Source organism: Actinomadura rubrobrunea NBRC 15275, assembly GCF_001552235.1.
GTDB classification, from domain to species: Bacteria; Actinomycetota; Actinomycetes; order Streptosporangiales; family Streptosporangiaceae; genus Spirillospora; species Spirillospora viridilutea.
The window spans coordinates 1-41,488 of sequence record NZ_BCQU01000060.1; the positions used below are offsets into that span (position 1 = coordinate 1).

38 protein-coding genes and 2 tRNA genes are annotated in these 41,488 nt (G+C 74.1%); 28 read left to right on the forward strand and 12 right to left on the reverse strand.

Translation table 11 applies throughout. The features are described 5' to 3' along the window. The 4 genes from AR3_RS18720 to AR3_RS18735 form a co-directional block, all read right to left on the reverse strand. Positions 1-470, reverse strand: a 470-nt coding sequence (locus tag AR3_RS18720) for an urease accessory UreF family protein (RefSeq protein WP_281179281.1), incomplete at its 3' end; no start/stop codon positions are given. 14 nt (positions 471-484) lie between these two features. Beyond that, a complete protein-coding gene (locus AR3_RS18725) occupies positions 485-2,209 on the reverse strand; it encodes an urease subunit alpha (RefSeq protein WP_067915524.1) in 1,725 nt (574 codons plus the stop codon). Continuing rightward, positions 2,202-2,513: an urease subunit beta gene (locus tag AR3_RS18730; protein ID WP_067915525.1), complete on the reverse strand. Its 312-nt coding sequence runs from the start codon at positions 2,511-2,513 to the stop codon at positions 2,202-2,204. Before AR3_RS18730 ends, AR3_RS18725 begins: the two co-directional genes overlap by 8 nt. 31 nt (positions 2,514-2,544) lie before the next feature. Next, positions 2,545-2,847: an urease subunit gamma gene (locus tag AR3_RS18735; protein ID WP_067915526.1), complete on the reverse strand. Its 303-nt coding sequence runs from the start codon at positions 2,845-2,847 to the stop codon at positions 2,545-2,547. A gap of 486 nt (positions 2,848-3,333) precedes the next feature. Here AR3_RS18735 and AR3_RS18740 point away from each other — a divergent pair, with 486 nt between their 5' ends. The 4 genes from AR3_RS18740 (at position 3,334) to AR3_RS18755 (ending at position 9,158) form a co-directional block, all read left to right on the forward strand. Continuing rightward, complete coding sequence (locus tag AR3_RS18740; protein WP_067915527.1) at positions 3,334-4,899, forward strand: M20/M25/M40 family metallo-hydrolase; 1,566 nt, start codon at positions 3,334-3,336, stop codon at positions 4,897-4,899. Between the two features lie 499 nt (positions 4,900-5,398). Next, positions 5,399-7,294: a DNA primase gene (gene dnaG / locus AR3_RS18745; RefSeq protein ID WP_067915528.1), complete on the forward strand. Its 1,896-nt coding sequence runs from the start codon at positions 5,399-5,401 to the stop codon at positions 7,292-7,294. Positions 7,295-7,366: 72 nt separating this feature from the next. Next, the gene (gene rpoD / locus AR3_RS18750; protein ID WP_067915529.1) at positions 7,367-8,512 is read left to right on the forward strand and encodes an RNA polymerase sigma factor RpoD; all 1,146 of its coding nucleotides are present in this window, start codon (positions 7,367-7,369) and stop codon (positions 8,510-8,512) included. 190 nt (positions 8,513-8,702) lie between these two features. Next, the gene (locus AR3_RS18755; RefSeq protein WP_067915554.1) at positions 8,703-9,158 is read left to right on the forward strand and encodes a YbjQ family protein; all 456 of its coding nucleotides are present in this window, start codon (positions 8,703-8,705) and stop codon (positions 9,156-9,158) included. 30 nt (positions 9,159-9,188) lie between these two features. Here the strand turns inward: AR3_RS18755 and AR3_RS18760 are convergent, their stop codons facing one another. After that, entirely contained in the window at positions 9,189-10,436 is a 1,248-nt protein-coding gene (locus tag AR3_RS18760) for a molecular chaperone DnaJ (protein WP_067915530.1), read from the reverse strand. Positions 10,437-10,712: 276 nt separating this feature from the next. Between AR3_RS18760 and AR3_RS18765 the strand changes: the two genes are divergently transcribed. From AR3_RS18765 to AR3_RS18805, 9 genes are all read left to right on the forward strand, one after another. Continuing rightward, on the forward strand, positions 10,713-11,291 hold the full coding sequence (locus tag AR3_RS18765) for a TerD family protein (RefSeq protein WP_067915531.1): 579 nt from the start codon (positions 10,713-10,715) through the stop codon (positions 11,289-11,291). 69 nt (positions 11,292-11,360) lie between these two features. Continuing rightward, the gene (locus tag AR3_RS18770) at positions 11,361-12,488 is read left to right on the forward strand and encodes a DUF475 domain-containing protein (protein ID WP_067915532.1); all 1,128 of its coding nucleotides are present in this window, start codon (positions 11,361-11,363) and stop codon (positions 12,486-12,488) included. Positions 12,489-12,559: 71 nt separating this feature from the next. Beyond that, positions 12,560-13,138 (forward strand): TerD family protein, encoded by a 579-nt coding sequence (locus tag AR3_RS18775; RefSeq protein WP_067915533.1) that lies wholly within the window; start codon positions 12,560-12,562, stop codon positions 13,136-13,138. Positions 13,139-13,508: 370 nt separating this feature from the next. Next, complete coding sequence (locus tag AR3_RS18780) at positions 13,509-14,714, forward strand: HpcH/HpaI aldolase/citrate lyase family protein (RefSeq protein WP_067915534.1); 1,206 nt, start codon at positions 13,509-13,511, stop codon at positions 14,712-14,714. Further along, entirely contained in the window at positions 14,711-16,090 is a 1,380-nt protein-coding gene (locus AR3_RS31175; RefSeq protein ID WP_227023179.1) for a phosphoribosyltransferase family protein, read from the forward strand. The genes AR3_RS18780 and AR3_RS31175 overlap by 4 nt, the downstream gene beginning before the upstream one ends. Next, the gene (locus AR3_RS31180) at positions 16,087-17,241 is read left to right on the forward strand and encodes a cysteine protease StiP family protein (protein ID WP_067915535.1); all 1,155 of its coding nucleotides are present in this window, start codon (positions 16,087-16,089) and stop codon (positions 17,239-17,241) included. Before AR3_RS31175 ends, AR3_RS31180 begins: the two co-directional genes overlap by 4 nt. Next, on the forward strand, positions 17,238-18,083 hold the full coding sequence (locus AR3_RS18795; protein WP_106258737.1) for an HAD family hydrolase: 846 nt from the start codon (positions 17,238-17,240) through the stop codon (positions 18,081-18,083). Before AR3_RS31180 ends, AR3_RS18795 begins: the two co-directional genes overlap by 4 nt. 169 nt (positions 18,084-18,252) lie before the next feature. After that, positions 18,253-19,578: an MGH1-like glycoside hydrolase domain-containing protein gene (locus tag AR3_RS18800; RefSeq protein ID WP_067915536.1), complete on the forward strand. Its 1,326-nt coding sequence runs from the start codon at positions 18,253-18,255 to the stop codon at positions 19,576-19,578. A gap of 37 nt (positions 19,579-19,615) precedes the next feature. Next, positions 19,616-20,131, forward strand: coding sequence for a hypothetical protein (locus AR3_RS18805; protein ID WP_067915537.1), 516 nt, complete (start codon positions 19,616-19,618; stop codon positions 20,129-20,131). A 3-nt stretch (positions 20,132-20,134) separates the two neighbouring features. On the opposite strand, the gene AR3_RS18810 is transcribed toward AR3_RS18805, so the two are convergent. Further along, complete coding sequence (locus AR3_RS18810; RefSeq protein WP_174545458.1) at positions 20,135-20,437, reverse strand: YtxH domain-containing protein; 303 nt, start codon at positions 20,435-20,437, stop codon at positions 20,135-20,137. 148 nt (positions 20,438-20,585) lie between these two features. Here AR3_RS18810 and AR3_RS18815 point away from each other — a divergent pair. Together AR3_RS18815 and AR3_RS18820 are read left to right on the forward strand one after the other, a co-directional pair. Next, positions 20,586-20,658: transfer RNA gene (locus AR3_RS18815), tRNA-Asn, on the forward strand. 273 nt (positions 20,659-20,931) lie between these two features. Next, the gene (locus AR3_RS18820; protein ID WP_227023180.1) at positions 20,932-21,225 is read left to right on the forward strand and encodes a DUF1876 domain-containing protein; all 294 of its coding nucleotides are present in this window, start codon (positions 20,932-20,934) and stop codon (positions 21,223-21,225) included. Here the strand turns inward: AR3_RS18820 and AR3_RS18825 are convergent. Beyond that, entirely contained in the window at positions 21,222-22,052 is an 831-nt protein-coding gene (locus AR3_RS18825) for a metallophosphoesterase family protein (RefSeq protein WP_106258740.1), read from the reverse strand. The two genes, AR3_RS18820 and AR3_RS18825, sit on opposite strands and share 4 nt — an antisense overlap. A 231-nt stretch (positions 22,053-22,283) precedes the next feature. Between AR3_RS18825 and AR3_RS18830 the strand changes: the two genes are divergently transcribed. The 9 genes from AR3_RS18830 to AR3_RS18870 all read left to right on the forward strand — a co-directional run bounded on the left by AR3_RS18830 (position 22,284) and on the right by AR3_RS18870 (position 31,915). Then, positions 22,284-23,213: a 2OG-Fe(II) oxygenase family protein gene (locus tag AR3_RS18830; protein WP_067915540.1), complete on the forward strand. Its 930-nt coding sequence runs from the start codon at positions 22,284-22,286 to the stop codon at positions 23,211-23,213. 41 nt (positions 23,214-23,254) lie between these two features. Then, on the forward strand, positions 23,255-24,505 hold the full coding sequence (locus AR3_RS18835; protein WP_067915541.1) for a sensor histidine kinase: 1,251 nt from the start codon (positions 23,255-23,257) through the stop codon (positions 24,503-24,505). Positions 24,506-24,560: 55 nt separating this feature from the next. Beyond that, complete coding sequence (locus AR3_RS18840; protein WP_067915542.1) at positions 24,561-25,331, forward strand: LytR/AlgR family response regulator transcription factor; 771 nt, start codon at positions 24,561-24,563, stop codon at positions 25,329-25,331. Next, positions 25,328-25,849 (forward strand): DUF485 domain-containing protein, encoded by a 522-nt coding sequence (locus AR3_RS32290; RefSeq protein WP_227023181.1) that lies wholly within the window; start codon positions 25,328-25,330, stop codon positions 25,847-25,849. Before AR3_RS18840 ends, AR3_RS32290 begins: the two co-directional genes overlap by 4 nt. Continuing rightward, on the forward strand, positions 25,849-27,579 hold the full coding sequence (locus tag AR3_RS18850; protein ID WP_067915543.1) for a sodium/solute symporter: 1,731 nt from the start codon (positions 25,849-25,851) through the stop codon (positions 27,577-27,579). Before AR3_RS32290 ends, AR3_RS18850 begins: the two co-directional genes overlap by 1 nt. A 313-nt stretch (positions 27,580-27,892) precedes the next feature. Next, positions 27,893-28,258, forward strand: a complete 366-nt coding sequence (locus AR3_RS18855) for a DUF485 domain-containing protein (RefSeq protein WP_067915544.1) — start codon at positions 27,893-27,895, stop codon at positions 28,256-28,258. Then, positions 28,258-29,868 (forward strand): monocarboxylic acid transporter, encoded by a 1,611-nt coding sequence (locus AR3_RS18860; protein WP_067915545.1) that lies wholly within the window; start codon positions 28,258-28,260, stop codon positions 29,866-29,868. Before AR3_RS18855 ends, AR3_RS18860 begins: the two co-directional genes overlap by 1 nt. A gap of 205 nt (positions 29,869-30,073) precedes the next feature. Then, on the forward strand, positions 30,074-31,057 hold the full coding sequence (locus AR3_RS18865; protein ID WP_067915546.1) for a CapA family protein: 984 nt from the start codon (positions 30,074-30,076) through the stop codon (positions 31,055-31,057). 108 nt (positions 31,058-31,165) lie between these two features. Then, on the forward strand, positions 31,166-31,915 hold the full coding sequence (locus tag AR3_RS18870) for a DUF72 domain-containing protein (RefSeq protein ID WP_067915547.1): 750 nt from the start codon (positions 31,166-31,168) through the stop codon (positions 31,913-31,915). Here AR3_RS18870 and AR3_RS18875 read toward each other — a convergent pair. After that, positions 31,908-32,936, reverse strand: a complete 1,029-nt coding sequence (locus tag AR3_RS18875; protein WP_067915548.1) for an ABC transporter substrate-binding protein — start codon at positions 32,934-32,936, stop codon at positions 31,908-31,910. The two genes, AR3_RS18870 and AR3_RS18875, sit on opposite strands and share 8 nt — an antisense overlap. A 119-nt stretch (positions 32,937-33,055) precedes the next feature. Here AR3_RS18875 and AR3_RS18880 point away from each other — a divergent pair, with 119 nt between their 5' ends. From AR3_RS18880 to AR3_RS18890, 3 genes are read left to right on the forward strand one after another with little or no spacing between them, the layout of a single operon-like run. Beyond that, positions 33,056-34,111, forward strand: a complete 1,056-nt coding sequence (locus AR3_RS18880) for a FecCD family ABC transporter permease (RefSeq protein WP_067915549.1) — start codon at positions 33,056-33,058, stop codon at positions 34,109-34,111. Beyond that, positions 34,108-35,160: a FecCD family ABC transporter permease gene (locus AR3_RS18885; protein ID WP_227023182.1), complete on the forward strand. Its 1,053-nt coding sequence runs from the start codon at positions 34,108-34,110 to the stop codon at positions 35,158-35,160. The genes AR3_RS18880 and AR3_RS18885 overlap by 4 nt, the downstream gene beginning before the upstream one ends. Next, entirely contained in the window at positions 35,157-36,104 is a 948-nt protein-coding gene (locus AR3_RS18890) for an ABC transporter ATP-binding protein (RefSeq protein ID WP_083951681.1), read from the forward strand. Before AR3_RS18885 ends, AR3_RS18890 begins: the two co-directional genes overlap by 4 nt. Positions 36,105-36,112: 8 nt before the next feature. Here AR3_RS18890 and AR3_RS18895 read toward each other — a convergent pair whose 3' ends face one another. The 4 genes from AR3_RS18895 to AR3_RS18910 all read right to left on the reverse strand — a co-directional run bounded on the left by AR3_RS18895 (position 36,113) and on the right by AR3_RS18910 (position 40,624). Continuing rightward, complete coding sequence (locus AR3_RS18895; protein ID WP_067915550.1) at positions 36,113-36,724, reverse strand: Rv1733c family protein; 612 nt, start codon at positions 36,722-36,724, stop codon at positions 36,113-36,115. 113 nt (positions 36,725-36,837) lie between these two features. Beyond that, positions 36,838-38,229 (reverse strand): wax ester/triacylglycerol synthase family O-acyltransferase, encoded by a 1,392-nt coding sequence (locus AR3_RS18900; RefSeq protein ID WP_083951682.1) that lies wholly within the window; start codon positions 38,227-38,229, stop codon positions 36,838-36,840. Positions 38,230-38,417: 188 nt separating this feature from the next. Then, positions 38,418-39,959: an MFS transporter gene (locus tag AR3_RS18905; RefSeq protein WP_067915552.1), complete on the reverse strand. Its 1,542-nt coding sequence runs from the start codon at positions 39,957-39,959 to the stop codon at positions 38,418-38,420. Next, positions 39,956-40,624, reverse strand: a complete 669-nt coding sequence (locus AR3_RS18910) for an LppX_LprAFG lipoprotein (protein ID WP_067915553.1) — start codon at positions 40,622-40,624, stop codon at positions 39,956-39,958. Before AR3_RS18910 ends, AR3_RS18905 begins: the two co-directional genes overlap by 4 nt. Positions 40,625-40,793: 169 nt before the next feature. On the opposite strand from AR3_RS18910, the gene AR3_RS18915 reads away from it, so the two are divergent. Next, positions 40,794-40,867, forward strand: a tRNA-Ile gene (locus tag AR3_RS18915). Positions 40,868-41,488: the final 621 nt, after the last annotated feature.

Sequence of the window (41,488 nt, forward strand, 5' to 3'; positions counted from 1 at the left end):
GTGCCGCCCGCCGCCGCGGCGGCCGCCCCGAGCACCAGCGGATGGTGCGGCGCGCGCACCTCGGCCGCCAGCGCGTCCAACCCCGGATGCGACCACGTCGCCCGCGCCGCCCGCGCCAGCGACCGCCCCTGCGCCCGCGACGCCCGCCGCTGCGCGGGCGACGGCGTCCGCGCGTCCGCCTCCGCGTCCAGACCCCGCCAACCCCGGCGGCCGCCCGCGGAGCCGTCGCCGGACGGCGGGATGTCGGCGTCGGGCGCATAGGCGGCGGCATAGGCGCAGGCGGCCGCGGCCAGGGCCGCGCCGGTCAGGCCGGTCGTCGCGAGGCGGCCGTGGAGGAAGTCGCGCAGGTCCGCCAGGTCGGTGACGGCATGCGCGGCGACCGCGGGCTCCAGACCGCCGGAATGGGCGTGGCCGCCCGCGGGCAGGCGCGCGTCGGCCAGCAGGAGCAGCGCGGCGGGGATCTCGGCCATCACCGGCTCGTCCGTCAGAACAGGAAGTAGCGCTGCGCCATGGGCAGCTCGGCGACCGGGGCGGGTTCGATCTCCTCGCCGTCCACCGTCACGGTGAACGTGTCGGGATCGACGTCGATGCGCGGCAGCGCGTCGTTCAGCGGCAGGTCGGCCTTGCCGAGCCGCCGGGTGTCCTTGACGGGGGCGAACGCGCGGCGCACCGACAGGCGGTCCGGCAGCCCCGCGTCGAGCGCGGCCGGGGCCACGAAGTGCAGGGACGTGGCGGCCGCCGCGGCGGGGGAGGCGCCGAACATGGGACGCGGCAGCACCGGCTGCGGGGTGGGGATGGAGGCGTTGGCGTCGCCCATCGCCGCCCACGCGATCATCCCGCCCTTGAGCACGGCGTGCGGGCGCACGCCGAAGAACGCCGGGTCCCACAGGACGAGGTCGGCGAGCTTGCCCGGCTCGACCGAGCCGATCTCGCCGTCCAGGCCGTGCGCGATCGCCGGATTGATCGTGTACTTGGCGACGTAGCGGCGGGCGCGCAGGTTGTCGGCCGCGCCGTCGCCGGGCAGGGCGCCGCGGCGGCGCTTCATCGCGTGCGCGGTCTGCCAGGTGCGGATGACCGTCTCGCCGATCCGGCCCATCGCCTGCGAGTCCGATCCGATGATGGAGACGGCGCCCAGGTCGTGCAGGACGTCCTCGGCCGCCATGGTCGTCGGGCGGATCCTGGACTCGGCGAACGCCAGGTCCTCGGGCACCGACGGGTTCAGGTGGTGGCACACCATGAGCATGTCCAGGTGCTCGTCGAGCGTGTTGACGGTGTGCGGGCGCGTCGGGTTGGTGGACGAGGGCAGCACGTTCGGGTGCGCCGCCACGGTGATGATGTCGGGGGCGTGCCCGCCGCCCGCGCCCTCGGTGTGGTAGGCGTGGATCGACCGTCCGCCGACGGCGTCGAGCGTCGACTCGACGAACCCGGCCTCGTTCAGCGTGTCGGAGTGCAGCGCCACCTGCACGCCCGAGGCGTCGGCGACGCGCAGGCACGCGTCGATCGCGGCGGGCGTGGAGCCCCAGTCCTCGTGCAGCTTGAAGCCCGCGGCGCCCGCCCGCAGCTGCTCCCACAGGGCCTCCTCGGAGACGGTGTTGCCCTTGCCGAGCAGCGCCACGTTCACCGGCCAGGCATCCATGGCCTCGAGCATGCGGTGCAGGTGCCAGACGCCGGTGGCGGTGGTGGCCTTGGTGCCCTCGGCCGGGCCGCTGCCGCCGCCGATCAGCGTGGTGACCCCGGCGGCGAGCGCCTCCGCGGCCAGCTGCGGGCAGACGAAGTGGACGTGGCAGTCGACCGCCCCAGCGGTGAGGATCTTGCCGTTGCCCGCCAGCACCTCGGTGGTCGGGCCGATGACCAGGTCGGGGTGGACGCCGTCCATCGTGTCGGGGTTGCCGGCCTTGCCGAGCGCGGCGATCCGGCCGTCGCGGACGCCCACGTCGGCCTTGACCACGCCCCAGTGGTCGAGCACGACGGCGCCGGTGACGACCAGGTCGAGGGCGCCCTCGGCGCGGGTCGCGCGGGACTGGCCCATCGACTCGCGGATCACCTTGCCGCCGCCGAACACCGCCTCGTCGCCGGTCGCCGCGCCGTCCGGGCCGCGCGCCAGGTCCTGCGTGACCTCGATGAACAGGTCGGTGTCGGCGAGCCGCACGCGGTCGCCCGCGGTCGGCCCGTACAGCTCGGCGTAGCGGGCCCGGGACAGCTCAGTCATCGAGCGCTCCCGCCTTCTCCTTGCGCAGTCCGGGGACGACGCGGCGCCCGGCCAGCGGGACGAGCGCCACCTCGCGGGTCACGCCCGGCTCGAAGCGGACCGAGGTCCCGGCGGGCACGTCCAGCCGGTGCCCCCACGCCGCGTCCCGGTCGAAGCGCAGGGCGGGGTTGGCCACGGCGAAGTGGTAGTGCGAGCCCACCTGCACCGGTCGGTCGCCCGTGTTGAGGACGGTGACGGTGATGCGAGGGCGTCCCGGGGACAGCGCCACCGGCTCGCCGCCCGGGACGATCTCCCCTGGGATCAACGGGCCTCCCCTGGGATCAACGGGCCGCCGCTCATGGGATCGGCCGGTGGACGGTGACGAGCTTGGTGCCGTCGGGGAACGTCGCCTCGATCTGGACCGAATCCAGCATCTCCGGCACGCCCTCCATGACGTCGTCGCGGGTGAGCACCGTGCGGCCGGACTCCATCAGCTCGGCCACGGTGCGCCCGTCGCGGGCGCCCTCCAGAATGTGCGCCGCGATGATCGCGGTCGCCTCGGGATGGTTGAGCCGCAGCCCGCGCGCCCGCCGCTCGCGGGCCACCGAGGCGGCCACGTGGATGAGCAGGCGCTCCTGCTCGTGTGGAGTGATCAGCACAATGCGGACGTTACTGCCGGTCTGACCGGTTCGGGAACGCGGGTATTGCGGTTTTAACATGCATTTCACGTGGGGCGGTGCGACGCGGGAATTGACGCGCGCGCGCAAAACCCGATCAAAGCAAATCGGCATTCCCCATTTTGGTGTGTCCGCAATCCGGGCGGCAGTGCGCGCGGATACGCCGGGGACGCCGCGGCGTCCGGAGTAACGATCGCCGGGACGAAGACGATCAACGGTGTGAAGCAGACCGCCGACGACCTCCAGGCGCAGGCCCGGCGCGGACACCGCCGAACGCGCCGCCGCCGGTGCCGCGCGTCCCGCCAGTCCGACGCCGACCCCTGTCCGACCCCGACGATGTAACCCCTGGGGACCCCGCCAACGTCCCGCCGGGCGGCGCCGCGTCCGCCGCCCCCGTACGTCGACCAGGACCGCCCGGGGCGTATCCGGCCCGTTTTCCGGATACCCCTACCGGAATGGAGGAGAATCATGGCGACGACGACCGACTCCCGGGAGCCCGACTACGACCCGCCCGCCCTCCTCACCCGCCGGACCTTCCTCGGCCGCGCCGGCGCCGGAGCCGTGCTGCTGGCCGGCGGCCTGGCCGCCGGGGAGACCTTCGCCGGCGCCCCCGCCGGGGCCCGCACCGCGCCCGCCGGCGTCGATCCGGCCGACCTGGACCCCCTGGCCCTGCTGAAGAAGATGCTGGCCTACGACACCCAGAACCACGGCGAAGGCGGCGTGACGCTCCCGCACGCCCAGATGCTCAAGTCGGTCTGGGAGTCGGCGGGGGTGTCCGCCGAGATCATCCCGACGCCCAAACGGGACAACGTCCACCTGATCGCCCGGATCGAGGGCGCCACGGCCGCGCCCCCGCTGCTGCTGCTCGGGCACTCGGACGTGGTCCCGGTGGAGCGATCCAAGTGGTCGGTCGACCCCTTCGCGGGCGTCGTCGAGGACGGCGAGATCTACGGACGCGGCGCGCTCGACATGAAGGGCGCCAACGCCGCGTTCATCTCCGCCCTGCTGCGCCACCTCGACGAGGGCGCGCGGTTCGACCGGGACATCATCGTCCTCACCGACTGCGACGAGGAGGCCGGCCCGTACGGGTCGCGCTGGCTCGCCGAACGGCACTGGGACAAGATCAACGCCGGCATGGTGCTCACCGAGGGCGGCTGGTTCCTCGCCCAGCGCGACGGCCGCACCCCGATGCTGATCACCGTGACCCGGCAGGACAAGGTCTACTTCAACCTCGACCTGGTCGCCGACGGCACCGCCACCCACTCGTCCAAGCCCAACCCCGACTCGGCCATCGCCAAGCTGTCGCGCGCCGTCGCCGAGCTGGACGGCTGGCTCGCGCCGGTCGCCCTCACGCCCGTCACCCGCGAATACTTCGCCGCGCTGGCCCGCGCGACCGACGACCGCGCGTTCCGCCGCGCCATCGAGCTGATGCTGTCCGCCCGCAGCCAGGCCGCCCGCGAACGCGCCGCCGCCGTCGTGGTCAGCCGCAGCCCCTACCCGTGGCTGCACCGCGCCCTGCTGCGCACCACGCACGCCTTCGTCATCGAGGACGCCGGCTACAAGGAGAACGTCATCCCGTCCACCGCCACCCTGCGGATCAACTGCCGGGGCGTGCCCGGCGGGCAGCGGCCGCGCGACTTCCTGAAGCAGGTGCGCGGGCTGCTCGACGGCCGGGACGTGACGGTGAAGCTCGTCGGCGAGCCCGGAGAGAGCGAGGAGGACACGCTCAAGCGGCTCGACGAGGCCTTCGCCCGGCCGCCGTCGTCCATCGACACGCCGCTGTTCGCCGCGATCAAGGACGCGGCCCGGAAGACCTACCCGGACGCGGTGTTCGCCCCGGCGCTGTTCGAGGCCGGGACGAGCCTGTACCCGTGGACCTCCCGCGGCATCCCCGGATACGGCGTCTACCCGTACGTCCTGGACAACGACCAGCTCGTCACCATGCACGGCACCGACGAGCGCATTTCCGTCGAGGCGCTCAAGCAGGGCACCGAGTTCATGTACCGGTTGTTCGACCGCTTCAGGGTGCGGTGACCGCCGCGCCGACCGGGCTGGGGACGACCCGCCGACCGAGGGAGGGGTAGCCCACTCCAGGCCCGCCCGGTCGAAAACGATCTCGGCGGTGCGCCTGTCGCCGTCGAACCGCACCACCGAGCGCGCCCCGTCCCGGCGGACGAAGACATACGTCTGCCGGGACGGGAATCCCGCCGGTCGGGCACCGAGATCCGGCCACCGCGACCTCGGTCACGCCGCCTCCGGTGGCCGGCTGCCGCCGGGAAGGCGCCGCGTTCCGGTGAGCGGGAGAGTCCGAGGGCGCTGTCGAGCGCGCCCCTGAGCGTCGTCTTCGCCCGCCGAGCGGTCTGCGGTCCAGGGCGCGCCGCCGCGGCAGGGCGGCTCAGGCGCACCTCGGCCGGCTCCACACCCCCGGACGATCGATCCGGGCAGGGCGCGCACCGCGTGCGGGCGGTGGACGGCGGGACCGCTTGGTGGCGCTCGGCCCGGGATGTCTGGCCGAAGGATTAGACTCGCCGCCGTGGCCGGGCGGATTCGCAACGAGGACATCGCACTCGTACGGGAGCGTTCGCCGATCGCCGAGGTGGTCGGGGAGTACCTCCAGTTGCGCAACGCCGGCGGCGGCAATCTCAAGGGCCTGTGCCCGTTCCACGACGAGAAGACGCCCTCGTTCAACGTCACGCCCGCGCGCGGGCTGTGGTTCTGCTTCGGCTGCTCCAACGGCGGCGACGTCATCAAGTTCGTCCAGGAGATCGACCACCTGTCGTTCACCGAGGCGGTCGAGCGGCTGGCGGCCAAGGCCGGGATCCAGCTGCGCTACGAGGAGGGCGGGTACACGCCGCGGCGCGACGCCGGGCAGCGCGCCCGGCTGATCGAGGCGCACCGGGCGGCCGCGGAGTTCTACGCCGAGCAGCTGACCTCGCCGGAGGCGCTCGCGGGCCGCAAGTTCCTGTCCGAACGGGGCTTCGAGGCGGCCGACGCCGAGCGCTTCGGGGTCGGCTACGCCCCGCGCGAGTGGGAGGCCCTGGTGCGGCACCTGCGCGGGCGCGGCTTCGCCGACCGCGACCTGGTCGCCGCCGGGCTGGCCCGGGAGGGGCGGCGCGGCCCCATCGACCGGTTCCGCGGCCGCCTGGTCTGGCCGATCCGCGACCTGAGCGGCGACGTCATCGGGTTCGGGGCCCGCAAGCTGTACGACGAGGACGACGGCCCCAAGTACCTCAACACCCCCGAGACGCCGCTGTTCCACAAGGGATCGGTGCTGTACGGCGCCGACCTGGCCAAGAAGGAGATCGCCCGGCGCCGCCAGGCCGTGGTGGTCGAGGGCTACACCGACGTGATGGCCTGCCATCTGGCGGGCGTGCCCACCGCGATCGCCACCTGCGGAACCTCGTTCGGCGCCGAGCACATCAAGATCCTTCGCCGGCTGCTCATGGACCAGGACGAGTTCCGCGGCGAGGTGATCTTCACCTTCGACGGCGACTCGGCCGGGCAGCGGGCCGCGCTGCGCGCGTTCGACGAAGAGCAGAGGTTCGTCACCCAGACGTTCGTCGCCGTCCAGCCCGACGGCCTGGACCCGTGCGACCTGCGGGTGCGGTACGGCGACGCGGCGGTGCGCGACCTGGTGGCCTCCCGGCTGCCGCTGTTCGAGTTCGCCATCCGCAGCCGCATCGAGGGGTACGACCTCGACACCGCGGAGGGCCGCCTGGCGGCGCTGGACGCGGCGGCGCCGGTGGTGGCGTCCATCAAGGACCGGGCGCTGCGGCAGATGTACGCCATCAGCCTGGACCGCTGGCTCGGCATCATGGACGAGCAGTTCGTGCTGCGCCGCGTTCGCGAGCTGTCGGCGCGGCAGCGGCCGGGCGCGCGGACGAACGGCCGCGGGGGCGCGGCCGCCGGGGGCGCCCGGGGGCCGGCGGAGCGGCAGCGGCCGTCCTACGATCCCCACGACCCCGACGTGCAGCGCGAGCGCGAGCTGCTGAAGCTGGCGGTGCAGCGTCCGGCCGTGCTCGGCCCGGAGTTCGACCAGATCCCGGCCGAGGACTTCCTGGCGCCGCCGCACGCGGCGGTGCGGCAGGTCATCGCGGCCGCGGGCGGCGTCACCGTCCCGGTGGGGGCGGCCGAATGGGCCGCCCTGCTGCGCGAGCACGCGCCGAACGACCAGGTCAGAGACCTGATCACGCGGCTGGCGGTGGAGCCCGTGCTGTTCGCCGGCGATTCGGATGACCGATATGCGGCGGACTTGCTGGCCCGGATCAAGGAACGCCAGGTCACGCGCTTGATCGCCGATATCAAGTCCAAACTCGCGCGGCTGAATCCGGCCGAGCAGGTCGAGGAGTACAACCGGCTGTTCGGCGATCTTGTCGCGCTTGAGCAGCAGAGACGGGAGTTGCGCGAGCGCGGGCTTGGCTCACAGTGAGCCGCGGGACCGCAAAATGGGTCCTGTGATCTAGGCCCTTCGTGACGCAGACTGGTCAACGTGGGCCCTTCGGTGCTGCCAAGCGAAGCGCCATCGGTTGACCAGGTGGCGGACCTCGTCGCGCGCGGCAGGGAGCGCGGCGGTGTGACGGTCGACGACGTCGCCGCGGCTCTCGATCGCTCCGACTTGCCGGACGACTCCCTCGAGCGGGTCGTCCGGATGCTCGCAGAGCAGGGGGTTGAGGTCCTCGAGTCTCCGCAGGAGGCCGAGGACGTCACGCGAGCGGATGAGGGAGACCTCGGCAAGCGGGCGCCGACGAGCGACCTGGTCCGGATCTACCTGCGGGAGATCGGGCGCGTACCGCTGCTCACGGCAGAAGATGAAGTCGAACTCGCGAAATCGATCGAGGCGGGCCTGTTCGCCGAGGAGAAGCTGCGGCACACCGCGATCCTCTCCCCGATGGAACGGCTCGACCTCGAACTGCTCGCGCGCGAGGGGGCGCGTGCGAAGCAACGCCTGATCGAGGCCAACCTGCGCCTGGTGGTGTCCATCGCCAAGCGCTACGTCGGCCGCGGCATGCTGTTCCTCGACCTGATCCAGGAGGGAAATCTCGGACTGATCCGCGCGGTCGAGAAATTCGACTACACGAAGGGGTTCAAGTTCTCGACCTACGCCACCTGGTGGATCCGCCAGGCGATCACCCGCGCGATCGCCGACCAGGCCCGGACCATCCGGATCCCGGTGCACATGGTGGAGACCATCAACAAGCTGGTGCGCGTGCAGCGCCAGCTGCACCAGGACCTCGGCCGGGAACCCACCCCCGAGGAGATCGGCCGCGAGATGGGACTGCCCCCGGCCCGCGTCGTGGAGATCCAGCGCATCGCCCAGGAGCCGGTGTCCCTGCAGTCGCCCATCGGGGAGGAGGACTCCGACCTCGGCGACTTCATCGAGGACGCCGACGCCGTGGTGCCGATCGAGGCCGCGGCGTTCATCCTGCTGCAGGACCAGCTCGAGGACATCCTGGGCACGCTGTCGGAACGAGAGCAGCGCATCATCCAGCTGCGCTTCGGGCTGACCGACGGCCATCCGCGCACCCTCGAGGAGGTCGGCCGGGAGTTCGGCGTCACCAGGGAGCGCATCCGGCAGATCGAGTCCAAGACCCTGGCCAAGCTGCGCCACCCCTCTCGCGCGCAGATGCTCCGCGAGTACCTGGACTGAAGCGGGCCGGCCGGGCGCGCGGCGCCCGGCCGGCGTCGCCGTTGCGGAGGGGCCGCGGGGACGGGACCGGGGTCCTCCGCCGGACGCGGCGTGCCGCGGTCTCACGGGGCCGCGCCGCCTCCCCGGGCCACCACCGGACAAGCAGGGCATAACCGCCCAAGTCTCCCCGCGCTCGATTACGGTGGTGGCCATGCTGATCGTGACGACTGACGGACTCGCCGGGCATGAGATCCGCGGCGTGCTCGGGGAGGTCATGGGGGTCGCCGTCCAGACCGATCAGGCACGCGCGTCGGCCGGCGGGGCCAGCGGCACCTTCCCCGTGACGGGGGAGCGGCCGGGCGCGGGACTGGCCGCGCTCCGGCGCCAGGCGGTGGAGCGGCTGGGCGAGGAGGCGCGCCGCAAGGGCGCCAACGCGGTGGTGGGCATGCGCCTGGACTCCGTCCCGCTGGCGGCGGGCGGCCACGAGGTGTGCGCCTACGGCACCGCCGTGTGGGCCGAGGCCGCCGCGGGCGCCCCGCGCGACCAGGCCGCGGCGCCGCGGTCGCAGGCCGTGCCGCAGATGCCGCCGTACGGGGACCCGCAGCCCGGCGGCCCGCCGGTGGCCGCCCGCAACCTCACCATCGGCGTCCACGAGCGCCCCCGCTGACCGGCGCGGACGCGCCCGCCCCGCGTGCGGTCAGGAGCCGGCGGCGCGTTCGGCGCGGATGCGGGCGACGACGTCGCCGGCCGCCGTCTTGATCGCGTCGAGCTCCCGCAGGTAGGCCCAGTAGTCCGGGTGGACGCCCGTCAGCAGCTCCGGGGCCTTCTCCAGGCGTTCCACCAGGGCGTCCAGCGCGCGGGCGTGATGCGGGGCGGGGCCGCCCGGGCCGGTCACGGCGAGCCGCTGGGCGTCGCGGACGGCGAACCGGGCGGCCTCGGCGGGCTTGCCGGGGTCGGCGGCGGCCTCCTCCAGCCGCGCCGCCCTCTCGGTGACCTGGCCGGCCCGGCGGTCGGCGGCGTTCAGCTCCGTGCGCGCGGCGGTGAGCGCCTGCTGCGCCCGCCGCCATTCGGCGCGGTCCGCGTGCGCCGCCGCCTCGGCGAGGCGTTCGCGGGCGCGTTCCACGGCCGCCTCGACGGCCTCCGGGGCGCCGCGCAGATCCTGCCAGCACGCCTGCGTGTAGCCGCGCAGCAGCCGCCGCATGGCCTGCCGCACCGTCTCCACGCGGCCCGCCACCGCGTCCGCCCTGGTGCGCACCGAGGTGATGCCGTGCCGAACCTTCTCGGCCTGCCGGGGCAGCTCCTCGGCGGCCTCGCGGGCCCGCTCGGCGATCCGCCGCGCCTCCTCGGCCGCGTCGATCGCCCCGGCCAGGCCGAGCCCGCCGAGCCCGGGCGCGCTCACCGTCTCCAGCGTCGCGCGGGCGCGCGCCGCTTCGGCCTCCGCCTCGGCGGCGTCGAAGCCCGCCTCGCGCGCCCGCGCCACGGCCGCGTCGGCGGCCGCCACCGCGTCCCGGGCGGCGGCCAGCCGCGGCGGCAGCCGGTCGAGCTGCGCCTCCAGCCGCTCCATCATGGGAGCGAGCCGTTCGGCGAACCCGTCGAGCCGCGCCGTGACCTCCCTGATCCGGTCGGCGGCGGCGATGAAGGCGCGGCGCGCCGCGTCGTACTCGGCGGGGGTGCGCTCCACGCTGAGGTCGTGCGCGTCCACGATGGCGATGTAGCCGGCCGCGGCGGCGTCGGCGTCGCCGTCGATCCGCTCGAACTCCGCCCGCATCGGGGCGGCGGCCGTCCCGTCCAGGTCCGCGAACAGCGTCATCCGGCCCTCGACGTACTTCTGCGCCTGGTCCATCTCGTAGAACGCCGCGGCGGCCGCGTCCCGGGCCTCGGCCGCCGCGGCCGCCGCCGCCTGCGCTCCCCGGCCCCGGCGGCGGGCGTCCCCCGCTCCCAGCAACGGTGCCTCCCTTCGTTCCGCTCCAGTGTCGCCGCCGTCCGTCCGTGCCGTACACCTTCCGGCCCGCACCTTCCCCGTCGTCACCCGGGGAGCCGACCGTCGCGCGGGGAACGGATAGCATCGCTGCATCGTCGGATAAGGGAAGCGTTAGGACGGCGCGGCGTGCACCGGCGCCGACAGCCAGCGATGATGGAGGCACCGTGGGCGTCAGTCCGATCGGGGACGGCATCCCATCCCCGCCTGATCACGAGTCTCCGACGAGGGAGTGAACCGACCATGGGTGTGTCACTCGCCAAGGGCGGCAACGTCTCGCTGACCAAGGCCGCGCCGAGCCTGACCGCCGTCGCCGTCGGGCTGGGGTGGGACGTGCGGGTCACCACCGGCGCCGCCTTCGACCTGGACGCCAGCGCGCTGATGCTGGGCGCGGACGGCAAGGTGCTGTCCGACCGGCACTTCGTGTTCTTCAACAACCTGCGCAGCCCCGACGGCTCGGTGGAGCACACCGGGGACAACCTGACCGGCGAGGGCGAGGGCGACGACGAGGTCATCAACGTCGACCTGTCGGCCGTCCCGGAGGCCTGCGAGCGGATCGTGTTCTCGGTGTCGATCTACGAGGCCGACGCGCGGGGGCAGAACTTCGGGCAGGTGCGCAACGCCTTCATCCGCATCGTGAACCGCGCCGACGGCACCGAGCTGGCGCGGTTCGACCTCACCGAGGACGCCTCCACCGAGACCGCCATGGTCTTCGGGGAGCTGTACCGCCGCGGCGGCGAGTGGAAGTTCCGCGCCGTGGGCCAGGGGTACGCCTCCGGACTGGCCGGCATCGCCATGGACTTCGGTGTCAACGTCGGCTGAGCCGGCGGCCGCGGCGCCGTCCGGCCGGTCTTCGATCGTCGGTTCTCCCCAACGAGCAGAAATACGGGCATGATTCTTCGCACCTTCGGGTGGTCCTTCGCCGTCACGGTCCTCGGTCTGATCGTCGCCTTCCTCTACGGGGGCGGCGTGGGCCTGGCGCTGGTGGCTGTGCTGGCCGTCCTCGAGATCTCGCTGTCCTTCGACAACGCCGTCGTCAACGCCAAGGTGCTGGAGCGGATGGCCCCGTTCTGGCAGAAGATCTTCCTGACCGTCGGCATCGCGATCGCCGTGTTCGGCATGCGGCTGGTGTTCCCCCTGGTCATCGTGGGGATCACCGCCTCGCTCGGGCCGATCGAGGCGTTCGACCTGGCGCTGCGCGACTCGGAGCGCTACCACGAGCTGATGCGCGAGGCCTACCCGACGATCGCGTCGTTCGGCGGCATGTTCCTGATGATGCTCTTCCTGGAGTTCGTCTTCGAAGAGCGCGCGGACAAGTGGCTGCCGTGGCTGGAGGCCCCGCTGGCCCGCATCGGCAAGCTGAACCAGCTGGCCGTCGTCGTGGCGGGCGGCGCGCTGGTGGCGGTGGCCAACTACGTCGCCGAGGACCCGGGCGACGTGATGATCGCCGGGGTGCTGGGCATGCTGACCTACCTGCTGGTCAACGGCCTCGGCGAGCTGTTCTCCGAGGCGGGCGGCGTCGACTCCGACGACGAGGACGAGGACGCCGGGGATCAGGCCGCCGCGCCCGCGCGCCGCGGGCCGAGCGACCTGGCCGTGGCCACCGGCAAGGCGGGCTTCTTCCTGTTCCTCTACCTGGAGGTGCTGGACGCCTCGTTCTCCTTCGACGGCGTCATCGGCGCGTTCGCCATCAGCACCGACCCGATCGTGATCGCGCTGGGTCTCGGCATCGGCGCCATGTACATCCGGTCGCTCACGGTGTTCCTGGTCCGCAAGGGCACCCTGCACGAGTACGTGTACCTGGAGCACGGCGCGCACTGGGCGATCGGCGCGCTGGCGGTGTGCATGCTGATCGGCGTCGGCCACCACGTGCCCGAGTGGATCACCGGCGGGCTGGGGGCCGGGCTGATCATCGCCGCGTTCCTGTCCTCGGTGATGCGCAACCGGCGCGCGGAGTCCGAGGCCGGGGCCGAGGGGGCCGGCGAGGGAAAACAGCAGCTGCACTCCACCCAGGTCTGAGCCCGAGTCGGCGGCCGCGGTCGAGCCCGGGTCCGAGACGTACCCCGCACCTCCACGCGAAGGAGCCGACGATGTCGATCTCGCTGCAGAAGGGGCAGAAGGTCTCCCTGGCCAAACCCGGCGGGGGCGGACTGACCCGCGTACGGATGGGCCTGGGCTGGGACGCGGCGCCCCGCAAGGGGCTGTTCGGCCGCCTGCGGCCCCAGACCATCGACCTGGACGCCTCGTGCCTGCTGTTCGACGCCGCCGGGAACCTGGTCGACGCGGTCTGGTTCCGGCAGCTGCGCAGCAAGGACGGCTCGGTGCTGCACACCGGCGACAACCTCACCGGGGAGGGGGAGGGCGACGACGAGGTCATCACCGTCGACCTGACCGCGGTCCCGGTCGGCGTCGCCCAGCTGGTGTTCACGGTCAACTCCTTCACCGGCCAGGACTTCTCGCAGATCAAGAACGCCTTCTGCCGCCTGGTCGACGAGACCACCGGCCAGGAGATCGCCCGCTACGACCTGAGCGGCTCCGGGCACCACAACGCCCAGATCATGGCGAAGGTCTCCCGGGAGGGCGGCGGCTGGGCGATGACCGCGATCGGCGCCACCGCCACCGGCCGCACCTTCCAGCATCTCCTCCCGGTCGTCTCCGCGCACCTGTGACGCCCGGGGGCCGGGCGCGCCGCCGAGCCGCGCCCGGCCCTCCCGCGTGCCGCCCTGAACGCCTCGGAGACAGCGTGGCGCGAGCCGTTCGGGAGGCGTGACGGGCGCGTCCGCCGCCGATCACCGATCCGCCGCACGCCGGTCACGGCATCGCCGACGGCTTCGTCGGTGACGGGGCGTCCAAGCGCTTCGCGCGCACCGGGGGGCGCCGGTGCGGGAACGCATCGGCGGTGCCGCTCGTTACCGGACATGATCTGATGTGTCCGTGGGCGTCCGAAACCGCGGCGGCCCACGCCGACCGTCGGCGCCGATGCGGGGGTGGGGTCGGCGAGGGCGGCACCGTTCCGGCCACGGGAAGGACCCGGCGTGCATGCGTCACTTTGACCACATCGACATCGCGCATCGGAAGCGCCTGTTCTTCCGCCAGCCGCGCCCCTTCAGCCGGCACGACGACCCCGAGGTCCTCGCGGTCGCCCTCGGCGCCACGCTGTACTGCCCGGCCACGCGTCCGTCCCTCGCGGACGACATCGTCAAGGCGGCCCGCAAGGGCGTGGCGAGCATGGTGGTCTGCCTGGAGGACGCCATCGCCGACGCCGACGTGGCCGAGGCCGAGGCCAACGCCGTCGCGGCCCTGCGGCGGCTGCACGACGGCTGGGCCGGACCGGGGGAGGACTCGCCCGGGGACCCCCGCGGGCTCCGCGACGCGGACATCCCGCTGCTGTTCGTCAGGGTGCGCGCGGCCGAGCAGATCGGCGACCTGGTGGACCGGCTCGGCCCGGCCGCGGACCTGGTGAGCGGGTTCGTCCTGCCCAAGTTCACCGCCGCCGCCGGCGGGGCGTTCCTGGACGCGCTGGAGGACACCGCGGCGCGCACCGGGCTGCGGCTGCTGGCCATGCCGGTGATCGAGAGCCGCGAGGCCATCCACCGCGAGACCCGCGCCGACATGCTGCAGGACGTGGCGCGGCTGCTGGCCAAGCACCGCGAGCGGGTGCTGGCGGTGCGGCTGGGCGCGGCCGACCTGTCGGCCGCCTACGGGCTGCGCCGCCCCCCGGACCTGACGATCTACGACATCCGGCCGGTCGCGGACGTGATCTCCGACGTGGTCAACATCCTGGGCCGCGCCGACGGCACCGGCTACGTGGTGACCGGCCCCGTCTGGGAGTACTTCTCGGCGGGCGAGCGGATGTTCAAGCCCCAGCTGCGCCACTCGCCGTTCGAGCGGCAGCGCGCGGTCCCGCTGCGGGAGCGGCTGATCACCTCCGACCTCGACGGGCTGATCCGAGAGGTCCACCTGGACAAGGCCAACGGGCTCATCGGCAAGACCGTCATCCATCCCAGCCACGTGGCGGCCGTGCACGCGCTGTCCGTCGTCACCCACGAGGAGTACTGCGACGCCGCCGACATCCTCAGGGTGACCGGGGGCGGCGCGATGGCCAGCGCCTACGCCAACAAGATGAACGAGGCCAAGCCGCACCGGGCGTGGGCCGAGCGGCTCATGCGGCGGGCGCGGGTGTTCGGAGTGGCGGCCGAGGGCGTCACGTTCGTGGAGCTGCTGGAAGCGGCGGTCGGCCGGTGAGCGCCGGTCGCGCGGCGCCCGGCCGGATCTGGCCGGGGGAGTGGGTGGCGGCGCGCCTGGGCGTGCGGCTCGTCGACGGGGAGCGGCCCGCCGGCGTGGGGCTCGCCGACCTGGCGGGCCTCGCCGTCCGCCGGAATCCGCGGCGCGCGCACCTGCTGGTGTCCACCGTCCTGGGCAAGCACGTGCCGACCGATCCGCGGCTGGTGTACGGGGCGGGGCTGCTGCTGGGACGCCTCGTACGGGCGCGCCTGAAGCAGGAGCCCTTGGACGACCCCCTGCTCGCCGGTGCCCTCGCGCAGAACGACGGGGCCGCTGTGGCCCTGCGCGACGCGCACAAGGGGCCGCACGCGCCGATCCAGGCGGTCGTGTTCGGCTACGCGGAGACGGCCACGGCGCTGGGGCACGCGGTCGCGGACGCCCTGGGCGGCGCGTACTACCTGCACTCGACGCGGCGCCCCGTCCGGGGGTTCGTCCCGTACGGCGCGTTCGAGGAAGAGCACAGCCACGCCACCAGCCACCTGATCCTGCCGGCCGATCCCGATGCGTTCGACCGCGACGTGCCCGTCGTCCTCGTGGACGACGAGCTCTCCACCGGCAGGACGGCGCTCAACACCATCCGCGCCCTGCACGCCGCACGGCCCCGGCGCCACTACATCGTGGCCGCGCTCACCGACCTGCGGGACGACACGGCCCGGGCGCAGACGCAGTCGGTCGCCGCCGCACTCGGCGCGCGCATCGACGCCGTCGCCCTGGCCACGGGCCGCGTCGAACTGCCCCCCGGCATCCTGCCCGCCGGGCAGCGTCTCGTCGCCTCGCTGTCGTCCGGAGCGGACCCCGCGCGCGACGGGCACGCCGCGCGCCACGCCGTGGAACGCGTGGACGTCGGCTGGCCGGACGGCCTTCCCGAAGGCGGACGGCACGGCTTCCGCCCCGAAGACGGGCGGCGGCTCGGCGAGGAGCTGCCCGCCATGGCCGACCGCCTCGCCCGCGCCCTGCCCGCCGGACGGCGCCGCGTGCTGGTGCTGGGCTTCGAGGAGCTGATGTACGCGCCGCTGCGGCTGGCCGAGGCCCTCGCCGACGCCCGCCCCGACCTGGAGGTGCGCTACTCCACCACGACCCGCTCGCCCGTGCTCGCCGTCGACGACCCCGGCTACGCCGTCCGCACCCGGCTGGTCTTCCCCGCGCACGACGACCCGCCCGACGGCCCCGGCGAACGCTACGCCTACAACGTCGCGCGCGGCTTCGACCTGATCGTCCTGGTCGTGGACGACGTCGGCGACACCCCGGCGCTGGCCGCCGGGCTGCTGCGCCGGCTGGCCGGCGTCGCCGACGTGCTGCTGGTGACCGTCCCCGCCCACCGGAGGCAGAGCAGATGACCGTCGCTCCAACGGCCACCCCGGAGCCGCTGTACGGCCCGCGGTTCGGCAGCTACCCGGCCGAGGACGTGGCCTGGCTGCTGAAGGACCTCTCCGGCGTCCCCCTGGAGGCGCCCGCCGAAGAGCGGGAGGCGGCGATCCAGGCGGGCCGCGCCCACTACGCCGAGTCGCTGCCGGTGGAGTACCGGCCCGGCCCCGAGTACCGGCGGCTGTTCCACCGCGCCCTGGAGGACTCCGCCGAACGCGTCGCCCACGCCGTCGGGCTGGTCACCGAGCTCGTCCTGGCGGCGCGCGGACCGGACGCCGTGCTGGTGTCGCTGGCCCGCGCGGGCACCCCGGTCGGCATCCTGATGCGCCGTTGGGCCCGGTACGCCCACGGCCTGGACCTGCCGCACTACGCGATCAGCATCGTCCGCGGCCGCGGCATCGACACCGTCGCCCTGCGCCACCTGGCCGAGCACCACGACCCGGCGCGGATCATGTTCGTGGACGGCTGGACCGGCAAGGGCGCGATCCGCCGGGAGCTGACCGCCGCGCTGGCCGGGCACGCCGCCGCCACCGGCCGCCGCTTCCCCGACGACCTGGCCGTGCTGGCCGACCCCGGCCGCTGCACGCCCCTGCACGGCACCCGCGACGACTTCCTCGTCCCGTCGGCCTGCCTGAACTCCACCGTCTCCGGGCTGGTGAGCCGCACCGTCCTCAACGACCGGCTGATCGGCCCCGGCGACTACCACGGCGCCAAGTTCTACGCCGAGCTCGCCGCCGAGGACGTGTCGGCGGTGTTCCTGGACGCGGTGTGCGCCCGCTTCGGCGACGTCGCCGACCGGGTGGCCGAGGACGCGCCGCGGGCGCTGGCCGCCGACCGCGCCGCCGACTGGTCCGGCTGGACGGCGGTGCGCCGCATCGGCGCCGAGCACGGCGTGGCCGACCTCAACCTGATCAAGCCGGGGGTGGGGGAGACCACGCGGGTGCTGCTGCGCCGCGTCCCGTGGAAGGTCCTGGCCCGCGCCGGCGCGGGACCGGAGCTGGACCACGTCCGGCTGCTCGCCGCCGAACGCGGCGTCCCGGTGGTGGAGGTCGACCCGGCGACCCTCCCGTACGCCTGCGTCGGCCTCATCCACCCCCGGTTCTCGAAGGGAAGGGCCCGGTGACCGACGTCGTGGTGTGCTCCGACCTGGACCGCACGCTGATCTACTCGGCGGCCGCGCTGGGCCTGCGCGGCCGGGACGAGGACATGCCGCGGCTGCTGTGCGTGGAGTTCTATCGGGGGGCGCCGCTGTCGTACGTCACCGAGACGGCGGCGCGCACCCTGCAGGCCCTCGCGGACACCGCGGTGTTCGTCCCCGTGACGACCCGCACGCCGGAGCAGTACGCCCGCGTCCGCCTGCTCGACAAGCCGCCCGCGTACGCCATCTGCGCCAACGGCGGCCGCCTCCTCGTGGACGGCGCGGACGACCCCGACTGGGCCGCCGCCGTCCGCGCCCGCGTCGCCGACGGACGGGCCCCGCTCGACGAGGTCCGTGCCCACCTCGCCGCGACCGCGGGCGACTTCGTGCTGAAGCGGCGCGTCGCGTCCGACCTGTTCGCCTACCTCGTGGTGGACCCGGCCGCGCTGCCGCCCGGCTGGTTCGACGACCTCACCGGCTGGTGCGCCGCGCGCGGCTGGCGCACGTCCCTGCAGGGCCGCAAGATCTACTGCCTGCCCGAGCCGCTGACCAAGGCCGCCGCGGCCGCCGAGGTCGCCCGCCGCGTCGGCGCGGGGACGATGCTCGCCGCCGGCGACTCCCTCCTCGACATCGAGCTGCTGGACGCCGCCGACGCCGCCGTCCGCCCCGCCCACGGCGAACTGCACGCCGCCGGCTGGACGTCCCCGCACACCGCCGTGACCGCCGCCCGGGGCGTCGCCGCCGGGGAGGAGATCGCTGCATGGTTCCTGACCCGCTCCGCCGACGCCCCCGCGCCCCGGCGCGCCGCGGCCTGGCGCACGCTGTGACCGCCCGCGGCCCGCGTCGCGGCGATGCGGCGGACGGCGACCTCACTCCTCGGGGGTCGCCGCGCGGCCGTGAGGCGTTCACAATCGCAGTGAACCCTCGATGCGTCGTGCGGGGCGGCGGCCCCCTCCACGGGTGGCCAGAACGCGATCGGGAGGTCACGCTAGGCTCATGGGCACCCGGCTGATCGGCGACGAGACGACGCTGTGGCAGGCGGCGACCCGGGTGCTGGACGCCAACTGGACCGGCACCGCCACCGTCCCGTCTCCCGCCCTCTACCCGCACCAGTGGGCCTGGGACTCGGCGTTCGTCAGCATGGGCCTGGCCCGGCACCGCCGCGACCGCGCCGAACGGGAACTGCTGTCGCTGTTCCGCGGGCAATGGGCCACCGGGCTCCTTCCGCACATCGTCTTCAACACCCGGATGCCCCGGCACGCCTACTTCCCCGGACCGGAACTGTGGCGCAGCGACCTCCAGCCCGCCGCGCCCCGCAACGTCCCCACCTCCGGCCTGACACACCCCCCGCTGCACGCTCTGGCCGCTCTGCGCCTGCACGCGTGCGCGAGCCCCGCGGAGGCCGAACGCAGCCGCTCCTTCCTCGCCCACCTCTACCCGATGCTCGTCGCCCAGCACCGGTACCTGGCGCAGTGCCGCGACCTGGGGGCCGGAGGGCTCGTCGCCATCTGCCACCCCTGGGAATCGGGCCTGGACAACAGCCCCGCCTGGGACGCCCCCCTCGCCGCCCTGCAACTGCCGCCCGTCGCGTACGCGCCCCAGCGCGCGCCCCGCACGTCGGCGACCGGCGAGCACTACGACCGCTACGTGCGGCTCGTCACCCTCCTGCGCGGCGCCGGATACTGCGACGAATACCTGCGCGACGCCCACCCGTTCGCCGTCGAGGACCCTCTCGTCAACGCCGCCTATCTCGCCTCCACCCACGCCCTCGCCGAAATGGCCGAGATCATCGGCGGTGACCCGGTGCCGCACCGCGAGACCGCCGAACGCGTCCACCGCGCCCTGCTCGACCGCCTGTGGGACGGCGAGACCGGCTGCTTCCGCGCCCGCGACCTGCGCGGCGGCCGGCTGCTTCCCGCCGTCACCGTCGCCTCGTTCGGCCCGCTGCTCGACCCCGACCTGCCGGGCCCGGTCGTCCGCGCCCTGGTCGACCTGCTGCTGTCGGCGCGGTTCGCCGGCGCCGCCGGATACCCGGTGCCCAGCAGCGACATCCAGGCGCCCACGTTCGACCGCGGCGGCTACTGGCGCGGCCCCACCTGGATCAACACCAACTGGCTGCTGTGGTACGGCGCCCTCGGCCACGGCCTCACCGTCATCGCGGACCTGCTGTACGGGGCCACCCTGCGCCTGGTGCGCCAGTCGGGCTTCCGCGAGTTCTTCGACCCCTTCGACGGCACCGGCCGCGGCGACCACGACTGCAGCTGGTCCGCCGCCCTCGTCCTCGACCTCCTGGCCGCCCGCCGCGCTCCTCGCGCCGCGTGACGCCCGACCGGGTGCGGTGATCGCTTACCTTGAAGGCATGCGCCTACGCCGCCCGTCCGCCGTGCTCCGCCCGGGCCGCCTGCCCGCCGACGTCCGCGACGCCCTCGACCTGGCGCGCGGCGAACGCCCGCTCGCTTCCGCTGCGACCCGCGGCGGCTCCTACGTGGTCGCCACGTCCGCGGCCCTGCACCTGCCCACCGCCTCCGGCGGCTTCCACCGGCTGCCGTGGGAGCGCATCGACCAGGCGTCCTGGCAGGACGGCCACCTGCGCGTCCAGACCGCCGCGGGCGGCCCGGAATACCGCGTCCGGCTGCCCGACCCGGGGTCGGTGCCCGAGACCGTCCGCGAACGCGTCACCGCCACCGTCGTCATCAGCCGGACCGCCCGGCTGCCCGGCGGCGGCTCGGTCCGCATCGCCGCGCGGCGCCCGCCCGGCGGCGGCGACGTGCGCTGGTCCCTGGTGTTCGACGCCGGGCTCGACCCGTCCGACCCCGGACTGCGCGCCCAAGCCGAGCAGATCCTGGAGGACGTGCGCCGTCAGACGGGCCTGTGACGGTCACGACGGGGTTGAGGTCTCCCGCCGCGGATCCTCCCGGTACTCGGGCGGCGCCTGGGCGTCGTGGTGCTGCCCCGGAATCCGTTCCCTCGCGGCGCCGGCCAGTTCCCCGGCCTTGCCCTTGGCCGCCTCGGCCAGCTCCTCGCCCCGCGCGCGCAGCACCCCCGCCGTCTCCTGCACGGTGGGATTCTCCAGCAGCCGCCGCGACATCCGCTTGATCTGCTCGTACCGCTCGCGCCCCGCCCTGGTGCCCAGGACGTAGCCGACTGCGGCACCCGCGATGAAGCTCGCTCGGTACTTCATGCCCACACCCCCAACTCCGAGGATCTTGTGGCACGACATACCCTCGCAGGCCCGCCCCAGTCTCCCCGGCGGACACGCCTGCGCGAACAGGTCCCAGAATGCGCTAACCTAGACGCGCTGACGGAGAGGAACTCCGGCGGCGTCACGATCCCGCGTAGCTCAATTGGCAGAGCGTCCGGCTGTTAACCGGCAGGTTACTGGTTCGAGTCCAGTCGCGGGAGCCGAGGTCGGGCCCCTGTCCCGTGGATCGCACCACCGGGCAGGGGCCCGACGCATTCTCCAGGCGACGCCCCCTGGAAGAGCCGGCACCTGATCGGCCGCCGATCTCGCCCGCAGGTTCTCAGCGTCTTCGGAGGCGACCTCTCACCGGCCAGGGGCGCCCCCTCAATCCCCGGTGATGCACCGCGTCTCCCGTGAGGTCGGCGGCAAAATTAGCGGCTTTGTTGAGGATTGACGGGGTATTGGGGCCGATGAGTGGCGTTCGCGACGACGGGATGGTCTCTATCGGGGGGGACGTGATGAAGGCCAAGCACTGGAACGTCGACATCTTCATCGGAGAAAGCGACGACGACACCGAGACGCGCGCCCGGGCCGTCCTGAACGCGGGAGGCAGCGTCACCGTCACCGGGTACGGGCAGGCGCGGCGCAACCCGATCGACCGGCCGGTCCCGGAGATCGGGGACGAGCTGGCGGCCTGCCGGGCGCTGACCGACCTGGCCGACCGGCTGCGCGCCGTGGCCGGAGAGGACATCGCCCGGATGGCGGGGCCGGCCCGTCCGAGCAGCTAGGCGTGGGGTTCGGGGAGGATCCGGCACAGACCGGGGGCGCCGTCGCCGCGCGGGCGCCACTCCCGCGGATAGCCGACCGAGACCTCCTCGAACCGCACGCCGTCGTGCCACATCGTGCGCCGGATGTGCAGGTGGCCGTAGACGACGGCGGCGGCGCGGAAGCGCACGTGCCAGTCGGCCGTCCGTTCGGTGCCGCACCACAGGGCGAACTCGGGGTACCACAGCACGCGGGTCGGGTGGCGCGTGAGGGGCCAGTGGTTGACCAGGACGGTGGGGTGCTCCAGTCCGGTGAGGCGCTTTTCGGTCGCGGCCAGGCGGGCGTGGCACCAGGCGTCCCGGGTCGGGTAGGGGTCGGGGTGCAGCAGCATCTCGTCGGTGCAGACGACGCCCGCCTCGCGGGCCGCCTTGAGGGCCTCGTCCTTGGTGGCGGCGCCCTCCGGGCGGAAGGTGTAGTCGTACAGCAGGAACAGCGGCGCGACGTGCACGGGGCCGCCCTCGCCCGTCCAGACGGGATAGGGGTCCTCGGGGGTGGTGACGTCGAGCGTCCGGCACATGTCGACGAGGGCGTTGTAGCGCTCTTCGCCGCGCAGGTCGACCGGGTCGCCCGGCGGCGTCCACAGTTCGTGGTTGCCCGGCGTCCAGATCACCTTGGCGAAGCGGTCGCGCAGCGTGCCCAGCGCCCATCGCACGTCCGCGAACCGTTCGGCGACGTCGCCCGCGACGATCAGCCAGTCGTCGGGGGACCCGGGGCGCAGGCGCTCGACCAGTTCGCGGTTCTCCGGATGCCCCACGTGCACGTCGCTGATGGCGAGCAGTCTGCCGGTCATGCCTCCCATCTCACGGGGTCGCGGTCCCCTGATCAAGCCCCCGTCCCGTTGGCCGCGCGCGACGGGCCGTTCGGCGGACGGGCGGCGGCCGCTGGCCGAGCGGGCCGGGCCGCCGGCCGCACGGCCCCGCGAAACCGGATGACGCGGCGCGCCGGGTCGGCCTAGATGGCAGGCGGGACGGGCGATTCGGGGGCACCCCGCCCAGGCCCCGCCTCCAGAGAGGAGCCCGAGATGCTCACCACGTTCCCGCTTCCCGCGTCCGTCGGCGACGCCCCCTCCGACCTGCGGCTCGGCCGCGAGATGATCGCCGCCTGGCGGCGCGACGGGGTCGTCCAGGTCGCCGTCGACCCCGTCCGGGCGCAGCGCGCCGTCACCGCGATGACGGCGGCGCGGCGGTTCTTCTCCATGCCGCTGGAGTACAAGGCGCGGCACGTCAGCCCGCTCAGCTACAGCGGGTACGCCGCCTCCGGGGAGGACGGCGCCGAGGTCTTCACCGTCTGCAAGGACGTGCCGGAGGGCGACATCCGGGTGCGCGAGCGCTGGCCGTGCCACGGGCCGGTGCCCTGGCCCGATCCGGAGTACCGGCTGGCCATGCGGGCGTTCATGGACGAGCTCGGCGGCGTCGCCGACCGGCTGCTGCGGCTGGCCGCCCTCGGCCTCGGCCTGGCGTGCGCCGACGAGCTGACCCGCCTGACCGCGGACGGCTGGCACCGCGTGCGGGCGCTGCATCTGCCCGCCCGTTCCGCGGGCGCCGCGAGCGGCCATCCCGCCCACGGGCTCGTGGCGATCACCGTGCCGGACGAGACCGGCGGGTTGTACGTGCGGCGGGGCGGACGGTGGTCGTTCGCGCGGCCCGACCCGAACACGCTGGCCGTGTTCCCCGGCGACGTCCTGCGGTTCCTGACCGGCGGACTGCTGCCGTCCCCGCTGCATCAGGTCGCGTCCCTCGGGCGCGACCGCTACGCGCTCACCTACTTCCACGAGCCCAGCTTCGAGGCCGAGCTGCGCCCCCTGGGCGGCGGCGCCCCTCTCCACTACGGGACGCACGTGACCAAGACGTTCATGGCCCGCTACCCCGACCGGGAGGCGACCCGGCGCATCCGCGAGGAGGGACGTCTGGAGGTGCTGGGACGGCTGCGGGACGCGGCGTCGGTGCCGTGAACCGGTATGTCGCGCCCCCGGAAGTGACCTAGCGTTGCGCCATGGACGTCGTCATCGCGGTCGTCGCGGCGCTCGTGCTCACCTGGGCGCCGGTGCTGCTGTGGTGGCGGGCCCGGGGACGCCGCGGCGACCTGGGCGGCCCGGCGCAACGCGCCACGTTCGAGACCCTGCACACCGCCTCGCGGGCGGCGCCCGCGCTGCGCGCGGGCCTGACCGAGCAGGGCGCGCAGAAGGCGGCGCGGCACCTGCGCGCCCTGCTCGGCTCGGCCGCGCTCGCGATCACCGACGGGGAGCGGGTGCTGGCCTGGGACGGCGCGGGGGAGCACCACGCCGAGCAGGCCCTCGACCACGCGTCCGGCACCCTCGACGGCGGGCGGGTGCGGGTGCTCGGCCCGGACGGCGTGGAGTGCGGCCGCCTGGACTGCCCGGTGCGGCGCGCCGCGGTGGTGCCGCTCAGCACCGACGACCGGGTGGTCGGCACGCTCGCCGTCTACGGGGAGGAGGTGCCCGCCGGGCTGATCCGCGCCGCCGAGGAGGTGGCCCGGTGGGTGGACTCCCAGCTGGAGCTGGCCGAGCTGGACCGGTCGCGGACGCTGCTGATGGAGGCGGAGATGCGGGCGCTGCGGGCGCAGATCTCCCCGCACTTCATCTACAACTCGCTGACGACGATCGCGTCGTTCGTGCGCAGCGACCCGGAGCGGGCCCGCGAGCTGCTGCTGGAGTTCGCCGACTTCACCCGCTACTCGTTCCGCCGGCACGGCGACTTCACCACGCTGGCCGAGGAGCTGCGCTCGATCGACCGGTACCTGCTGCTGCAGCGCGCCCGGTTCGGCGACGACCTGCGGGTCACGCTGCGGATCGCGCAGGAGGTGCTGCCGGTGGCGGTGCCGTTCCTGTGCCTGCAGCCGCTGGTGGAGAACGCCGTCCGGCACGGCCTGCAGGACCGGTCCGGGCCCGGGCGCATCACGATCGTGGCCGAGGACGCCGGGTCCGACTGCGTGATCAGCGTGGAGGACGACGGCGTCGGCATGGACCCCGAGTGGCTGCGCCGCGTCCTGGCCGGGGAACGCGCGCCCGGCTCCGTCGACGGGGAGGCGCCGGAGGCGGCGGGCATCGGGCTGGCCAACGTCGACGCCCGGCTCCGCCAGGTGTACGGGGACGGCTACGGGCTGGAGGTCGACACCGGCATCGGGGCGGGGACGAAGGTGACGGTGCGGGTGCCCAAGTACGCGCCGGGGGTCACGGCCCCCTGGCAGGGGCAGAGCCGTCCGAAGCACTCCGACCCGGGTTGACGGACGTTTTACGATATCGCCGAGATGTGACGTGCGACACCGGGGGAGGTCTGGCGTGCCGGGCGGCCTTCGTGTCCTGGCGGTGGACGACGAGGCGCCCGCCCTGGACGATCTGGTGCACCTGCTGCGGGCGGATCCGCGCATCGGCACCGTGCACACGGCGCGGGACGGGGCGGGCGCGCTGCGCTGCCTGGACCGGGCGCTGGCCGAGGGGAGGCCGATCGACGCGGTGTTCCTCGACATCCGCATGCCCGGGCTGGACGGCACGGTGCTCGGCCGGGTGCTGGCGCAGTTCGCGCGCGCCCCGCACATCGTGTTCGTCACCGCGTTCGAGGAGCACGCGGTCGACGCGTTCGAGATCAAGGCGACCGACTACATCCTCAAACCGGTGCGGCCGGAGCGGCTGGCCGAGGCGATCCGCCGCGTCTCGCAGAACGGCGGCCCGGGGACGGCGGCCGCCGCGCGGGGCGCCGTGCCGCGTCCCGAACCGGAGCCGATGCCGGTCGAGCTGGCCGGGGTGACCCGGTTCGTCGCGCCCACCGAGGTCCTGTACGTGGAGGCGCAGGGGGACTACGCGCGCCTGCACACCGCCAACGGCAGCCACCTGGTGCGCATCCCGCTGGCCGCGCTGGAGGACCGGTGGCGGGACGCGGGGTTCGTCCGGGTGCACCGCAGCCACCTGGTGGCGCTGGCGGCCATCGAGGAGCTGCGGCTGGACTCGGGCCGCTGCACGATCCTGGTCGGCGGCACCGAGCTCCCGGTGAGCCGCCGCCATGTGCGCGAGCTGCGCGACCTGCTCGTCCGCAACGCCCGGCGCCCGTCATGAGCGGGCCGGAGCGGGACGGCGCCGCCCGGACGGGCGGGCGCGAGGGCGGCGGGGCGGGGCCCCGTCTCGACGGCGCTCCGAAGGCGGCGGGACGGCAGGACGCGACCGGGCCCGTCGCGGTCGGGGCCGAACCGCCCGCGCCCGGGCGGACGCGGGTCACGGCGCCGCGGACCCGCGGGTCGCGGCGGCTGCGGCGCCCGGTCACCCGGGAGATCGACGAGCAGACCGGGCTCGGCGAGGCGTACATGCGCTCGCTGGTGCAGGCGCAGCTGCGGCTCGCGGTGCGGCTGTGCACGCTGCTGGCGGTGGTGGTCGGCGGGATCCCCGCGCTGTTCGCGCTGGTCCCGGCGCTGCGCGAGCAGCAGGTCGCGGGCGTGCCGCTGGCGTGGGCGCTGCTCGGCGGGCTGATCTACCCGTGGTTCGTCGCGTGCGGCTGGTGGTACGTCCGGCACGCCGAACGCAACGAGCGCGACTTCGCCGACCTGGTCGACAACCCGTGGTCCGACCGGAATCCGTGATGAACGCCGCCTACGGTCTGGCCGGGATCGCCGTCGTGGTCGCGGCCACCGTGCTCATCGGCACGCTGGGGCTGCGCATCTCCCGCACCACCTCGGACTTCTACGTGGCGTCCCGCACGGTGTCGCCGCTGCGCAACGCCTCGGCGATCGGCGGCGAGTACCTGTCGGCGGCGTCGTTCCTGGGCGTGGCAGGGCTGATCCTTGCGTTCGGGTCCGACATGCTGTGGCTGCCGGTCGGCTGGACCGGCGGCTACCTGGTGCTGCTGGTGCTGGTGTCGGCCCCGCTGCGCCGGTCGGGCGCCTACACGCTGCCCGACTTCGCCGAGGCGCGGCTGGAGTCGATGACGGTGCGCCGCGTCACCAGCGTGCTGGTGGTGCTCATCGGCTGGCTGTACATGATGCCGCAGTTCCAGAGCGCCGGGCTGGTGCTGCGCACGGTGACCGGGGCGCCGGTGTGGGCGGGCCCGCTGCTGATCACCCTGGTGGTGGCGGTGAGCGTGCTGGCGGGCGGCATGCGCAGCATCACCCTGGTGCAGGCGTTCCAGTACTGGATGAAGCTGACCGCGCTGGCCGTTCCGCTGGTGTTCCTGCTGCTGGCGTGGCGGTACGACGGCGCCCCCGGCCTGGACCGCGACACCGCCCCGCGCTTCCCCGAACGCACCACCGTGACCGTCGGCGCCACCGTCGCCGTCCAGGTCGTCGAGCCGGTGACGGTGACGGCCGACGGCCGGGTGGACGACCGGTCCGTCGACGGCGCCGCGGTGACGCTGACGCCGGGGCGGCACACCGTCGGCCGCGACACCGAGCTGACGTTCCCGGGCGGGGCCGCCGTGCCGCACGTCGAGCAGATCCCGGTGCGCACCGACCGGGAGTGGGCGATGCCGCTGGACGGCCGCGACCACTCGCTGTACGCGACGTACTCGCTGATCCTCGCGACGTTCCTCGGCACCATGGGGCTGCCGCACGTGCTGGTGCGGTTCTACACCAACCCCGACGGGCGGGCCGCGCGCCGCACCACCGTCATGGTGCTGTCGCTGCTGGGCGCGTTCTACCTGCTGCCCGCGGTGTACGGGGCGCTCGGCCGCCTCTACACGCCCGAGCTGCTCATGACCGGCCGGACCGACGCGGTGGTGCTGACGCTGCCCGGACGGGTGTTCGGCGGGGTGGTGGGCGACCTGCTCGGCGCCCTGGTGACCGGCGGGGCGGTGGCGGCGTTCCTGTCGACCTCGTCCGGGCTGACGGTGTCGGTCGCCGGGGTGCTCGCGCAGGACATCCTGCGCGGCGGCGTGCGGTCGTTCCGGGCGGCGACGCTGCTGGCGCTGGCGGTGCCGCTGGCCCTGTCGATCTCGGCGCGGTCGCTGGCGGTGGCGGACGTGGTGGGGCTGGCGTTCGCGGTGGCGGCCTCGACGTTCTGCCCGCTGCTGGTGCTCGGCATCTGGTGGCGGCGGCTGTCGGTGGCGGGCGCGCTGGCCGGGCTGGTCACCGGGGGCGTGCTGGCGGGCACGGCGGTGGTCGTCACGGTCGCCGGGGGAGCGCCGGAGGGGCTGGCGGGGGCGCTGCTGTCGCAGCCGGCCGCCTGGACGGTGCCGATCGCGTTCACCGTCATGATCGTCGTGTCGCTCGCCACGCCGCGGCGCGTCCCGCCGGGGGTGGCGCGGATGATGGTGCGGCTGCACACGCCCGAGTCGCTCAACGTCGACCGCGGCACCTGGCGGCCCAGGCGCGTGTGAACGCCCCGGCCCGCCGCCGCGTATCCATGGCCGCGGCACCTGCGCCGCCCCCCGCCGCAGGTGCCGCTCCGCTCGCGCGGACGCCGCGCCGGTCGCGCGGACGGCGCCGGACGGGCCGCCGACGGGTTCGGACGACGAACGGCGGGCCCGCGCCCGCCCGCCGTTCGTCGCGCCAGATCGACCGTTCACCGACGGGGACGGTCAGGTCATCGAGAATCAGCGGCTGCTGACCGCACGGCGCCGCCCGCGCTCTCGTGCGCGGCGGCACCGGCCTCTACCGTGACGTGACCGACGTCACAGCCGAGGAGGATCAGTGGCCGTAGAACACCAATCCACTTCCACGGTCTATGAACGCGTCCAGCAAGGCGCCGAGTTCCAGGAGCTGCGGCGCCGGTTCCGCGCGTTCGCCTTCCCGGCGACCGCCGCGTTCCTCGTCTGGTACCTGCTGTACGTGGTGCTGTCGGGCTGGGCGCGCGACTTCATGGGCACCAAGGTCATCGGCTTCATCAACATCGCCCTGATCTTCGGGCTGCTGCAGTTCGTGTCCACCTTCCTCATCGCCTGGCAGTACTCCCGGCACGCCGAGCGCAGACTCGACCCGCTCGCCGACAAGCTGCGTGCCGAGGTGGAGGGCGACGGCGGCGCCAAGGCCGAGACCACGGTCGGTAAGGAGAGCTGATGAGCCACGAGACCCTTGCGGTCATCCTGTTCCTGGCGTTCGTGGCCGGCACCCTCGCGATCACGGTGTGGGCGAGCCGGCACACCAAGGACGCCACCGACTTCTACGCGGGCGGCCGCTCGTTCTCCGGCGTGCAGAACGGCCTGGCGATCGGCGGCGACTACATGTCGGCGGCCTCGTTCCTCGGCATCGCCGGGCTGATCGCGCTGTACGGCTACGACGGGTTCCTGTACTCGATCGGCTTCCTGGTGGCCTGGCTGGTGGCGCTGCTGCTGGTCGCCGAGCTGCTGCGCAACTCCGGCCGGTTCACCATGGCCGACGTGCTGGCGTTCCGGATGAGCCCGCGGCCGGTGCGCACCGCGGCGGGCGTGTCCACCATCACGGTGTCGATCTTCTACCTGCTGGCGCAGATGGTGGGCGCCGGCGCGCTGGTGGCGCTGCTGTTCGGGTTCACCAGCGACTTCGCCAAGAACGCCACGATCGTGCTGGTCGGCGCGCTCATGATCATCTACGTGACGGTCGGCGGCATGAAGGGCACCACCTGGGTGCAGATCGTCAAGGCCGTGCTGCTCATGGGCGGCGCCGCCCTGGTCACCCTGCTGGTGCTCGGCAAGTTCGGGTTCAACCTGTCGACCCTGCTGCGCGACGCCGCCGAGCAGAGCGGCAAGGGCGACGCGTTCCTGGAGCCCGGCCTGCGCTACGCCACCGACGCGTCCGGCCTGACCGGCAAGCTCGACCTGATCAGCCTGGGCCTGGCGCTGGTGCTGGGCACCGCGGGCCTGCCGCACATCCTCATCCGCTTCTACACCGTCCCGACCGCCCGCGACGCCCGCAAGTCGGTGATGTGGGGCATCGGCATCATCGGCGCGTTCTACCTGCTGACGCTGGTGCTCGGCTTCGGCGCCGCCGCGCTGGTGGGCAGCGACGCGATCCGCAAGGCCAACCCGGCGGGCAACACCGCCGCGCCGCAGCTGGCCGAGGAGATCGGCAACCGGGTGTTCGGCGACGCGGGCGGCACCATCCTGCTGGCGGTCATCGCGGCGGTCGCGTTCGCGACGATCCTGGCGGTGGTGGCCGGGCTGACGCTGGCGTCCTCGTCGTCCTTCGCCCACGACCTGTACGCCCACGTGTTCAAGAAGGGCCAGGTCACCGAGCGCGAGGAGGTGCGGGTCGCGCGCATCGCCGCCCTGGTCATCGGCGCGGTCGCGATCGTGCTGGGCATCTACGCGCAGCGGCTGAACGTGGCGTTCCTGGTCGCGCTGGCGTTCGCGGTCGCCGCGTCCGGCAACCTGCCCGCCATCCTCTACAGCCTGTTCTGGAAGCGGTTCAACACCTCCGGCGCCGTCGCGGCGATCTACGGCGGGCTCGGCTCGGCCGTGTTCCTGGTGACGTTCTCGCCGGTGGTGTCCGGCCAGGAGAAGGCGCTGTTCACGGACGTCGACTTCTCCTGGTTCCCGCTGGAGAACCCCGGCATCGTGTCCATCCCGTTCGGGTTCCTGTGCGGGTGGCTCGGCACGGTGCTGAGCAAGGAGTACAACAACGCCAAGTACGCCGAGATCGAGGTGCGTTCACTGACTGGGGCGGGCGCGGAAGGCGCCGTACATCACTAGGAAACGCCCGCCCCTCCTCATTCCGGGGGCGTAGGGGCCGCCTCCCCCTCGCCCGAGCTCCCGGCCCCGCACCGCTCCGCCGCCCCCGGAAGTACCGGCCCCGTCCTCTCCGCCCCCGAGGACGGGGCCGGCCCGTGTCCGGGCGCGTGGCCGGCGCGGCGTCCGCACCGGCGATAGACCCGGCGTCGGCGGGTAGGGGACGGCCATGGCGGTCACGATGGCGCTGGCCGGGGACACCATGCTCGGCCGCGGTGTGGCGGACCGCCTCGCCGAGGCCGGTCCGCACGCGCTGTTCTCCGACGGGGTGCGCGAGGCGGTCGCGCAAGCGGACCTGGCCGTCCTCAACCTGGAGTGCTGCGTGTCGGCGCGCGGCCGGCCGTGGCCCGCGCCCGGCAAGCCGTTCCACTTCCGCGCGCCCCCGGCCGCCGCGGAGGCGCTGGCCGGCCTCGGCGTCGACTGCGTCAACCTCGCCAACAACCACGCCCTGGACTACGGCGCCGACGCGCTCGCCGACACCCTCGACCACCTGGCCGCGGCGGGGATCCGCGCGGTCGGCGCGGGCGAGGACGAGGCGCACGCCCGCGCCCCGGCGTTCCTGCGGGCCGGGGACGCGCGCGTCGCCGTGATCGGGGTGACCGACCATCCGGCCGACTTCGCGGCGGGCCGGGACCGGCCGGGCGTGGCGTACGCCGACCTGCCCGCCGGGACGCCGCGCCGGCTGGTCGACCAGGTCCGCGCGCTGCGGGAGCGGGCCGACGCGGTGCTGGTGATGACGCACTGGGGGCCGAACATGGTGACCGAGCCGCTGCGGTACGTGCGGCGCGCGGCCGGCGCGCTGACCGGGGCGGGCGCCACGCTGGTCGCCGGGACGTCCGCGCACGTCTTCCAGGGCGCGGCGGGCCGGGTGCTGTTCGACCTCGGCGACTTCATCGACGACTACGTGGTCGACCGGCTGCTGCGCAACGACCTCGGGCTGCTGTTCCTGGTGACGCTGGAGCGCCCGGACCCGCGCGGGACGCTGGAGCCCGCGCGGTTGGAGGCGGTGCCGCTGCGGCTGTGCTTCGCTCACACCCGGCTGGCCGCGGGCGCGGACCGCGAGTGGATCCGCCGCCGGTTCACCGCGGCGTGCCGGGAGTTCGGCACCCCGGTCGAGGAGGAGGACGGCAGGCTCGTGGCGCGCATGGGGTGATCACGGTGTCGGCGCCGCGGGCAGCGGGCGCGCGGAACGCGCCGAGGCGCCCGTCCGTGCGCGTCGCCGCCGTCGTCGATTCCGTCTCCCGGATGTGAGGAGGACGCGATGGCGATGCTCGTGGGCTGTTCGGGGTGGCAGTACGCGCACTGGCGCGGCGTCCTGTATCCGCCGGGCCTGCCCCAGCGGCTGTGGCTGGAGCGGTACGCCGAACGCTTCGGGACGGTGGAGAGCAACGCCGCGTTCTACCGGCTGCCCAAACGCGAGACGTTCGAGAACTGGGCCGCCCGCACCCCCGACGGGTTCGTCATGGCGGTGAAGGCCAGCCGGTTCCTCACCCACGTCAAACGGCTGCAGGACCCCGCCGAGCCCGTCGCCCGTCTCATGGCCGCGGCGCGGGGGCTCGGCGGCAAGCTCGGGCCGATCCTGCTGCAGCTGCCGCCGACGCTGCACGCCGACGCCGGCAGGCTCGCCGACTGCCTGGCCCGCTTCCCCGCCGGGGTGCGCGTCGCCGTCGAGCCGCGGCACCCCAGCTGGTGGAGCGACCAGGTCCGCGCCGTGCTGGAACGGCACGGCGCGGCCCTGTGCTGGGCGGACGTCCTCAGCCGGCCCGTCACCCCGCTGTGGCGCACCGCCGACTGGGGATACGTGCGGTTGCACCAGGGGGCGGCAGTGCCGTGGCCGGAGTACGGCGACCGGGCCCTGACGTCCTGGATCCGGCGCGTCGCCGACACCTGGGCGCCGGACGCGGACGTCTATGTGTACTTCAACAACGACCCCGGGGGAGCGGCCGTGCGCAACGCTCTGCGCTTCGCCGAGCTGGCGCGCCGGGCCCGGGTTTCGGACGCCGTCAGGTGATCTTTTTGGCCGACTGCAGGGCGCGGGCGAGCGCCTCGAGGATCGGCGCGCACCCGGTGTAGGAGAGCACCGGCTCGGCCTGCCAGGGGATGACCTGGTCGTTCCGGACGGCCGGCAGCTCCTTCCAAGAGGGCTTGGAGCCGAGGTCCTTGGGCTGCAGCGCCTGCGTGCGGTTGTCGAGCAGGATGACGTCGGCCGCGTACTTGTCGGCGTTCTCCCAGCTCAGGCTCTCGAAGTAGCCCTGCTGGTCGACCTTGTCGGGGACGATGACGTCCACGCCGAGCTCCCGGAAGTACATCAGGTCGGCGTTCTTGCCGGGGTTGGAGGCGTAGAAGAGGTCCGGGCTGGCGGACGCGGCCAGCACCTTGATGCCCTTGTTGGCCTTGACCGCGTCGCGCACCGCCTGCGCCGCCTTGTCGAACCGCTCCTTGGCCTGCGTCACCTGGGCGCTCTGCACGTCGGCGCCCAGCGCGGCGGCGAGCTCGCGGAAGCGCTCGATCGGCTTGGGCAGCGGGGCCGAGCCGGTGGAGATGCCGATGCTGGGCGCCAGCGCGAAGATCTTGTCCTTGCTCTCCTTGGGCACGTAGAACAGCTCGCCGGGCACGAACATGTTGTCGATGAGCAGCTCGGGCCGCAGCGAGGCGTACTTCTCCAGGTTGAACTCGCCGTAGGCGTTGCCGATGATCGTCACCTTGTCGACGGGCACCCGGCCCGCCTGCGGGTCGGGGCGGCCGTCCTTGAGCTTGGTCGGCCCGTACACCCCGACGATCTGGTCGGTGACGCCGAAGTCGTAGAGGGCGGCGGCGCTGCCGATGTATGCGACGATACGACGCGGCCGCGCCTTCAGGGAGACCTTGGTGCCGCGGTCGTCGGTGAACGTCCAGCCGCCCGAGCCGGAGCCGCCGGAGCCGTTCGAGGAGCCGCCGCCGCAGGCGGCCAGCAGCGCGCCGAGGACGGCCGCGCCGCCCGCGCCGAGCACGGCGCGGCGGGTCGGCGGGGAGAAGGGAGCTGCGTCAGACATCGCGCATCGTTCTTTCCGTTAACGGATGGGACCTATGACCGAATTGTGGCTTAGGTTAACCTAACCTAAGGCCTTGTGCAGAGCCGGGCGCCGTCCCCTCCCCCCTCCGGAGCAGCGAGTTGTCCCTGACCACCTCACCGCCCCTCTCCGAGGCGCCCGCCCCAGAGGCGCGGGCGCCCGCCGCCGGACGCCGGACCGCGCGCGCCGCCGGGCTGGCGGCCGCCGGGTGCGTCCTGCTCGTCGTCCTGGTGCTGAGCCTGGCCGTCGGCGCCAAGCCGCTGTCGCCCGGGGAGGCGTGGCGCGGCCTCGTCGACGAGGCGTCGTCCGGCTACACGGTCGTCCACCAGATGCGCCTGCCGCGCACGCTGCTCGGCCTGCTGGCGGGCATGGCGCTCGGCCTGGCCGGGGCGGTGATGCAGTCGCTCACCCGCAACCCGATCGCCGATCCGGGGCTGCTGGGCATCAGCGCGGGCGCGGCGGCCGCCGTGGTGTCGGCCATCTCCTTCCTCGGGATCGTGTCGTTCCTGGGGTTCGTGTGGTTCGCGTTCGCCGGGGCGGGCGCGGTGGCCGTGCTCCTGTACGCGGTGGGCGGCGGACGCAACGCCACCCCGGCCCGGCTCGCGCTCGCCGGATCCGCCCTCAACGCGGCGCTCTACTCCTACGTCAACGCCGTGCAGCTGCTCGACACGGTGTCGCTGGACCGCATGCGGTTCTGGACGGTCGGCTCGCTCGCCGCGGCGCAGAGCGCCACGGTCGTCCGCGTCGCGCCGTTCATCGTCGTGGGCGCGGTGCTGGCGCTCGCGTTGGCGCGTCCCCTCAACGCCCTCAGCATGGGCGACGACGCGGCGCGCGCGCTGGGCACGTCCCCCGGACGCACCCGCGCCGTGGGGATCGTCACCGTGACCCTGCTGTGCGGGGCGGCGACGGCGGCGTGCGGGCCGATCGTGTTCGTCGGCCTGATGGTGCCGCACCTGGTGCGCGTCCTGACCGGCCCGGACCTGCGGTGGCTGCTGCCGTACTGCGCCGTGCTGTCGCCCGCCATCCTGCTGGCCGCCGACGTCCTGGGACGCGTCGTGGTGCGGCCCTCCGAGCTCCAGGTCGGCATCGTCACCGCCGTGGTGGGAGGCCCGGTGTTCCTGCACTTCGTCCGCCGTCGTCGGGCGGTGAACTCGTGAGCGCCGCGCGGTACGGGCTCGTCCGGACGGAGGCGGCCGGCGGGCTGTCCCTGCGGTTCCGCATGCGCGCGCTCGTCGTCGCGGCGGCGTGCCTGGCCGTCGCGCTGGCGGTGGGGGTGCTGGCCATCGGGAGCGGCGACTTCCCCATGAGCCCCGCCGACGTGGTGCGGACGCTGCTCGGCGGCGGCGGTCCCGCCGAGACGTTCATCGTCCGCGAGGTGCGGCTGCCGCGCGCGGTGACCGCGCTGGCCGTCGGCGCCGCGCTCGGCCTGTCCGGGGCGCTCTTCCAGTCGCTCGTGCGCAACCCGCTGGGCAGTCCCGACATCCTCGGCTTCACCCAGGGCTCGGCCACCGGCGTGCTCGCCGTGATCGCGGTGGCCGGCGGCTCCGGCGCGGCCGTGGCGGGCGGCGCGGTCGCCGGGGGAGCGGCGACCGGCGCGGCGATCTACCTGCTGGCCGGGCGGCACGGCGCGCACGGCCAGCGGCTGGTGCTCGTCGGCATCGGTGTGGCCGCCATGCTCACCGGCGTCAACGGCTACCTGCTCACCCGGGCGCAGATCATCGAGGCGGCGCAGGCCATGCTGTGGCTGACCGGCAGCCTGGACGGCCGCGACTGGGCCGACGCCGCGCCGCTGCTGGCCGCCCTGGCCGTGCTGGTGCCGCTGGTGCTCGTCGGCTGCGGACGGCAGCTGCGCATGCTGGAGCTCGGCGACGACGCCGCGCACGGCCTGGGCGTGCCGGTCGAACGCGTCCGGGCGCTGCTGCTGGCCTCGGCGGTGCTGCTGGCGGCGTTCGCCGCCGCCGCGGCCGGACCGGTGGCGTTCGTCGCGCTCACCGCGCCGCAGCTGGCGCGGCGCCTGACCCGCACCCCCGGCCCCAACCTGCTGCCGTCGCTGTGCATGGGCGCGGCGCTGCTGGCGGCCGCCGACTTCGCGGGACAGCGCGCCTTCCCCGGCCACCAGCTGCCCGTGGGCGTGGTGACCGGTCTGCTGGGCGGCGGCTACCTGGTGTGGCTGCTGGTGACCGAACGCAGGAACGGACGGATATGAGCACTGCTGACGTGTCGGGCGGGGGGTCGTCCCCCCGCGGCAACGCGGGGGGTAGCGGGGGGTCGTCCCCCCGCGGCAACACCGAGAACGCGGGGGGCGGAGCGGCGTCGAAGAAGGGCGGCTCCGAGGCCCGGCTGCGCGGCACGGACCTGACCCTCGCCTACGATCGGCGCACGATCGCCGAAGGGCTGAACGTGGCGGTGCCCGACGGGTCGTTCACCGTGATCGTGGGGCCGAACGCGTGCGGCAAGTCGACGCTGCTGCGGGCGCTGGCGCGCATCCTCAAACCCGCCGCGGGCACCGTCGTGCTCGACGGGCGCGGCATCGCCGAGTGGCCCGCCAAGCGGCTCGCCCGCACCCTCGGCCTGCTGCCGCAGTCGTCCATCGCGCCCGACGGCATCACCGTGGCCGACCTGGTGGCGCGGGGCCGCTACCCGCACCAGAGCCTGCTGCGCCAGTGGTCCAAGGAGGACGAGCGGGTCGTCGCCGAGTGCATGGCCGCCACCGGCGTCGCCGACCTGGCCGACCGCCTGGTCGACGAGCTGTCGGGCGGGCAGCGGCAGCGCGTGTGGATCGCCATGGTGCTCGCCCAGCAGACCCCGATCCTGCTGCTGGACGAGCCCACGACCTACCTGGACATCGCCCACCAGATCGAGGTCCTCGACCTGTGCGCGGGCCTCCACGAGGAGGGGCGCACCGTCGTGGCCGTCCTGCACGACCTCAACCAGGCCGCCCGCTACGCCACCCACCTGATCGCCATGCGCGACGGCAGGATCGTCGCCGAGGGCGCCCCCGGCGACGTGGTCACGGCCGAGCTGGTCGAGGAGGTCTTCCGCATGCCGTGCCGCGTGATCGACGACCCGGAGACCGGCACCCCGCTGGTCGTCCCGGCCGCGCGCCGCCGCGCCCGCGCGCCGCGCGACGCCGCCGCGGCGGCGCGCTGACGGGACGCTCAGGACGGACGGTTGCGCCCGGCGTCGGCGTCCATGCGGGCCCAGGCGGCGTCCCACATCCGGTCGCGGTACCGGTCGCAGCGGCGGCGGACGACCACGTACGCCAGCAGCACGGGGGCGCCGACGGCCAGCGCGGCCGCGCCGCCCGCGTACACCGCGTCGGTGACGGTCCGGCTGTGCGGCCGCGGCCGCACGGCGAGCCTCCCCTCGCGGTCCACCCAGATCTGCTTGCGCGCGCCGACCTCGGCGCCCTTCCAGCTCGGCAACATGCCGGTGCGCGGCCTGCCGTCGACGGGCCGCGGCCAGGTGGCCCGCACGGTCTCGTGGACGTACCGCTCGCCCGCCGCCGCGAAGCCGCCGGTGGCGACCACCGTCGCCCACACCTTCTGCCGCTGCGCGTGCTCCTGCCGCTCGGCCCGCAGCCCCGCGTCGTAGGCCAGGCTGCCGCACCAGGCGGCGACCGGCGGCGCCGCGACCAGCAGCAGCACCAGCAGCGCGAGCGCGACCGCGCGCTGGACGCGGTCGACGCCCCGCCGCAGCTCGTTGCGTTCCAGCCCGAGCCGCCGGCGGAGCCGCCGCGTCGGCGCGTCGCCGATGCCGGACCTGCGCATCGTCGTCACCTCCCCGGGCGTCCGCTCCCGGTAAGAGGCTTTTAGCCATCCTTTTCTAGGATATTCCCGCGCAGTGTGATCAACCCGGTTCCGCGGGGCGTTTTCCCCGCATTTCACGATCTCCCCGCGCCCAGCAGCTCGTCGACGCCGTTCCGGACGCCCTTGGCGAGCAGGTCCAGATCCGGCACGGCGTCGGCGTCGCCGGTGACGCCGATGTGCAGGCCGCCGCGGTAGGACAGGATCGCGGTCGCCACCCGGATCCCCGCGGCGATCGGCACGTACGGGTACAGCTCCGTCAGCCGCCTGCCCATCACGTACAGCGGGAAGTCGGGACCGGGCACGTTCGTCGTCACGGTGTGCACCACGTTCTGCCGCAGCCGCGCCGGAACGCGCGAGGCCAGCGCCAGCAGCGCCGGGACCGCCGGGGCGTCGGCCAGCCCGGTGACGATCCGGCCGATCCCGGCCTGGCCGCTGCGCTTGGCGTCGTCGGTCTGCGCGCGGACGCGCGCCAGCCGCTCCAGGGGATCGGCGACGCCGACCGGCAGGTTCACCAGCACCGCCGAGATCCGGTTGGTCAGCTCGCCGCGCTCGCCGTCGCCGCGCACCGACACCGGCACGATCGTGCGCACGACGGTGTCGTCCCGCAGCGGCCTCCTCCCGAGCAGCAGGTTCCGGTACCCGGCGGCCACCGCCGCGAGGACCACGTCGTTGACCGTGCCCCCGTGCGCCGCGCGGATCTTCTGCACGTCTGCCAGAGGGAACCGCAGCGTGCTCCAACGCCGGTTCGGACCGATCGGGCCGTTCAGCCCGTCCGGCGCCGGGGCGGTGAGCCTCCCCGCCACGCGCGACAACCCCAGCGCGAACTCGCCGAGCCGCCGGCGGTCGCCCAGCGCGCCGATGCCGCGGACCGCGGCGCCGCCGAGCCTCCGCAGGGGCCGGACGACACCGTCCACGGCCGCCGCCCGCACCAGGTCCAGCGCGGACGGCTCGGGGGCGGGCCGCCACCGCGCGGCCGCGCGCACCTCCTCCGCGGAAGGCCGCCGGTACCCGGCGCCGACGTCGAGCATCGCGAGCGCCAGATCGATGCCGGCGAGGCCGTCGGCCATGCAGTGGTGGACCTTGGCCAGCAGCGCCCACCGGCCGCCCTCGAGCCCGTCGATCAGCCAGATCTCCCACAGCGGACGGCCCGGGTCCAGGCGGCGGGCCAGCAGACGGGCCGCCAGCTCGAACAGCTGCTCGTCGTTGCCCGGCACGGGCGACGCGGCGCGCCGGACGTGGGCGCCGATCCGGAAACGCGGGTCGTCGACCCACACGGGCCTGCCCAGATGCAGGGGAACGGACAGGACGCGCTGCCGGTACCGGGGGACGCGGGGCAGCCGGACGGCGATCTCGTCCAGCAGTTCCGAGTGCGACGGGGCGGGCCCCTCGAACACCAGGAGCGCCGCCAAGTGCAGGGGCGTGTTCTCCTCTTCGAGCAAGTAGAAGCTGGCATCAAGTCCGCTCATCCGATGCACGGCCTCGCCCTCTTCCTGCCGCCGGTCGGGAGTGTCCTCGGGGTCGGGGTGAAGCGGCGGCGGACACCAGGCAAACACCGGACGCGCCTTTATGACAAACCCCGGTTACTTCTGCTGACAAAAACTGTTTCAGCAGTTCGCGGCGCGGGCTCCGCCGCGTGGCCAGATGAGGCCGACTCTCAGCCTTGCGGCTCGACCGCCGCTTCGGGGCGGCTCTCCCGCGACCGGGGCGACGGCCCGGCGCCGTCCCGGACCGCAAGCGCCAGCACGGCGCCCAGCAGGCACAGCCCCGCCGTGATCCAGAAGATCTCCTGGTACTCGGTGCGCAGCGCGTCCCGCACCGCCTCCTGGTATTCGGCCAGCCGCCGCGCGAACTCCTGCCGCGACATCAGGAACGGCAGCGGGGGCCGCAGGTCGGCGGTCAGCGCGTGGAACCGGTGGAACCCCCACGCCGACAGCGCCGCCACGCCCAGCAGCATCCCCATCATCCGCGCCACCACCACGGCCGCCGACGCGACGCCGTACTGCGCCGCCGGCACCGCCCGCAGCACCGCCGACGACACCGGCGCGATCACCAGACCGAGCCCGAGGCCCGCCACCGCCAGGTCCGCGTCCATCCGCGGCAGCGGCCCGTACGCCGCGTCCCGCAGCCCCTCCGGCCAGGTCGCGATCAGCGCGTACCCCGCCGCCGCGACCGCCATCCCGGCCGCCAGCACCGCCCGCTCGCCGAACCGCCAGGCCGCCACCCCGCCCAGGAACGCCGCCACCAGCAGCGCCGCCAGGAACCGCGCCAAGATCAGCGCGCCGCCCAGCGCGTCCTCGTCCAGCAGCGTCTGCGCCACCAGCTGCACGTCCACGAGCGTGACCATGAGCGCGGCGCCCGACAGCAGGCTCACCCCCAACGTGGCGAAGAGCGGGCCGCGCCGCGTCCCCGCCAGATCCAGCAGCCGGACGCGCGCCCGCACCTCCCACAGCACGAACGCGACGACCACAGCCGCACCCGCCGCCAGGAGAGGCAGCCCCCACGGCGGCAGCGCCGACTCCTCCGGCTGCGGGTTGTAGACGCCCACCACGATCAACGCCAGCCCCAGCGCCAGCAGCACCCCGCCCGTCACGTCGACGCCCGGCCGCTCGCGCGGCCGCTCGTCCGGCACCGAGACGTGCACCGCCGCCATGGCGAGCGCGGTCAGCGGGAGGTTGAGCCAGAAGATCGCGCGCCAGTCGACCACGGCGGCCACCGCCGCCCCGTACAGCGGGCCCACCGCGCTGCCCAGCTCCTGCGCCGACCCCACCGCGCCCAGCACGACCGGGCGCCGCCGCTCCTCCCACAGGTCGGCGGCCAGCGCCATCGTCACCGGCAGCAGCGCCCCGCCCGCCAGGCCCTGCACGAACCGCCCGGCCGTGAGCGTGACGATCCCGTCGCCCCACTGCGAACCCTGCGCGCACGCGGTGACCGCCGAACCCACCGCGAACGCCGCAAGACACGCCTGGATGACCGGCCGCCGCCCGAACCGGTCCGACAGCCGGCCGAGCAGCGGCATCCCCGCCACGTAGCCCAGCAGGAACCCGGTGACCACCGGGGTCACCCGCTCCAACCGGTTGATCGGGATCCCCAGGTCGCGCACGATCGTCACCAGGATCGTCGCGACCACGTAGGCGTCCAGCGCGGCCAGCAGCACCACCGCGCCGCCGACCCCGATGGCGATGCGGCGCCGCGTCATGCCGGTGCGCTGATCTTGTACGGCTTGTCGAACTCGGTGAACGTCACCGTCACCGAGCCGCCGTTCACGTCGCCCTTGACCTTGAGCAGCCGGTGGTCGGCGGTGCCCACCCACACGTGCCCCTTGACGTCCCCTTTCAGCCCGGGGATGAGCCCGGCGACGACGTCCTTCGGCAGGGTGCCCCGCACCTTGTAGGCGTCCTTGCCGTTCACCTTCTCGGTCTTCTCCGCCTCCGGCTGCGCCACCGACGAAAGCAGCCGCGAGATGCCCCTATTCGGGTCGAGCACGGCCGACGGGTCGTACATCGCCGCCGCGAGCTGCTTCGGGTAGCGCTGCCACCCGCCGGTGACGCCCTTGACGTAGAACGTCTCGCCCAACGCGACGATCTTCATCTCGACCGCCTGCCCGGACTGCTGGAGGTTCAGCGTGCCCTCGGCGTCCCCGTTGCGCAGCAGCCGCACGTCCCCGCTCCGCACCGGAACGCCCGGGTCCCCCTCGGTCGACAGGGTGAACGCCACGCTCCGCAGGTCCCGCATCGCCGTCGACGCCCGCCGCAGCGTGTCCTGCGGCGGCGGCTGCTTCTCACCGCCCCCGTCGTCCCCGCCCGAGCAGGCCGTCGCCGCGACCAGCACGATTCCCAGAGCGATGGCTCCCCGCTTGACCATAGGCCGGACCCTACCGACCGGTCGCCGCCCCGTCACTCGGTACCGGGTATGACATCGAGCCCGCCTTAAGGCTGACTCCGCCGTTCCCAGTGGCCGCCCCGGACGGGCCGCCGCTATCATTGCCCGCGGCAAGCCCCTCCGTCATGCGAGCTCGCGGGGGACGCACCCAGGGGCGGTAGCTCAGCCGGTCAGAGCAGGGGACTCATAATCCTTTGGTCGCGGGTTCGAGTCCCGCCCGCCCCACCCGAGGTCGAAAGGCGCAAACGACCCCTGACCAGGAATCCCACAGTCAAGGGCCGCCGCGCGGCGCCGTCCAGCCGTCCGCACCCATGACCGTACACCACCGGCCACCTGTGCCGAATACGCGCCAAAGATGACGCCGCTCAGGTCGCCCCTCGATGCCTCGCCGTACGTTCTGAGCCGACCGTCGAGACACTCGGCGCAGGACGTCGACGTGTGTCTGCCCATCCGACCACCTGCGTGGGTGGGACGCCTCAGGGCATCGTTGGAGGGATGCAGCCTCGGCGGGAGGTGTCAGCGCCGTCGCTGCGAGCGCCTCGCTGACCTGCGGAGTTGCACAACCGCCGGGTCGCTGCAGCATCGACGATGGACCAAGCTCGTTCCGGCGGCGTGACCTGGGACTTTACCCTCGGGTCGCTCATCCCCCCTAGAGGGATCGCAACCCGTCGTCACGGTGCACGGCGAGGACGGTCCGCTTGTCGCTCATCCCCCCTAGAGGGATCGCAACTCTGAGGGGCCCGCAGGGTGGAGTGGTCAGTCCGAGTCGCTCATCCCCCCTAGAGGGATCGCAACTCACGCTACCCGCGAAGGGCACGTTCGTGCGCGGGCCGCGTCGCTCATCCC

Excerpts from the sequence above, each read along its gene's own strand:
- AR3_RS18725 (WP_067915524.1), bottom strand. The coding sequence starts at position 2,209 with ATGACTGAGCTGTCCCGGGCCCGCTACGCCGAGCTGTACGGGCCGACC.
- AR3_RS18740 (WP_067915527.1), top strand. The coding sequence starts at position 3,334 with ATGGCGACGACGACCGACTCCCGGGAGCCCGACTACGACCCGCCCGCC.
- AR3_RS18755 (WP_067915554.1), top strand. The coding sequence starts at position 8,703 with ATGCTGATCGTGACGACTGACGGACTCGCCGGGCATGAGATCCGCGGC.
- AR3_RS18765 (WP_067915531.1), top strand. The coding sequence starts at position 10,713 with ATGGGTGTGTCACTCGCCAAGGGCGGCAACGTCTCGCTGACCAAGGCC.
- AR3_RS18770 (WP_067915532.1), top strand. The coding sequence starts at position 11,361 with ATGATTCTTCGCACCTTCGGGTGGTCCTTCGCCGTCACGGTCCTCGGT.
- AR3_RS18775 (WP_067915533.1), top strand. The coding sequence starts at position 12,560 with ATGTCGATCTCGCTGCAGAAGGGGCAGAAGGTCTCCCTGGCCAAACCC.
- AR3_RS18780 (WP_067915534.1), top strand. The coding sequence starts at position 13,509 with ATGCGTCACTTTGACCACATCGACATCGCGCATCGGAAGCGCCTGTTC.
- AR3_RS31180 (WP_067915535.1), top strand. The coding sequence starts at position 16,087 with ATGACCGTCGCTCCAACGGCCACCCCGGAGCCGCTGTACGGCCCGCGG.
- AR3_RS18800 (WP_067915536.1), top strand. The coding sequence starts at position 18,253 with ATGGGCACCCGGCTGATCGGCGACGAGACGACGCTGTGGCAGGCGGCG.
- AR3_RS18805 (WP_067915537.1), top strand. The coding sequence starts at position 19,616 with ATGCGCCTACGCCGCCCGTCCGCCGTGCTCCGCCCGGGCCGCCTGCCC.
- AR3_RS18810 (WP_174545458.1), bottom strand. The coding sequence starts at position 20,437 with ATGAAGTACCGAGCGAGCTTCATCGCGGGTGCCGCAGTCGGCTACGTC.
- AR3_RS18820 (WP_227023180.1), top strand. The coding sequence starts at position 20,932 with ATGGTCTCTATCGGGGGGGACGTGATGAAGGCCAAGCACTGGAACGTC.
- AR3_RS18825 (WP_106258740.1), bottom strand. The coding sequence starts at position 22,052 with ATGACCGGCAGACTGCTCGCCATCAGCGACGTGCACGTGGGGCATCCG.
- AR3_RS18830 (WP_067915540.1), top strand. The coding sequence starts at position 22,284 with ATGCTCACCACGTTCCCGCTTCCCGCGTCCGTCGGCGACGCCCCCTCC.
- AR3_RS18835 (WP_067915541.1), top strand. The coding sequence starts at position 23,255 with ATGGACGTCGTCATCGCGGTCGTCGCGGCGCTCGTGCTCACCTGGGCG.
- AR3_RS32290 (WP_227023181.1), top strand. The coding sequence starts at position 25,328 with ATGAGCGGGCCGGAGCGGGACGGCGCCGCCCGGACGGGCGGGCGCGAG.
- AR3_RS18850 (WP_067915543.1), top strand. The coding sequence starts at position 25,849 with ATGAACGCCGCCTACGGTCTGGCCGGGATCGCCGTCGTGGTCGCGGCC.
- AR3_RS18860 (WP_067915545.1), top strand. The coding sequence starts at position 28,258 with ATGAGCCACGAGACCCTTGCGGTCATCCTGTTCCTGGCGTTCGTGGCC.
- AR3_RS18865 (WP_067915546.1), top strand. The coding sequence starts at position 30,074 with ATGGCGGTCACGATGGCGCTGGCCGGGGACACCATGCTCGGCCGCGGT.
- AR3_RS18870 (WP_067915547.1), top strand. The coding sequence starts at position 31,166 with ATGGCGATGCTCGTGGGCTGTTCGGGGTGGCAGTACGCGCACTGGCGC.
- AR3_RS18875 (WP_067915548.1), bottom strand. The coding sequence starts at position 32,936 with ATGTCTGACGCAGCTCCCTTCTCCCCGCCGACCCGCCGCGCCGTGCTC.
- AR3_RS18890 (WP_083951681.1), top strand. The coding sequence starts at position 35,157 with ATGAGCACTGCTGACGTGTCGGGCGGGGGGTCGTCCCCCCGCGGCAAC.
- AR3_RS18895 (WP_067915550.1), bottom strand. The coding sequence starts at position 36,724 with ATGCGCAGGTCCGGCATCGGCGACGCGCCGACGCGGCGGCTCCGCCGG.
- AR3_RS18900 (WP_083951682.1), bottom strand. The coding sequence starts at position 38,229 with ATGAGCGGACTTGATGCCAGCTTCTACTTGCTCGAAGAGGAGAACACG.
- AR3_RS18905 (WP_067915552.1), bottom strand. The coding sequence starts at position 39,959 with ATGACGCGGCGCCGCATCGCCATCGGGGTCGGCGGCGCGGTGGTGCTG.
- AR3_RS18910 (WP_067915553.1), bottom strand. The coding sequence starts at position 40,624 with ATGGTCAAGCGGGGAGCCATCGCTCTGGGAATCGTGCTGGTCGCGGCG.